Source organism: Sodalis glossinidius str. 'morsitans' (assembly GCF_000010085.1).
Lineage (GTDB): Bacteria > Pseudomonadota > Gammaproteobacteria > Enterobacterales > Enterobacteriaceae > Sodalis > Sodalis glossinidius.
This window is the reverse complement of record NC_007712.1, coordinates 3,604,907-3,662,577: the sequence shown is the minus strand read 5'-3', so window position 1 is coordinate 3,662,577 and position 57,671 is coordinate 3,604,907. Positions and strand designations below refer to the sequence as shown.

Below are 57,671 nucleotides of genomic sequence, written 5' to 3'. Positions count from 1 at the left end.
TTCCGCCCGCGTGCGGCATCGTCCTCCGCCATCAGGGTGGCGTAAATCAGACCATAATAGTAAAACGCCATCGAGATATAGTAATCTTTAGGCCGCCCGGCGCCGTCTGAATACCAGCCGTTGCCGAGATAATAGGCTTCCATCTTGGCAAAATGCCGGGCCACCACCTATAGATCCCAGGGCAAACCGGCTCGTTTGAAACCGAGCTGTACCATGATGGCAAAATAGTTCCAGTTGCTGTCCGGTAATTCCGCCTGAGTTATCTGGTCCAGCCAGCGAAAAAGGTTTTGCTGTTCGCGTTGGCTAAAACGCCGCAGAACCTCATCGAGCAGCAGCGCCAGCCCAAGGCCATACAACCGCCATTTCCACCAGGCGCTGATCATAAGGCCGCATCTCGCCCCAGTAACCGGGATGTTGCGGATCGGTACCGTGACGGATAGCGTCAAAATAGTTGTCGCTGAAAGGGCTTTCATCACCGCCGGCCAGCAGCGGAAATAATCCCCAGAGAACGCGCGACAGCCCCTCCATGGCGGCAATCTCAGGTGCATAGTGGGCGGCGGTGTTACCTAAGGGAATACCACTAGCGCCAGGCGTAAATTGACGGTCCAGCGCGCCCATCATGGCGTGTAAAAATTGGACGAGCAGCTGTCTATCGCTGCTTAATGCATCATCGGTCAGCCGTGATAAAAACATACCTTGCCTCCTGATTCTCGAAGCCTCAGTCACTGTTCCTGCGTCAGGTCATGACGTGATGAATGCGGGCGGCCCGACCGCTGGCGCTCAAATGTTACCTACTTCACAAATTAGGAGGATTTTTAAAACTTTGTTTGCTGAGAGAGGGGAATAGAGCGCTGAATTATAAAAATACTGCCAAAAATTTCATTCTGTTGACATCCATGTCTACCGATGCCACCGACTATTTGGAATTGATCCCACTGAATGAGCGCATTGTTTCTTTTAGCCGGCTCAGTGCTAATAGCGTGCGTTATCATCACTGGCACCAATGCCTGGAAATACTGTATGTTGAGCGCGGCTATGGAGTTATTATCATTGATAATCAGCAATATACTATGCGCCCGGGGCGGATGTTCATTTTTCCGCCCTTCAAACTGCACAAGGTATTGGTAGAAGAAAGTCAGCGCGAGTTATACCAGCGCACCATCATTCACCTTGATAACATCGTACGGCAGCGGTATACGATCTTAGCGACAGAGCCACGACGATTGACGCCATTTTCAGCCGTTTTAACACCGTTTTTCCTCATTGCTGCCACCCGCTTGAAGAGGTGGCCTGCCTGCTGCTGCAACTGATGGTTTTTTTGCCGCCGCAAACGGAAAACCAACGGGTGGTGGAACAGCGCCGCGGCGAGAGTGATGCAATGGATTGAGGAACATTACCCGCAAAAATTCAGGCTGGAGGCGCTGGCAGCCGACATCGGGTTGTCTGCCAGTTATGTATCGCGGCTATTTCGTCAGCAAACGGGCGGGTCAATACGTGAGTACTTACTAATCAGACGCGTCAAGCGCGCCTGCGAGCTGTTACGCGGTAGCGATAGCGCGGTGGCGGAGATTTCCCGCCAGGCCGGTTTTGCCGACAGCCCGTATTTCATTACCTGCTTTAAAAAGATGATGGGTCAGACGCCCCTTGCCTATCGCAAGAGCGGTCGTCACCGCATGTAACCGCCGGGGCGGGGGCGGCCGTAGCGGCCGTGATAACGGGTATAGTGTCGAGGGAGCGGTGCCGCCGGCAGGAATTGCCCCGCCGGCGCTCTACCTAACGGCGCACGGCGATAGCTTCGATCTCGATTTTCACATCTTTCGGCAGACGGGCGACTTCCACGCATGAGCGGGCCGGAAACGGCGCGTTGTGTTCGGTAAAAAAGGCTTCGTAGGTGGCGTTAACCGTTGCGAAATCATTGAGGTCTTTGACAAACACCGTCGTTTTTACGATATCCGCTACCTGCAAGCCCGCTGCTTCGACGATGGCTTTGACATTTTCCAGGGATTGGCGCGCCTGATCGGCAATGGCTTCCGCGACCTGGCCGCTTTTCGGGCATACCGGGATCTGGCCGGACGTGAGGATCATATTGCCCAGATCAACCGCCTGTACATAAGGACCGATGGCTGCCGGCGCGTTTTCCGTATTGATAATTCGGGTCATGGCTACTCCTGATGTTAAGATATTCAAAATCACGGCGGTCATGCGCTTTGAACCACCGCCTGGTGTTCAAATTCCTTCTCGCAATATTTGCACTGTAAATGCACCTGTTGACCGTGGACCTGCACGCGAAAACCGGACGCTACCGGCTCGCTGCGGCTGATACAGTTACTGTTAGGACAGGTGAGCACGCCGTCGATACGCTCCGGTAGCGAAAGCGTCTGTTTACGCACTACATCGTAATTGTCAATCCGGTTGACGGTGGCGTGCGGCGCATAAATGGCCAGCTGATTGGCCTGCTCTTCGGTCAGGAAAATATTTTCCAGCTTGATAAGATCCTTTTTGCCCTGCTGGTTGGAGGGCAAATTGAGACCGATGGTGATCCGTTCATCGGTGGCGGTCAGTTTAAACAGGCTGAGCAGTTTCATGCCCACCTGTGCCGGGATATGGTCGATGACCGTGCCGCGGCGAATGGCTTCAACCTGTAATTTATTATCTTGCGTCATGGGTGGTTCCCCTCATGCGGCCTGTTGTTGTTCAGGCGGTCGACTCTTACGCAGTATCGCGGCCGCTGGCCCGGCGCGGAAACGGCAGTACGCGCTGCTATGCTAGCCGGATGGTGTCCGGGTGTCTATCGGCAATCGCGCTCTCGCAAGCGGCGCCGTCACACAAGGCAGAGCGCCGGCGGCGCAAGGCTGCGAGAGCAAAAACGGCCTACCTTCTCCCCGAGCGCGTCCTTACGACGTCGGTTGATCCGGATTGTGGCCCAGCACCGCGGCCAGCAGCGCTTGACGGGCGAAAATGCCGTTACCGGCCTGCTGGAAATAATAGGCGTAGGGCGTATGGTCCACTTCAATGGCGATTTCATCGACCCGCGGCAGCGGATGCAGCACCTTCAGATTGGCGCGCGCCTGCAGCAAATCACCGGCATGCAGGACGAATTGCGCTTTTACGTTGGCGTACTCCGACGGATCCAGCCGCTCTTTTTGCACCCGGGTCATATAGAGGATATCCAGCTCCGGGATGACGTCTTCAATGCTGGCGTGGAGACTGTACGCGATGCCCTTTTCCTCCAGCATATGCAGGATATGGGCCGGCATCGCCAGCGCCTTCGGGGCGATAAAATAGAAGCGGTTACCATCGAATTTGGCCAGCGCCTGCGTTAGGGAATGTACGGTGCGGCCGTATTTCAAATCGCCCACCATGGCGACGCTGATGTGATCCAAGCGGCCCTGGGTTTCCTGAATAGTGAACAGATCCAACAGGGTCTGTGTCGGGTGCTGGTTAGCGCCATCGCCGGCGTTAAGAATCGGTACCTGCCCGGAAAATTCAGTGGCGAGGCGGGCCGCACCTTCTTGAGAATGACGCATAACGATGGCATCGACATAGGTGCTTATCACCGAGATGGTATCGGCCAGAGTCTCGCCTTTTTTTCCCAACGAAGTATTGTCCGCATCGGGGAAACCCACCACCGAGGCTCCCAAACGGTGAATGGCGGTTTCAAACGACAGGCGGGTCCGGGTCGATGCCTCGAAAAAACAGCTGGCGATTACCTTGTGTTTGAGTAATTCCGGCTGCGGCCGGGCCTTGAGCGCCGCGGCTGAGGTTAATACCATCTCCAGCTCCTCGCGGCTCAGGTCGTTAATGGAAATGATATGCTTTTGATAAAGGGGATTGACCATCTTTCCTTCCTCCTTATGAGCGCCGGTCATGCCGCCGAATGACGTGGGAATACGCCGGGTTGCGTGCAAAAAAAGCCCCTCATTGAGGGGCGATAATAACAGAATATAACGGGAGCAGCCGCGGCGATTGGCCGCCAGCGTGAAACGTATGCAGCTGAAAATATGCCAACGTGCTGATGCTGTGCATGGTTCCTCCCGGCAAATTGTCCGGCATTATACGCCGGTGAATTTCTACTTCAAGCCTAAATAATGTCCATCGACCTCGAAGGGGCCGTTTTGTCGCCGGAGTAAAATAACTGATGAATTGCGCTCACCTTTCACCCATTTCTTGCTTTACACTAAAACGACTTTTCATTTTCAGGGAAATATCATGATCACCGGTAACGTCAATCATCTCGAATTCATTCCGTATCTGCCCGACAAACTGCGCGCCGCCATCGAATACGTCAAACGCCACGTCAACGATGAGACGCCGGCGGGTAAACATGATATCGAGGGTAATGAAGTATTTGTCATCGTTTCCAACGATGTGACGGAGCCGCGGCAGGCGCGCCGCGCCGAATATCATGCCAAATATCTTGATATCCAGATTTTGCTGCACGGTACCGAAGCGCAGTGCTATAGCACGCTGCCGGCGGGCCAGCAGGAAAAACAGGTGGTGCTATAGGCGGGAGATTTCGTCGTGTATTTCCCGGGTGAAGTGCATACGCCGCTGTGCGCAGTGGGCGAGCCGGCGAATATCCGCAAGGCGGTGGTGAAGATTGATGCGGCACGGGTGGTCTGAGCCGCGCGCTGCATTAACTCCCGCGGTTGAAACCCTGGCCTGATAACACGCTAAGCCTCGGCGGCGCAGGCGGCGGACGAGAGTCCACTGACGGCGGCCATCGGGCGCCGCCAGCGATGCGTGTATGTTACCCGGCTGACGGTGGTGCGAGCGTCGCCACCATCACGGCTTTGATCGTATGCAGGCGGTTTTCCGCCTGATCGAAGACCACGCTATGGGGGGATTCAAACACCTCATCGGTCACTTCCATGCCGCCAGACAGGCCGTATTGCGCCGCCATCTGCTTGCCGAGCGTGGTCTTATCGTCATGAAATGCGGGCAGGCAGTGCAGGAATTTCACCTGTGGATTGCCGGTCTGACGCAGCAGGGCCATATTCACCTGATAGGCGCGCAGCAGCGCGATACGTTCCTGCCATACCCCTTTGTCCTCGCCCATGGAGACCCACACGTCGGTATAAATAAAGTCCACTGCCTTCACGCCGGCGGCGATATCCTCGGTCAGGGTGATGTCGCCGCCGTTTTGCTGCGCCAAACGGCGGCAGACGGTCACCAGCTCCTGATCGGGCCAACAGGCCCTGGGGGCGACCAGCCGCAGATCGAGGCCGGTCAGCGCCGCCGCTTCCAGCAGCGTATTGCCCATGTTATTGCGAGCATCGCCGACGTAGGCCAACTTCATTTGCTGAAAGGTTTTTTCCGGTAGACATTCCTGCATGGTCAGCAGATCGGCCAGTAGCTGGGTCGGATGGAATTCGGTTGTCAGCCCATTCCATACCGGCACGCCGGCGTAGCACGCCAGCGTCTCGACGATCCCCTGTCCGTAACCGCGGTATTGAATGCCGTCATACATGCGGCCCAGCACCCGGGCGGTATCTTTAATGGATTCTTTATGGCCAATCTGGCTGCCGCTTGGCCCTAAATAAGTCACGCGGGCGCCTTGATCAAAGGCGGCAACTTCGAAAGAGCAGCGGGTACGGGTCGAATCTTTTTCGAAGATGAGCGCAATATTTTTACCGGCCAGCCGCGGCGTCTCGCTGCCGGCGCGTTTCTGGCTCTTGAGGTCGGCGGCCAGCGCCAGCATCTGATTAATTTCGGCAGAGGTAAAATCCATCAATCTCAGGAAATTGCGTTGAAACAACTGATTCATCATCCATTTCTCCCTCAATATTCTGTCAAGCTGATTGAATTAAAATTCACTTTATATGTATTAATATTCAATTTAAAGTGCTGATGGCAAATCTTTTACCATTAAGCTGGAGCCGCACCCGCCGCTGTGTGAAAATAGTCATCCTACAGGCCGACGTATTGAGGACAGGGACATGGCACATTCATTTCTTGACGAGCAACGCGAAGAGACGCGTCTGATTATTGACGAGCTGCTGGAAGACGGCAGCGATCCCGAGGCGCTTTACACTATCGAACATCATCTCTCCGCAGACGATTTTGACACCCTGGAGAAGGTGGCGGTAGAGGCCTTCAAACTGGGTTATGAAGTAACCGATGCCGAAGAGCTTGAAGTTGAAGGCGGCGAAAAGCTGATGTGCTGCGATGCGGTTAGTGAAATCGCGCTGCAGGCGGAACTTATCGATGCGCAGGTGGAGCAGTTGTTCACCCTGACGCAGCGCTTAGAGGTGAATTACGACGGCTGGGGCACATACTTTGAAGATCCCGACGGCGAAGAGGAAGAAGGTGACGAGTTCGATCAGGATGACGAAGACGGCCCGGCGGACAGAGACGAGGTGCCCGCCACCCGCCATTAATTGCCCCCGCCGCGGTCGGCTGAAAGAGGACGCGAATACGACCGTTGCCGGCGCTATTTGCGTTCACTGCAGATGGTTATAACGTTTTCAACATGATGACTTCACAGTCAACATGGCCGGTATTGCCCATCGGGCCAGGGATATGGCAAAGGCCCAGCTTTTCATACAGCGCGATAGCGCGATCCAGCGTGGCGGTGGTTTCCAGATAGCATTGGCGGAAGCCCTGCTCACGGGCAAAGGTCAGCGCACTCTGTGCCAGCTCCCACGCCTCGCCCGCGCAGTTCGGGTAGAAAATACATCTTTTGCAGTTCGCAGATTGCCTCATTTCCGCCGCTTAACGGGGGGCGCGACGCCGCCTCCGCCTGCCAGTTCTCCCCGCAGTTCGATAACCCAATAGGCGCTGCGAAGTTTGCTGTAGAGCTTATAGAGGTGATCGAGATTAGGATCGGAGACGGTATAGCCTTTATCCGCCGTCAGGCCGAACTCGGCGGATCACCTGCGCGATGGCGCTATTATCTGCCAGCGTTATCGGACGCACCCGTATGGCATCTGCAGAGGTCGTGGGCATGGTCATGATCCGGATAGTGATAAGTAAAGGCACGATGGGTTAAAAGTAATAGCACAGCATGGCACACAGATGCAACCGAAACCCGCCGGGGCGCGATAGGCGAACGGCATAGCATGCTGGCATCCCGGCCATGGCGCGCCGGGAAAACCGCGATGGCGCGCTTATAAATCAGCGATAATCGCCTGCTGTTCCAGCAATTTTGCCCTGGATTGCTGATAGCTTTCCAGCTTCTCGCGCTCTTTCGTCACCACCGCCTCCGGTGCGCGGCCGATAAAGCCCTCGTTGCCGAGCTTGGCGGCAATACGGCTGATTTCGCCGTCGATGCGCGCGGCTTCTTTCGCCAGACGGTCCAGTTCGGCTTCCTTATCGACCAGACCCGCCATCGGAATCAGCAATTCGGCGCCGTCGATAATCTGGGTGACGGAAACTGGCCCTTTATCGTCAGCCGGCAGCAGGGTAATGCTGTCAAGCCGCGCCAAGGTAAGCATAAAGCTCAGATTCTCGTTCACCCGTCGCACTACCGCGGGGGACGCCTGGCGCAGCAGTACCGCCAGCGGCTTGCCGGGGGCGATATTCATCTCGGCGCGAATGGTACGCACCGCGACGATCGCTTGCTTGATCCATTCCAAATCGGTGAGTGCGTCGGCATCCACCAGCGCCGCATCGTAGGACGGAAACGGTTGCAGCATCAGGGTGTCACCCCGGTCGCCGGTAAGGGTTTTCACCCGCTGCCAGATGGTTTCGGTGATAAACGGAATGATCGGGTGCGCCAACTGCAGCAGCGCTTCCAGCACCGTAACCAGAGTATGACGGGTACCGCGCAGCTCGGCGTCGCTGCCGCCGCTCATCACCGGCTTGGTCAGCTCCAGATACCAGTCGCAGAACTGGTTCCAGGTAAACTCGTATAAAATGCCGGCCGCCAGATCGAAGCGATAATTATCCAGCGCCTCGCGGAACGCCTTCACCGTCTGGTTAAATTCCGCCAGGATCCAGCAATCCGCCAGCGACAGCACTTTGTCGCCACCGTGGAAGCCGCAGTCCTGCTCTTCGGTGTTCATCAAGACGAAACGGCTGGCGTTCCACAATTTATTGCAGAAATTGCGATACCCCTCCAGGCGTTTCATGTCCCAGTTGATATCGCGACCGGTAGAGGCCAGCGCCGCCAGCGTGAAGCGCAGAGCATCGGTACCGTGCGGCTCGATGCCGTTGGGAAACTGTTTTTCGGTGCGTTTGCGGATTTTGTCCGCCAGCTGCGGCTGCATCATGTTGTCGGTACGCTTTTGGACCAAATCGGCCAACGAGATGCCATCCACCATGTCCAACGGATCAATGACGTTACCTTTGGATTTGGACATCTTCTGCCCTTCTTCATCGCGGATCAAACCGGTCATGTAGACGGTTTTGAACGGCACCTGCGGCTTACCGTTGTCATCCTTGATGAAATGCATGGTCAGCATGATCATGCGCGCAATCCAGAAGAAGATAATGTCGAAGCCGCTTACCACTACGCTTGTGGGGTGGAAGGTACGCAGCGCGTCGGTGTTTTCCGGCCAGCCGAGGGTGGAGAAGGTCCACAGCCCGGAAGAGAACCAGGTATCCAGCACGTCGTCGTCCTGGCGCAGCGTCACGTCATCTCCCAACCGATGCTGCTGGCGTACTTCGACCTCTCTGCGGCCCACATAGACCCGCCCCTCGGCGTCATACCAGGCCGGTATACGGTGGCCCCACCACAGTTGGCGGGAAATGCACCAGTCCTGAATATCGCGCATCCAGCTGAAATACATGTTTTCGTAATGCTTCGGTACGAACTGGATCTCGCCCTGTTCCACCGCTTCCACCGCCACTTTCGCCAGCGGTGCGGTGCGGACGTACCATTGGTTGGTCAGCATCGGCTCGATGACCACGCCGCCGCGATCGCCGTAAGGGACCATGAGATCGTGGATCTTGACCTCGACCAGCAGGCCCAGACGATCGAATTCCGCCACGATAGCCTTGCGGGCGGCGAAACGCTCCAGGCCACGGAAGGGCGCCGGAATTTCCCCTGACACGACGTCGCTGGCCTCTCCGAAGGTATCGAATACCTCGCCGTCCTGACGGATATCGCCGTCAAAGGTCAGGATGTTGATCATCGGCAGCGCGTGGCGCTTTCCGACCTCATAGTCGTTAAAGTCATGCGCCGGCGTGATTTTGACGCAGCCGGTGCCTTTAGTCATGTCGGCGTGCTCGTCGCCGACAATCGGGATGCGGCGGCCGACCAGCGGCAGAATGACGAACTGACCTATTAAATCGCGATAGCGCGGATCTTCCGGGTTCACCGCCACGCCGGTGTCGCCGAGCATGGTTTCCGGCCGCGTGGTGGCGACCACCAGGTAATCCAGACCGTCGGCGGTGCGCGCTCCGTCGGCCAGGGGGTAACGCAGGTGCCACATTGAGCCCTTCGACTCGCGGTTTTCCACTTCCAGATCTGAAATCGCGGTGCGTAATTTCGGGTCCCAGTTCACCAGGCGTTTGCCGCGGTAAATCAAATCTTCCTCGTACAGGCGTACGAACACTTCTTTCACCGCGTTGGACAGCCCTTCGTCCATGGTGAACCGCTTGCGTTCCCAGTCCACCGAGTCGCCCAGCCGGCGCATTTGATGGGTAATGGTGCCGCCGGATTGCGCTTTCCACTGCCAAATTTTGTCGATGAAGGCGTCGCGGCCGTAATCGTGCCGGGTTTTGCCCTCTTCAGCGGCGATTTTCCGCTCCACCACCATCTGCGTCGCGATGCCGGCGTGATCGGTACCCGCCTGCCACAGGGTATTTTTACCCTGCATACGCTGATAACGAATCAGGGTATCCATAATGGTCTGTTGGAAGGCATGGCCCATATGCAAGCTGCCGGTCACGTTGGGCGGTGGGATCATGATGCAATAGCTATCCTGCCGGGTATCGTTGTTCGGCTTGAAATAGCCCTGCTGCTCCCAGTGCTCATACAGCGGCTGCTCGATATCTTTGGGATTGTAAGTTTTGTCCATTATGCGTCGTTAATCACTGCGTTGGTGGCGGGGCCGTAGTCAATTGGAAGCCGACGCTGCGATACGCTTTATAACGATCGCGCGCCAACTGTTTTAAAGTATCTTCATCCGGGACGAAGTCTATCACTTCATGGAAAGCGGAGGCAAAATCCGCACAGGCCGGCAGCAGGCTAATCAGCAGATCCCGCGGCGCATTGCAGCGGCGCTGTGGCCAGCAGATTTCCACCGGCGCGCCGTAGCGCGGACCTTCCCCCGCCAGGTTGTGCGGCACGAACGCATGGGGATCGCGTTCCCACAGCGCCTCGTCGAGCCTGAGCGCCTGAGCATCGTCCTCACAGGTGATAAGCACCCGTTTCCCCTGCCGCCATTTATCGGCCGCCAAATCGCAGGCGAGCCGCTCCACGGCGGTCAGCCCATCGCTGATGGCATGTTGGTCGAGCAGGTAGAAAGTTGCGTTTTTCATGTGCCGTTAAGTCAACAAGGGTATTACGGAAAAAACAGCGGGCGGCAAGCATACCTTTTTTACGGTTACTCGTCACCGTTGAGTCCGGTGCGGTTAAGCAAGAATTGCGACAGCATCGCCACCGGACGGCCCGTGGCGCCCTTGGCTTTACCGGAGCGCCAGGCGGTACCGGCAATGTCCAGATGCGCCCAATTATATTTACGCGCGAAACGGGACAGGAAGCAGCCAGCGGTAATCGCGCCGCCGGGCCGGCCGCCGATGTTCGCCATATCGGCGAAATTCGATTCCAGCTGCTCCTGGAACTCATCCCCCAGTGGCAAACGCCAGGCGCGGTCCCCGGCCTGCTCGGCGGCGCCGATAAGCTCATGGGCCAGCGGATTATGATTCGACACCAGCCCGGTCAAATGATGCCCCAGCGCAATAACGCAGGCTCCGGTCAGAGTGGCGACATCAATCACCACCTCCGGCTCGAAACGCTCGACATAGGTGAGGGCATCGCACAGCACCAACCGCCCCTCGGCATCGGTATTCAATACTTCCACCGTTTGGCCGGAAAGGGTGGTCAACACATCGCCGGGCCGGAATGCGCGGCCGTCCACCATGTTTTCGCAGCCGGCCAGTACGCCGACGATATTCAGCGGCAAATTAAGCTCCATCGCCATGCGCATCACGCCATACACCGTTGCGGCGCCGCACATATCGTATTTCATTTCATCCATGCTGTCGGCGGGCTTGATGGAAATGCCGCCGGCGTCAAAGGTCAGGCCTTTACCCACCAGCACAATAGGCCGCGCGTCGGCGTCAGGGCTGCCCTTATATTCGATGACCGACATTAGCGATTCATTGGCCGAGCCCTGGCCTACCGCCAGATATGCGTTCATCCCCAGCTCTTTCATCTGCTGTTCGCCGATAACCCGGGTAGTGGTAGTTTTGCCGTAGCCGTCGGCCAGCTGGCGCGCCTGCGAGGCCAGGTAGGCGGGATTGCAAATATTGGGCGGCATGTTGCCCAAGTCTTTAGCGGCCTTGATACCGGCGGCAATCGCCAGACCGTGCGAAATCGCGCGCTCGCCGCTGGTCAGTTCGCGGCGCGTTGGCACATTGAACACCATTTTGCGCAGCGGTCGGCGCGGTTCGATTTTATTGCTTTTCAGCTGATCGAAGGTATAAAGCGTCTCTTTCGCCGTTTCCACCGCCTGGCGCACTTTCCAATAAGTATTGCGCCCTTTGACGTGCAGCTCGGTCAAAAAGCACACGGCCTCCATCGAGCCGGTGTCGTTCAGCGTATTAATGGTTTTGTTAATGACCTGCTTATACTGGCGCTCATCCAGCTCGCGCTCTTTACCGCAGCCGATAAGCAAAATTCGTTCGGACAGCACATTCGGGACATGATGCAGCAGCAGCGTTTGTCCGACCTTGCCTTCCAGTTCACCACGGCGCAGCAGCGTGCTGATATAGCCATCGCTGATTTTATCGAGCTGTTCGGCAATCGGGGACAGACGACGTGGTTCAAATACCCCGACGACGATACAGGCGCTGCGTTGTTTTTCCGGGCTACCGCTTTTTACACTGAACTCCATGCATTCTCCTGAATCTTAAAGACAAAGACGGTAGCGCGGGATAAAATAGATTTTCCCGTCATCGTCCCGCCTTTGCATTCACTCTATGTGTTAATCTGAACGACGCAAAGGACGCTATTCTGTCGACAATCAGTGCGTTCTCATGTCTCGGCCGAACGCTTAATGTTGTTATACTCTATCTAGCGATAAAGGTGGTTTTTTGATACGTATTAATGAGGGATTAGCGATGAAATTATCGATTTTTCTGCAAAAAGACAAGTTTTCACAGGCGAAATAAGCGTGATAATCACTAGATATCTGGTTCGGGAGACATTTAAAAGCCAGCTCGCCATCCTGTTCATCCTGCTTTTGATTTTTTTCTGTCAAAAGCTGGTGCGGATCTTGGGCGCAGCGGTGGATGGCGATATCCCGACAAACCTGGTTTTATCCTTACTCGGTTTGGGCGTGCCTGAAATGGCGCAACTGATCCTACCCCTAAGTCTCTTTATGGGGTTGTTGATGACCTTGAGCCGTATGTACACCGAAAGCGAAATTACGGTTATGCACGCCTGCGGGTTGGGTAAAAGCATATTGATCCGTGCGGCGCTTCTGCTTAGCCTGATTACCGCAATACTGGCGGTGGTGAATGTGGTATGGCTTTCACCCTGGTCGTCGCGCCATCAGGATCTGGTCATGTCGGAAGCCAAAGCCAATCCCAGCATGGCGGCGTTGGTCGAAGGGCAATTCAAACCGGCAGAAAACGGCAATTCAGTGCTGTTCGTCGGCAACGTCAAAGATAAAGGTTTTGAACATGTATTCCTGGCGCAGCTTAAGCCAAACGGCAACGCGCGTCCTTCCGTGGTGATAGCGGACCGCGGCCATATGAGCCAGCGGCCGGACGGATCGCAACTGGTGATGCTGGACAAAGGCACCCGCTATGAGGGGACCGCGCTGCTGCGCGATTTCCGCATTACTGATTTCACTCAATATCAGGCGGTTATCGGTCGCCGGGCGGTGGCGGTGGACGGCACCGACGCTGAGCAGATGTCGCTGCGCCAGCTATGGCGCTCCCCGGAGCCCGAGGCACGCGCCGAACTGCATTGGCGATTTACGCTGGTGGTCTCGGTGCTAATCATGGCAATGATGGTGGTGCCGCTGTCGGTGGTCAACCCACGCCAGGGGCGCGTTCTGAGCATGTTGCCTGCCATGTTGCTGTATCTGATTTTCTTCCTGCTGCAAACCTCGCTGCGCTCCAACGGCGCCAAGGGCAAGCTTGACCCGATGCTGTGGATGTGGCTGACCAATGTGGCGTACCTCGCGCTGGCGCTGGTACTGAATTTATGGGACAGCGTACCGGCGAGAAGGCTTCGCGGGCGTCTGCATGCGAGAGGAGCGGCCTGATGTTCGGTGTGTTAGACCGCTATATCGGTAAAACGATATTCAATACCATCATGATGACCCTGTTTATGCTGGTATCGCTATCGGGCATTATCAAATTCGTCGAACAGCTGCGCAAAGTGGGCCAGGGCGGCTATTCGGCGCTGGGCGCGGGGTTGTTTACCCTGCTCAGCATTCCCAAGGATATCGAGATTTTCTTCCCGATGTCGGCGCTGTTGGGCGCGCTGCTGGGGCTGGGTTCGCTGGCGACCCGCAGTGAACTGGTGGTGATGCAGGCTTCGGGGTTCAGCCGTATGCAGGTGGCTGGCTCGGTGATGAAAACCGCTATTCCGCTGGTGCTCTTGACCATGGCTATCGGTGAATGGGTGGCGCCGGCGGGTGAGCAAATGGCCTACAATTATCGTACTCAGATGATTTACGGCGGCTCCATGCTCTCAACCCAGAACGGGTTGTGGGCTAAGGACGGTAACGACTTTATTTTCATCGAGCGGGTGGTGGGCAGCGATGAGCTGGCCGGCGTCAATATTTACCATTTTGATAAGGCGGATAGGCTGCAGTCGCTGCGCTATGCCGCCACGGCCACGTTCAGCAACGGCAGTTGGAAATTGTCTCAGGTGGACGAATCGGATTTGACCAACGACAAGCAAATCACCGGCCGGCAAACCCTGAACGGCGAATGGAAGACCAATCTCACGCCGGATAAACTGGGGGTTGTCGCGCTGGAGCCCAATTCGTTGTCCATTTCGGGGCTGTACAATTACGTCAACTATCTCAAGCAGAGCGGACAGGAATCCAACCGTTACCAGCTTAATATGTGGAGCAAGATTTTCTCGCCGTTCTCGGTGGCGGTGATGATGCTCATGGCCTTGTCGTTTATTTTCGGACCGCTGCGCAGCGTCCCTATGGGGGTACGAGTGGTTATCGGGATAAGCTTTGGGTTCTTGTTTTACGTTTTGGATCAGATCTTCGGACCGCTGAGTCTGGTGTACAACATGCCGCCCGTGTTCGGAGCATTGCTACCCAGTATGGCGTTTCTCATTATCAGCATTGTCATGCTGTTACGGTGTCGGTGACGCGCTGATCGGTAATACCGTCAGCGCCGTTTTTTTATTGCCGTGGCTTTCATTTTGGACCTTAATGGGCTTTGTTGAATAAATCAGAACTTGTGTGACTACGCCCCCCTAGCAGATCGATTGTTATGCGATCCGGATGCTGTTCGGCATTCCTAACAGCGTCATTTTGTTAAGCGCTTTGACCATCGCCATTGCCTCACCTACCTGCGCATCATAGTCACGCAGACTTAGATGATCGCCCATAAGCGTTTTGAACCGGAATATCGCTGTTTCAGCCACTGAGCGTCAATGATAGCCCACTTGCTTTTTCCATACATTGTTACTGCTGCTTAGACGCTGATTCGCAACGGTGTAGTTACGCTCATGGTATCGGTCTGGCCAATATTGCGCCCCACCTCGTGGAGGAATAAGAGGCCTTATTTTCTTCCTCAGCAGAGCATCATGACAGTAGCGGGTATCGTAAGCGCCATCAGCCAACGCTTCCCTGATTTTCCGCTGGGTCTGGTTTATCAGAGCTGGTAGGGCCTGAGCATCCGTCGTACCGCTGAGCGATAAGTCAGCACAGATAATCTCATGCGTTACACTGTCTGCGGCCATATGCAGCTTACGCCACACCCTCCGTCTGTCGGCACCATGCTGTCGGACTTTCCATTCAAGACCTTCAGGCCGGTTCCGTCAATGACTAGAGGTGAGATTTCACCCCGGGTCGGCGTTTTTATGCTGATCTTAACTGTCTTTGCTCGCTTGCTGATCAGCGAGTAGTCTGGGCATCTTAGCGGCAGCACCATCAGTTTAAAAATGGCGTCAACGAAGCCCTGTAAAGCGCTTAACGAAAGGCCAAACACGCGTTTCATCATCAGAACAGTGGTGATAGCCATATCTGCGTAGTGAAGCGGCCGGCCACGCCGTTCAGGCGTTGTTTTTTCCGTCCATGCAACAATTGCCGACTCATCCAGCCATATCGTCAGAGCCCCGCGCTGCTTGAGAGCTTTGTTTAAGTGGACCAGTTGGTTATTTTAAACTTTTGCTTTGCCATGGAGTGCAGATGTTGAAATGACGGTAGTGATCTGAGCAGACGATCACCTAAAAATTATATTTATTCAACAAAGCCACCTTAATGCTGTGTCATGCCGACAGCGGAAAATTATTTTATGCTGTCAATAAACATGCCTTTGGTCAAATCCCGAAACCACTTATGGCACGGTGAGTGATTATGTTTTGAATGCCATGCCTGGATAATACTGCGCTTACCCAGATCAAAATCGGCGCTGAAGAATTCCACCGCCACATTCAATTTTTTCATTTCGGATACTTCTCTTTGGTTTGCATAAAATGATATTTCAGCAGATTGTCCATGCTTTTATCGCTGGCCAGGATAGGGTGGCCGCAACGGCACATAAAGTAACATTTCGCCGAGTGAATAATGCGAATGGTAATCTCCGGGTTTAAATCGCACATCTCGCCGATATAGAGATCAATATCGTTTGAGCGGAGAAAATCGTCGTCATAGTCCGAGTCATGCACCAGATTAATAAACACATTTGGCGCGCTGCGCTGAACCTCGCAGAACAGGAGCGCGTTAAGGGTGAACACGATAGTGGCGTTGGCGGCGATGGTAAATGAGACGATGGTGGTATGCGGCTCAAACGTCATATTGGTGTTAAGCATGGATTCAATCCGATTGACGAGTTGTCTAACATCCTCCTTTAATGCGATCGCCTTGGGTGTGGGAATTAATTTGGTGCCACTGCGCACCAGAATCGGATCATTGAATAAGGCACGGATTTTATTCAGCAATTTTCTGATGGCCGGCGCGGTAACGTTTAGCTTCCTGGCAGCCAGATTGACGCTACAGTCTTCCAGTAATGCGTTGAGAACCACTAATAAATTAAAATCAAAGTTATTCATATAAGAGGCATTCGTTAAATGGCTGGTTTGTGGGATATTCGTTAGTAAACGAATATTAAGGAATCCAAGTCATTAAACGTTCCTGACAAGGTCGGGAGAGAAAATAACATTGGGTGCGATAGTTAACTGCTTTTGGTAACTAATGATTCTATCTTTGATTTTTTAATTATGACAACATTAAATTAACCTTCCCCTTTGGTCCAGAGTTATCGCTTTGCCGACCGATCACACCGCAATGGGCGCTATTGCTGGCTTGACCTCCTTTTCCCCCGCTAGGAATAATGTTATTATCTGTGGGTAAATAGTGAGTTATTTATTTTAATACCCACGACATAAATTAAATCCTCCTGCCGTTGGATTAATTTTATTGCTATTTAATATATTATTAAGAAAATAAATTAATGGTTGGCATCATGTTACACGGGATGCTGAGCCGCATTTTTACCACAATCTCTTGCATGATTTCTCAACGTGTTACCGCCTGGTGCCGCCGCCTGGGTCGTCTAGGATACGTTTATCACCGCAGGGGGGGACATCACGGGTGCCGCGGCTGTGGACAGAACGAGGGCGGTACCGTTGTCGCTGCCTGCATCGTTATCGCTATCGTTTGCCGACGTCGACCTTAGCGCCGAGGCTTCAGTCTGGTCACTGCCAGAGCGTGTACCGGCATTGGCGATTCCATCCTGGTCCCCGGCAGGTCGAGTGCCGGCTTCGGCGCAGGAGCTTCAGTCTTGGTCACTGCCAGAACGCATACCGGTCTTGGCGGCGGCGGTTTAATCCTTGTCTGTGTTTGAGCGTATGTCGACGTTGTTGCCAGTGTAAACGCTGCGTGCGCTGGCGCAAAACCTTGCATGATGAACCATTCTCAGGGTAGATATTGCCAAGAAGGGAAAGCCACTATGACCACACTCGCCGGCACCTATGGCCTGATTGCAGTAGACAAACAAGGTTCAAACGTCCTGTTTCTTGATCCCGTCAGCTACGCTGTACAGCAAAGGTTAAACGGCTTTCCTCCTCGCCCCCACGAGTTGGTGATTGCGGCGTCAAAAATGAAGGCTTATGTTCCCCTTTACAGCGACGGCGTACATGGCGACAATCCGCATCCGGGGCATAAAATTGCCGTTATCGATCTGGCGCGGCGCGTGCTGAAGGGCTTTATCGACATCAGCCCGCTGCAATCTCCGCATACCGGGCGCATCGGCGATGATGGGCGCCTTTATCTGTGCTGTGAGACTAGAGCACTTTTCATCTATTCCGGTTTTTTCGCATATAGCACTGCCTCAGTAGATAGAATTCCTAATCCACAGATGCGCCGAAATAGATGAAAACCGCTCTAGCCACGCGATCGTGGTGATCGACACCGATGATGACCGGGTGGTTGACCAGATCGCTACTCCCTCCGCTAACCCCCACCGCCTGACCATGACCCCGTCGGGGAAAAAACTGTTCACGGAAAATGAAGAAGACGCCAGCATTACCGCGGTAGATATTGCCGTCTCGCCGGGACGCGTGCTGGATACCATTGCTATGCCGGGGCCTATCGGTGGTATCGCCGCCTCACCCCGTCATCCCTACTTTGTGGCCGCCGCCGCTGATCGCACGGCGCTGTATATTGTCGATAGCGACAGCCATCTTCTGCGCGGCACGCTGACCCTGGATTTTCATCATCAGGGCGTATAGGTCGTCCGTTTCAATGTCGACGGTTCGCTGCTGGCGGTGATTGGCGATGGCGAGCCGGTGGTCACGCTGCTGGACGGTGAACTCACACCGCTGGCCAGACTGAACGTCGGCAATAAGCCGATGGATGGCTGCTTCAGCCCTGACAACGCCCTTTTGCTGATTGCTAACGAGGATGACGGCACCCTGAGCGTAATCGATTTGAACCTGCTGCAGGTGATCGCCACACCGCGTGTGGGCGAGGGATGTGAGGTGCTTGGCTATTTTCCCCTGATGGGCACATAGCGACAAGCTCATCGGGATTACAATAGCGTCGTCGTGCGCTGCGTCGGCGCTTCTTCGAGACGAACGAAAAGGTTGCGCGCTTGTGTTTCACGGTTGAGCCAGAGTCTTTTACCCGCCGGCATTTTCGCTAGCGGGCAGGGGAGCGGCAGCATTTTCCCGCTGTTAAGTACTTCAGGAAATGAAGTTTTTACTCTGCTTAAGGACGAGATCACAGGCTTTGGTTTTTACTTTTTCCGTCAGTTGGGAGGTGCTGAGGGCGTTCAAGTCCACGGCATTGCCCTGGCTGGTGTTGAGGATCCCCGCCAGGCCGGACTAGTAATCCTGCGTTTTAGCCGTGGAGGAGGATGCCGAAGCAGTATTGTTAATACCCAGCTTGGTCAGCAGCTGGTCTTTTACCGCAGAGGTACTGCCGGCGGACAGCAGATTGTTTTTAACGCAGTATTGCAGCACGCCGGCGGCATTGGTCATCGTGCCGGAACTCAGCGCTTTATCGCCGCCGTTCAGCAGCCCGGCCAGCGACGTTAAGGAAGTGTCGCTATTGTTGGTCGCGGTATTGTTCTGCGTACCGCTGTTAGCGTTCGATTGATTAAAACTATTGGCGACGTTGGCGGCAGAATCCATCCAGCTTGCCGCTTGCGCCATGCCGCCAGCCATAGCGGCGTATTTACTGGTGCCTGGCTGCCAGCAGTAGACCGCATGAACAAGAAAAGTACTTGCACCCTGGCTAACGGAGTGCGTTGACAGGCGCGGGGACGGCAGCGATGTTCCGGCTGCTAACATGAACCAACAGTTGCGGTAATAGAGAATGAGGCCGTTTTTTCAGCAGTTGCACACCGGAAGGGCGGATTAGTATTGCGCTGGGATCTGTTAACGGTATAATGCACCTCGCTATCCGTACCCCTTCAGTGCCGAAGTGGCGAAATCGGTAAACGCAGTTGATTCAAAATCAACCGCCTTCGGGTGTGCCGGTTCGAGTCCGGCCTTCGGCACCATCGGAACATCAATAGACGTCAACGGACGTCTTTTTTTGTGCCTGAAATCCAGTATCCGCAAGGCTTTCCTCGCTTTTTTACTCAACCTAAGTCAACCCGATTCAATCTACATCAACTTACTGTTGCGGGTACAACTACGGGTATATCCCGATTCGATAATGTTTGTACCCACACAAAACCTTTGAAAGAATACTCATCATGGCTCTGAGTGATGTGAAGGTTCGTGCTGCCAAGCCTGAAGCAAAAGCCTATAAGCTTAAAGACGGCGAAGGCATGGTATTGCTAGTTCACCCTAACGGTTCAAAATACTGGCGGTTACGTTATCGCTTCGGCGGCAAAGAAAAGATGCTGGAGTTGGGACAATACCCTGAAGTTTTGTTAGCGGACGCCCGATCACGTAGAGACGAAGCGCGTAAGCTGTTAGCTAACGGCATTAATCCTATCGAGAATAAGAAAGCCATTAAGGTAGAACAAGAGCAGGAAGCGATAACTTTTGAAGTGGTCGCCAGAGACTGGCACGCCAGCAATCAGAAATGGTCTGCATCGCATAGTGCTCGGGTATTGAAAAGCTTGGAAGATAATCTTTTTACTGCCATTGGTAAGCGGAATATTGCGGAACTGAAGACGCGAGATCTGCTTGTACCCATCAAGGCGGTGGAATCATCCGGACGACTCGAAGTCGCCGCCCGCTTACAGCAGCGCACTACCGCAATTATGTGCTTTGCTGTGCAGAGTGGCTTAATCGATTACAACCCTGCACAAGAGATTGCTGGTGCGGTTGCTACTGCGAAAAGACAGCATCGTGCGGCTCTGGAGCTTAACCGCATACCCGAATTACTTCATCGCATTGATCACTATTCTGGAAGACCATTAACCCGATTGGCTGTTGAACTCACTTTGTTGGTTTTCATCCGTTCAAGCGAACTGCGTTTTGCTCGCTGGCCTGAAGTGGATTTTGACACGGCAAAGTGGACGATTCCTGGAGAGCGTGAACCATTGGAAGGCGTTAAGCACTCTCAAGTGGTTCGAAGATGCGGACGCTTCATCTTGTACCGTTATCGCGGCAGGCTCTAGCCATTTTGGAAAAGATCAAAAGCATGAACGGGAATCGAGAGCTGATTTTTGTGGGCGATCACGATCCGCGAAAGCCCATGAGTGAGAACACTGTCAATAAAGCTTTGCGGGTTATGGGCTACGATAAAAAAGTTGAAGTCTGCGGGCATGGTTTTAGGACGATGGCGAGTAGTTCATTGATTGAGTCAGGGTTGTGGTCGAAGGATGCAGTAGAGTGACAGATGAGTGGCTTTGTTGAATAAATCAGAACTTGTGTGACTACGCACCTCTAGCAGATCGATTGTTATGCGATCCGGATGCTGTTCGGCATTCCTAATAGCGTCATTTTGTTAAGCGCTTTGACCATCGCCATTGCCTCACCTACCTGCGCATCATAGTCACGCAGACTTAGATGATCGCCCATAAGCGTTTTGAACCGGAATATAGCTGTTTCAGCCACTGAGCGTCGATGATAGCCCACTTGCTTTTTCCATACATTGTTACTGCCGCTTAGATGCTGATTCGCAACGGCGTAGTTACGCTCATGGTATCGGTCTGGCCAATATTGCGCCCCACCTCGTGGAGGAATAAGAGGCCTTATTTTCTTCCTCAGCAGAGCATCTGGTTTATCAGAGCTGGTAGGGCTTGAGCATCCGTCGTACCGCTGAGCGATAAGTCAGCACAGATAATCTCATGCGTTACACTGTCTGCGGCCATATGCAGCTTACGCCACACCCTCCGTCTGTCGGCACCATGCTGTCGGACTTTCCATTCGCCTTCGCCAAAGACCTTCAGGCCGGTTCCGTCAATGACTAGAGGTGAGATTTCACCCCGGGTTGGCGTTTTTATGCTGATCTTAACTGTCTTTGCTCGCTTGCTGATCAGCGAGTAGTCTGGGCATCTTAGCGGCAGCACCATCAGTTTAAAAATGGCGTCAACGAAGCCCTGTAAAGCGCTTAACGAAAGGCCAAACACGCGTTTCATCATCAGAACAGTGGTGATAGCCATATCTGCGTAGTGAAGCGGCCGGCCACGCCGTTCAGGCGTTGTTTTTTCCGTCCATGCAACAATTGCCGACTCATCCAGCCATATCGTTAGAGCCCCGCGCTGCTTGAGAGCTTTGTTGTAAGTGGACCAGTTGGTTATTTTAAACTTTTGCTTTGCCATGGAGTGCAGATGTTGAAATGACGGTAGTGATCTGAGCAGACGATCACCTAAAAGTTATATTTATTCAACAAAGCCCAGATGAGTCACTAGGAACGTAACTCTATGCGTGCGGCTTATATTCATAAGGCTGAGCACCTAGGGAGCGCAGGTTAATGGTGCAGTGGTGGGCAGACATCTAAGTCTGCGTGACTATGATGCGCAGGTAGGTGAGGCAATGGCGATGGTCAAAGCGCTTAACAAAATGACGCTGTTAGGAATGCCGAACAGCATCCGGATCGCATAACAATCGATCTGCTAGGGGGGCGTAGTCACAAGTTCTGATTTATTCAACAAAGCCACCCTGCTCTGGAGAACTGGGGACTCGTGCCCTCTTTGAGTTCTTCTGTACTGATATCTACCAAACATTTTTCAATGGTTGACTCTAATGCTTGTTCATTGGTTTGACTAACCGTAGTTGTAAGCTCCCTTAATTCAAAACATTTTTATCAAGCGCCAGTAAATGCAAGTATTCACGGTTATCATCAAAGCCATCTTCCTTTGGGGCCATCAGCAGTTCTTCGCTTGGTGCATCAGATTAGTGTCCAACCATTTATGAAGATGTTTGAGTGCGGTAAAGCCCCATTTGCTAAGCTTCTTAGCCTTAACAGGACTGATTTGATGATTCATCGTGAACATATTGCAGCGTCCTATTGCTCGACCATCTGTTGTGTAATTTTTATTTTGCCTGTCACAGCTATATTGATCAGAGTGGTTTTGTATTCTTTTAGTTTCTTGATTTGCGCTCACAACAGCTCGATACACTCATCTGAAGATGTCATAAATGAACTGGCGTAATTCGCAATTTCAAGCTGCTCACGGATTGGAGGAATAAAAAAATCTACTTGTGAAAAATTATCGAAGTTCAAATCCTGCCCATCTCGAATAAAGCTTGTAGTTTGTTGTAAGGCAGCGATGTAGAATGGTAATTATTAATAAATACCCATAGAATGCAGTGTCAATATCCTCTAATGCTCTAAGAACAACATAGGATGATCGAATACAGCCTTGCGACCAGGCGCGCTCTAAACCACCCTGGAAGCTTCTCATGCTAATTACGAAATTATCCTTTTCGACGTGCTTTCTTTTTTCCAAATGGAATTGAATTTTGACGACGCGCTTACCTGTTAATTCTTCGTATTGCTCTTGAGGGATGACACCATAAGCCTGCGTAGCTGAAAGCTGAACATCATCTTTCCATGCCCGCTCTTTCCTTTGCGTAAATAGAAACTTACTTCTGCGAATTTCCTAATGTTCAGGAATCTTGCCAATCCAATCAACACCAGAGTCTTTCAACGGCACGTTTGGATCAAGTCCTTGCGTGACCGTCTTTTGAATGATGTTTTGTTTACGCTCTTTCAGCAGGTTGATTTCCTGCTCTTTGATATCTATCGCCTCGTCAATTTGTGCTGTTTTTTTATTCAGGTAACAGGCAATTAAATATTGCTGTTCATAAGGTGGAATAAACGTCTTAAACCCCATAAAGAATTCTTTCGGAATTTTATTTCTTAGTCCACGATATAATGGCTTTAGGCGCTTATTTAAATCTAGATTCAAATAAAAGTAATAAAGAAATTTACTGTTAAACTCTGTACTATTTTAGAATAATGTATAAGTACCAGTAATCATTCCATTGTAAAGATAAACCAACTGTTCTTGGGATCTCTTCGACATCAAAGAAAAAAATTTCCTCTTTTAACTTTCTGATATGTATTAAACTCTGCGGGTAATTTACTCTCAGGGTTATCCATATCCCTTTTGATAATACCTCTTAAAGTCAGTGATAAAAGTTCGTACTCATCAGATTTTTTCCCGACAAGGATTTTTTTGAGTTTGAATATATATTTATTTGTCAGTAAATTCCATGAGCCCAGAATATCTCCTAACCATTCTACACCAGAAATCTGATATGTCTCATACTTAGGAATTAAAACCAAATTATTCATCAGGCCTCTCCCTTTACTTCTGCTACTTTTACACCCAAAGTCTGCGCAATTAACCCGTCTGCTTTTTGTTCCAGATTAATGATATCTGTTGCTACTTATTCCAGGGTTCGTAGAGGTTTATGACGATAGAAATATTTATTAAAGCTGATTTCATAACCAATCTTCACTGAATCTAGGTTGATCCAAGCTTCATTGATATGCGGTTTTACCTCATCGAGAAAATACTGATAAATGCTTTTTTTCAACGGAACCGACTCAGTGTTACGAAGGTCAGTGTTGGTCTCGTAAGTAACGTATTCACCTTTTTTTCCACTTGGGTAGTAGCCAAAATCAGGTAAATCATCCACTTCGCATTCATAGCGGGAAAGCAGGTCGTCTAATTTGTCACTACTTAATTTAACGACTTTTTTAACTACTTTTTTGGCTGACTCGTCATACCAACTGGCGGTATTCAGAATAGCATTTTTCTCAGACGCAGAGAGTTTCACACTGTTTGCTTCAAGGGATTTATCAACAAGGTTCATGAACTGATTAAAGTCATAAAATTCATCACTGCCAATGTCAGACATCAATTGCTGAGCGGTTTCCAAAACGCCTTTAAGTGCGAGCCAATGCTTGACATCAAGAAGTTTGGCTCTGGCTTTCGCATTTAAGCTGATTTCGTTCTCTTCACACCAAGCGAGAATTTTTTTCTCAATGGATTTCAGGAAACTCTTTTTCTGGTCACTGTCGAAACCTGTGTTTTTATAGACATTTTCACCGTATTCGAGGCTTTGTTGAATAAACCGATTTTATGCTGCCCCTCCAGTGCAACTGCTGATCCTGGCAACGTAAAATCATGCAGTTAGGCCGCGTAAGAAAACGGCACACCTAGGGTGACAAGCATTTTCCGCCAAAACGAGTATGGCAAAACAGCATGATTCCCTATTATTCAACAAAGCCCGTATTCGACATACAAGTGCGCCATTACGTCGCTAAATTGCTTATCAAAGCGCAGTGGTGCAATGGCGTCCTGAGTAAAGCGTGCTTTACGTCGGTACGGACGTTCAACGGTCACTTTGAAGTAACCAAAGTCATCATTGCTAAACACCTTTCTGGCAATACCGACAGGGTCATTGTTTTTATCTAATTGTCTTTCAACATCCACGCAGGCAAGGTAGGTATCGGTGATCTCTGCGATATGTTCAGGCGCAAATTCGCAGTTTTTATTGCTTAAGTTTTTACGAAGTTTGCGATAGAGTAAGATTGCATCAATCAGTTGTACCTTGCATTTTCGGAAGGCAGGCTTATTGTTATTGACAATCCAAATGTAAGTAGTAATACCTGTGTTATAGAAAAGGTTATTCGGCAATTGAACGATGGCGTCTAGCATATCGTTATTCGATAATAAACCGGTGAATATTACTTTCACCGCCACCTGCATCCCCTGTAAATAAGGATGAGCCATTGTGAACAGATGCGATCCGGCTGCCGAGCGGGCTAACGCTGGGATCTTTCATCTTGTTGACCATTTCCATTAAGAACAGTAACTGACCATCACTTGAGCGTGGTGTGGCATCGACAACTTCAACGTGACCCCAATAGTCTTTCAGGCTCACTTTAAAGCGTGGGTCAATCACATCACTCCCATCTTTGATGTGTTTCTGTTCGGACGCCCAACTCTTGCCATAAGGTGGGTTGGATAACATGAAGTCAAACCGCGAGGACGCAAACTCGTCCGTAGACAATGTTGAACCTACTTTGATGTTCTCAGGATTATTACCCTTGATCATTATGTCTGATTTACAGATAGCATAGGTTTCGTCGTTAATCTCTTTGCCATACAAATAGATATCCCGGCTGTCATTGGGATACTTCTCTTCAATGAAATTCTGAGATTCAGTCAATATACCGCCACTACCACAGGTTGGGTCGTAAACAGTCATGGTGTGTGGAAGCTGGTCCTTCACCGGGTCAAAAACCAAGTGCGTCATCAGATCGATCACTTCTCTGGGCGTAAAGTGTTCACCGGCTTCTTCGTTGTTTTCTTCATTAAACTTGCGGATTAGCTCTTCGAAGACATAGCCCATCCCCAAATTGGACGTTGTTTACCACCAGGGTCAGCAGGTCAAATCCTCTTAGCCGGTTCCAGCTTTTCTGAGCAGACTGGAGCAGCTTAAATACCATTGACAGGGTGGTTTCTCTCGAACCACACTTCTTTGCGCGTCTGCTTCGTAGCCTCATAGTCGCAAAAACCGATTCAATCGGCTTTGTCGTTCTTATTGATGCCCAGTGCTCTGACGGGAAGTCGTAGAATGCCAGCAGTTCTTCTCGATCTTTCTCCAGCTTCTTCATCGCTGCAGGATACTTCGCTGAAAACCTTGCCAACAAAACATCAAAAGCGTCATTAGCGGCATTGCGGCTTTCTGCTAGCCAGATCTCCCGAAGCTCAGCCTTAACTTTCGGTTGCATGGCTTTGGGGAGTGAAGCTAACACATTAGCCGTTTTGTGCACCCAACAGCGTTGGTACTGCGTGTCCGGGAATATCTTTGCCATTGCATTCCAAAAACCAAGGGCACCGTCTCCCGTAGCTAGCTTGGGAGATACGGTTAGGCCACCTGCTTGCAGGCCATGGAGAAGTTCGGCCCAGTTTGCTTCTGATTCTCGATAACCCTCTTCGACCGCAACCAGCTCCTGACGTCCATGCTCAGTGACGCCGATACTGACCAGTAGGCAAAGGCGATCATCTTGCCTGACATGGCTGTATATGCCATCAGCCCAGAAATAAACGTAGCGCGTATCGCTTAAATCACGCAGGCACCATTGCCTGTGCACTTCAAGCCATTGCTGTTTCAGTCTGCTGATGGTACTCGCGGAGAGGCCATGGGCTTTTTCACCGAGTAGCGCCCCCCAGGGCTTCATGAAAATCACCGGTGGATATGCCTCGCAGATACAGCCATGGCAGCAACGCGCTGTTGAACGCTGTGGCAAATAACCGTTACGGACGACGGCATGACGCCCATCGTCAAGACGGCGTTCAGCATGGCTTCGAGCTCAGCCTCAACGACGGCGGCTATCAGTTGTTTGGCACTATGACGGATGAGTTCATGTAAGGGCTCACTGGTAATATCTGGTTCTGCGGAGACCTGTAGGGTAGACTTTTTCATGGTGTATCGTCTCTCTGTTGTTGAAATCATCCACGAAATCAATCAGCAGCATACGCCACCCTCTCCGAAACCTCATACACCAGAAATGAGCATAACTCGTCGTTAACTCGGCATAATGATTTTTATCCGATTAGCCGAGGTTCAGCACAGAGTTAATGTTATATTTATTATCATCAATAACATCATGTATTACGAACGATGGCCGTTTTATCACATCATGATACTGTACTTATAATTTTATAAATTATAAGTTTGTCGTATTATTAGTTTTAATATCATGTTAAGTGTTGTGTGCGTAGCGGTGGTCGAGTTTATTGATAGCGGGAGAGCTCGGTAGGGTTAGCGCCGTGTTAACAGCGGCACCTGGATGTATGGTGAGGGGGGAGAGTATTTTCCTCTTCCGGCATGTGGCACTACGGTGTGAATGTGTCTGTGACGTCAGGTAAAGGTGCCGGCTCGCCCGCGGCTTGCCCCACCGTATCGTTAACCTTGCGCGCGGAGCGGCGCGCCATTATCTCGGGCAGTAAAACACGTGGGAACGCAGCCTGCTGTCAGTCAGGCCGTGAGTCTTAGCGACGCTTTCATTCTCAGTCCTGAGGGGGCAGCCGTTGCAGGGCGCGCGCCGCCGGCCCTTTAAGGGCAAGGATTCCACTCCCTGAATGTGGCCGCCGGCGCGGGAATATTTTGGGGATGCCGGCAGTACGGCGCTTAGGGGGGAACATCACGCCGGCATTGACCGGGTCGGCGGTGATGAATGGCTACGGACGTGAATTATTGACAGGGCCGGCGACCATCAACGGCAAAGGGCGAGGTGGCCGCCAGAGCCGTTGATATGAGCGGAAATGGCGCGCAAGCTGCTATCAATGGGGAAGGGCGAATCGATTATTCCATTCCCGCTTCTGGGGAAGTCATGCCCCTTGAGAAGGCAAGCCGCAGCGAGGGGAGCGTTCTTCGGTAGCATAAACGCCTGTGGTCAGGCCGATGGTGAAGTTCGGTGCGGGTGATGCAGTCGCGTCAGAGGGGCGTTTCAGCGTTGGTCATGACTTTAACAGGGCCGGTGGCCGGCCTGGTCCTGCGTTTAGGACAAAACGAGTGTCCCAAGCGTCGTACAGGTAACAAACACTTTTTGCCGATTAACGTCAGGGTGCTAAGCAGACATCTCGTTATTACCAGAATCAGTTAAGTAATAATTACTGAAAAGTTCATTCTAAAAAAATAATTTGGTGTTTAGCATCAGTCTATGCAGAGGAAATAGCTGGCCGGTTGTTAAGGGTATGAAAAAAGCCGCGCCGTAAACGGTGAGCGGCTAAAAAATTTCCGAATAAACGCTAAATGCGTTGGTTTTATAACATATAGAGGCGGCAGTATAGTTTAATTTCCAACCCGCTGTAAACAACTGAGTGATAAAAGGTTCCATTAATGTAGAAAGGGAATTTAATCCCGCAGTGGATTGTATTAGATCTATTTTTTCGCGTAGTGTTTAGAATAATCACTTTCCGTAATTTAGTTAATTTGTAACTAAAATGGGTGATTATTGAACCTTTCGTGCGCGTTTTCTCGCTGTCTCAAGTATATATTACTTCTGAAGCAGGGTCCTCATCACGGGTGATGAGTAAGCCGCGTTGCGGGCGCCTGCCCGATAGAATTTTGGCAAAAGCAACGCGGCCATCAACCCTAATAACGCTGCCAGCGATAACCAGGCAGTGCATTATCCCGCTCTCATTGATAAGCACGCTGGCGATGGCGGGGGTGAAGCCGCCAAAAATTGCCGTCGCTAAACTGTAGGCCATGGAAAAACCGGTGGCGCGTACGGCGGGGGGCATAATCTCCGTCAGCGCCACCACCATAGCCGCGTTATAGTCGGCGTAAAGAAAGAAAAGCCAGAGTTCTGCGCTAATGAGACGCGGCAAGGAGGGCGCGGCCGACGAACCATCTTTGGCGGAAGGGGCGGAGTCCGAACAGCGCTTTATATCGCCGCACTTGTCGCTTTAATCCGGTGATAAAAGCATTTTATACGCGGCTGCTTGCAGCGGGAAAAGCCAAAAAAGTCGCGCTGGTTGCCTGTATGCGTAAACTTCTCTGAACGCGATGCTCAGAAAGAACGAAGAGTGGGATGAATCGTACCATCACGTTTCTCTATAATTTTATCGTTCAAGACAGTTGCTTTTCTGCTGGCGGGCGCAATTTCCGCCAAATAGACCGATACCCCTCCCAGTTCAACTCCCGCGGAAAACCCCTGCAATAGTCTGCCGGCCAACACCAGAGCCGGCGCCAGCAGACCGAGCGTGGCGTAGCCGGGCATGCAGGCAATGGTCAGCGTACCGAACGCCATAAGTCCAAGCGTCAGCATCAATCCGGCGCGGCGGCGGCGGTCGTTTTGTTCGGCCTATCGCGCATTTAGCCTGTGTCGGCTATGTCGTTTTACGGTAAACTTTGCGGCGAGGTTAGCGTTGCAATGAATTTTCCTCGCCAAGCGTTGTCGAAAATTTTCGCAACCCGGTGGAGCATGATGCTCGCAGTCCGGTGTCTTTGTTGCCTTAGACGGCTCCACACGGACAATACATCGACCAGTACAGGAACCTATTCTGGCATGGAACGAAGATCATTTATCAAAGCGTCCCTGGCGCTGGCCGCCTACTGCGGCGCGCCCACCATGGCCACATTGTTTACGCGTTCAACGCAGGCTGCGGAAAACATCGCCGACGGCAGCGCGAGCCACTTCGATTTCTCCACGCTGAAAACCCTGGCCGTCGATCTCTCACGCAAACCTTTCGGCGGCCCCCCGGCGGAGCTGCCCAAAACGCTGGCAGAGCTTACCCCGCAGGCCTACAACGAAATCCAGTACGACGCCGATCATTCTCTCTGGCATGACATCCCCAACCGCCAGCTATTTCCGCGCGGTAGATGATACTTACCAGTACGGCCTGTCGGCCCGTGGCCTCTCCATCGACACCTTTACCGACAAGCTGGAAGAGTTTCCCGATTTTGTCGCTTTCGCTGCGCATGTTCTTGCGTACCGGGCAGGAGGCGCTGAGCGAAACCTGGCTGTACCAATATTTCCCGCCGCCGCCGGATAAACGCAAGTATATCGACGATCGCACGATGAGCTGACGCCCGCGCGGAGCTGCTTACCGTCTGATTCGGGTCGGCGCGGAGCGTCCAGCGCCCGCCGGCCGTCACGTCACAAATCGGGATCCACCGCGTCCGCGGCGAGAGCGCGCAGCGGGGCGCTTACCAGCCAGGGCCGCAGGGTCTGGGGGGGGTAGGGGCGGCGGCCTTGATGATGCGCTGCTGTATGATCCACTGTCCTTCCGATGTCAGAAGCTCCGGCGGGGTCGCGTTTTAGATCGGCGTCCGCACGCAGTAATGCCCTCAAGAGCCCGTTGACCACTGCCGGTTTATTGTTAAGAACGGTCCGTGACGCCGCCAGCAGAAAATGGTATTGATAGCTGTCGCTTTTCAAGTCGCGATAGTCCTCTCCCAGCGCTTTGCGCGCCACGCTTTCGACGCCGGCAAAAGGCAAGATGGCCTGGATATCACCGCGCAGGAGCGCGGGAATAAGATCCACCGGCGAGACTTTGACCCGTTCGGCGCTCACCTTGGCCGCACTCAAAAGCTGACTGAGGTAGTAATCGGTGTTGGTGCCGAGAGGCGTGCCGATCTTCAGCCCGGCTAAATCGCTGACGGTGCGCAGCGGGGTGTATTTGGCCGAGCTGATGGCGCGCGTTCTCCGGTAGCGGGCGACGTCGGCAACGATGCCAAAAGGTTGCTGGCGCAGTGCGCCGGTGATGGCCGGAAATTCCGTGAGGGTAGCGATGTTCACTTGTCCGCCCAGCAGCGCCTCGAAGGCTTCCCGGCCGCTAGGAAAATTAATCCGCTGCACCTTGATGCCGGCATCGCTGAAATACCCCTTGGCCAGGGCGATTTCGATCTGCGGCATCAGGGGCGTCGGCGACCAAGAGAGATTAACCGTTTCCGTCGCGGCCGATGCCGCCATGATGTTTAGCGCCAGCAACTCCGCAGCGGCACGGCATATTTGTGTTAATCTCATCGTTTTCCCCGTTGTTGGTTTTGCTTGGTGTCGCTAAAAATGATTCGTTATCGGCGGCATGTTTCGGCCGGCTATCGTCCGGATGCGCTAATAGCGGCATGCCTGGTATCATTCCTGCGTTGCTGTTATGTCTGCGTCAATGCGTTTAAAGCGTTTGGTGCTTTGGCCACGTTGACTGATCCGGCGGCTTCACGTTGGCAACGATCGCCGACGGCGCATCGCCTCAGGACGGCAATGCCAGCGGCCGCAGCAGTGACAGAATTTCTTCGCGGATATCTAGCAAATCGGCATTCTCGCGATTAAGCGCCCGCGGCCGCGGTTGACTCAGGCCATAGCTGCATAATTTTTACCCGGCGCGGCGGACATCACCTCTCAATGCGGTCTGCCAGCAGTAACGCCTCATCCACATCGTGGGTGATGAACAGCACCGTTGCCCGGTGTTTTTGCCACATGCGCAACAGCAGATCTTGCATCACTCCCCGCGTCTGCGCATCCAGCGCCCCAAAGGGTTCATCCATCAGCAACACCCAACGGACGGCGATATGTGGAGGCTGGTACGCGTCTGAGCATCGAAGCGGCGATTACCGAGCTGGGCTATATCCCTAATCTGCGCGCCCGCGGTCTGAGCACCGGCAAAACCAATACGATTGCGCTTTTCTCGTCAATGCCTTCTGCCGTCTCTTCCGGGCCCGCCAAACATTTTCCAGGGCGGCAATGGACGTATCTGTAAATGATGCGGCGATAACGCGCCGGTTTATCCTGCGACATAAAAGGCATTCCTGAACTTATTTTCCCTGTCGGGCGGGCGCTGTCAGCCGCGTTTATTCTCTTGAGGATATTCTCCTTCGCGCTGAATGGTGTTATTTAACTTATTGTTTAAAATTGTTTTTATAGTGATCTATTGCTAATGGCTATCGCAATGAAAGGGTTTTATTCAGCTATTGAGTTGATAGATGCAATGAATTAGCCACCTTAGCCGCTGCGCTATAAAGTGGGCTCAGAGTTCCCTTTCCTTTACCGTGAGCCTGAATATTATGAAAGATAAAACGCTGTTAACTACCGCCAGCGGTATCCCGGTGGCCGATAATCAGAACTCCCGATCCGCCGGAGCGCGGGGGCCATTGATGCTGGACGATTTTCATCTGGTGGAAAAACTGGCCCATTTTAACCGCGAAGTGATTCCCGAGCGGCGCGTGCATGCCAAAGGGTCCGGCGCCTATGGGACGTTTCGCGTGACTCAGGACATCCGCCGGCTGACTACCGCGTCGCCCTTTGAGCACATCGGCAAAGAGACGCCGGTATTACTGCGTTTTTCAACCGTGGGTGGCGAGCGTGGCTCGGCGGACACCGAGCGGGATCCACGCGGTTTTGCGCTGAAATTTTATACCGAACAGGGTAACTGGGATGTGGTGGGTAATAACACACCGGTCTTTTTTATCCGCGATCCGCTGAAATTTCCTGATTTTATCCATACCCAAAAACGGGATCCGGCGACGAATCTGAAATCCCCCCAGATGATGTGGGACTTCTGGTCTTTATCGCCGGAGTCGATGCATCAAGTCACCATTTTGTTTTCCGATCGCGGTATTCCCGATGGTTACCGTTTTATGCACGGTTTTGGCAGCCATACCTATAGCCTGATCAATGCTGACGGCGAGCGAGTGTTTATTAAATGGCATTTTAAAACGCTTCAGGGCATCAAAAACCTGACGGTGGAAGAGGCCGGCCGTCTGGCGGGCAGCGATCCGGATTATGCACAGCGCGATCTGTTCAGCGCTATCGAGCGGGGCGATTGTCCGCGCTGGCGGGTTTGCATCCAGCTCATGACCGAGCAGGAAGCCGCACAGCGTCAGGAAAATCCGTTCGATGTCACCAAAGTTTGGTCGCAGAAAACCCATCCGTTGCAGGAGGTGGGTATCCTGGAACTTAATCGTAACCCGGACAACTATTTCGCGGAGGTCGAACAGGCGGCGTTCGCGCCTAGCAATGTGGTACCCGGCATCGGCCTGTCGCCGGATAAGATGCTGCAGGGACGGGTATTCGCCTATGCCGACGCCCAACGTTACCGCATCGGTACCAATTACCAGCAGCTACCGGTTAACGCGCCGCACTGCCCCTATCACAATTATCAGCGTGACGGCGCCATGCGTTTTGACGCTAACGGCGGCGGAACGCCTAATTACGAGCCGAATAGGTATGCTACCTCGCAGCAGCAGGCACCAGGGTTTAGGGAGCCACCGCTGAATTTCAGCGGCGCGGCGGATCGTTATGACCATCGCGTGGATGAAGATTATTACAGCCAGGCTGGTGATCTTTATCGATTGATGGACTCACAGCAGAAAACGCTGCTGACGGCCAATCTGGTCAGGGCCCTGGCGCCGGTAACCCGGGACGTCCAACTGCGACAAATTGCGCATTTCCTGCGGGCGGATGTTGATTACGGCCGCGCGGTGGCGCAAGGGCTGGGAATTGAAGACGAGATACTGACCTCGGTCGGCGTTTAAAGGATCTCGGCGCCGTGGGGCTGATGTCTTACAGGTTAGGCGTTGGCGCCGGCGCGCCCTTCAGGCTTAGGGCGATTGGCCCGTGCACGCGCTTTCAGGGCAGATAGGTTGCGTGTCGTTAACCCCCGGCGCCACTTTTCAGACTGTCCTGACTGTGGTCGAGGTAGTGGGTGCCGCAGCCATCCTCCGGCGGTAGAGTACCGGCAGGCAGCTTACCAAACCAGCGATAGCGATTTCGGGCCACGCCGTCATACAGCTTATCGAGCAGTCGGCGCGGAAAAAGCTGCATAATGGCCAGCGCCCGCCACGGCCAGCCCAACTGCGTTAGCGCCTGCAAAAATGCCGCCGAACGCACTGATACCTGCCCTTGGGAAATATAGGCGATGGTGTTGAAATCATCCGTCGGTAAACCGGCCCAGCGCAGCAAATCCTGACCCGGCGGCGAGCCGGATACGTTGACAACGGTCAATATGCATCAAAAACCGTATCAATCGGCGGCACAACACACACTCGCCATCAAACAATATGACCCGGTCGCCGGCGGATAGATGGGGAGGCGGGAATCGGCGCTGATTTTTAATAAGATACAGCTTCGGTCGATTGGGACGGTGTGTGGCTTCCCTCATAAGACCCTCCCGCTACGATTGATGCGCCGCGGTGGAAAGCGCGGCGCAACCTCGGTCGTTATGCCCTGCAAATCCCGGTTCTGTTTATCATCATGCCAGCGCTGAAACACAATTGCACCACTGATAGGCATGCGTTCAAACTGATCCGGTAGCTGATAATCGCGCATTTTCATCGAGCAGGTTGCGCATTGAGCGCGCCGGCGATAAAGGTCAAGAGCGGTTTTGCCGCATTGGCGGCGGGGGAGCCGAACAACGTTTCATGGTACAGATTCTTTATCGCTTCCAACTGGTGCCATTGCGCCGCGGGGTAATTTTACCCCAACCGACATCGCACAGCGGAAAACCTTCGTAGTATTGCAGCAGGTGCGCAAGGGGCCGGTAATGGCCGGCTCTTTACCCTGTTCCAGCACCACCGAGGACTGCTGTGTCGCGAGGCTACACCGTTTGTCGCGCTGGCAGGCCTGACTTTGTGGGTAATCCAGCACCTGCTCCAGTAATTGATAGTTAGGTTTCAGCCGTGCATTCAGGCCATCGACGCCGCCAGGTCCGGCATGCTGGGCAATCGAGTTCAGCGCCGCGGTTTTGAAGTCTTCGGTCACTGCGGCGGTGATGATGGGGTTGAAGGTGGGATCCATCGTGCCCACCGCCGCTTGATGGTTAACCGGAATACCGCAGTCGGGAAACGCGCCGTCGAGAAAGAGTTTGGCGGTATCAATGGTGCGCGGCAGGCTGTTGGCGTAGGCGAATACCGCGCGCCCCTCAGGACAGCCACGTTTGTCGAACAGATGATTTTGCGCCAGCCACGCCTGGAAGTAGTGTCCGACATGATTTTCCACCTTCCCGCCCTTGGGCGTAAGCAGTCCCCCCTGGGTTTGCCATGTTGGCCAGTGGTGTGGAGTTGCTTCCGCCAGCGTTACCCCCAGGGTTATCAGAACCCGGATAAGCTGTCGGCCCCGTAAGGTAAAAGTTTCTGATTTCATTGCGCATTATCGCTGTAAAAAAGAGGTGACATAGGTGAGCCCGTACAGTAACAAACAGTAAAAGGCGATATCGAACAGCGCCGGATGCCAGATCCAGCGATACGCCCGAGAGCGGCCAGCAGCCGGCGGACGACGAAAAATAGCCCCAGCGCGCCCAGGGCCAGCAGCATTAGCTAGGGGATGAACATGCCATAGAAGCTCGCTTCGCCTATCATGGCGTCTCTCCGGCGGTCAGTTAGTGCGGCGCATGAGGAAACAGGTTATGGCGAAGTACTACCAGCGCGGTAATCAACGTGCCGCGGTGATGGGTCGCTTCCGGCAGGGATAAAACCGCGGTGAGGGATTGGTCGACCGTTAAAAACAGCGGCGCGGGCGGCTGATTTTCCGCCCGGTTGAACAGCACCGCCAACTGCCTGAGCAGGCCCGGCAGCGGCAGGGACGGAAAGTGCTTTTTCACCTGCTGCAGAGCGATGATATTGGCGCCAAGGCGCAAATCGCGCAGCGACTCGCGGGCGACGGTGTTATGACGCGTGACCTCGCCCTGGGCGATCCGCACCACCAGCAGGCCAATGCGGTCAAGCATCCGCACCGCGAACACCTGCAGTTGATACGCCCGGCTGCTGCTGGCGATTATCACCATCTCGCGGCGGATGGCGTGGCGGATCCGGCGTGCGCTCCAGTAGGCCCCCACCGAGCGGATAAGCCGGGTAACGCGGGCGGCGATGAAGGTGCCTAGTACCTGAGCGGTGGTGGTATTAATGAAACTGGTGACATCGGCGCGGGCGCTATCATGCAAAGGGAGCGTGCCGGCGACGCCGAACAGCAACGGTAGCGCAACCATCTTCCGCCTGATAGAGCGCCTGAAGGCGATCGTCCACCGCAGATAGCGTCGGCAGCAGCAGCGCCACCCGGTCTTGCAAAGTACGTACCGTGGCCGCGGTCCAGCGTAAGTTGCCGGTGTCGAAGGGAATATGGGTTGCCAGCAGGCGCAACTGGGTAATATCCAGCGATAGACGGACCCGGGCGGTGGACAGCGCGTCTTCCTCATCCGGCGGCGGTGGCGCCGCGTCCGCGAAGATATCCGTCAGCGTTTTATCCATCAATCCCATAACGCTGGCGCTGAGACCGGCGGGCAGCACTACGCTGTGAACCAGGGTGGCGCACAGAATGCCCAGGCAAATCTCCTCGACCAAGAGCTTTTGAGCGCACCATCCCCGCCAGCATCGCCGCGGTGTAGCTCTTCAGCGAATAAAGGATTTCACCGCGGGAAAAAAGCGGCCATGCCGGCAGGGACATCACGGTTCAGTCCTTCGTGCCGGTGTCCACCAGCTGATTAAGCGAACGCACCAGCGACGGCCCCTCGATACCCAATTCCAAGGACAAGCTGCCGGGGCGGATGCCTTCCGGGTGGCGCCCGATGAGCACTAACGGCCAGGCGATGGCGGCGCATCAGCACGACCTTACGCTCCACCACCGGCTGCTGGAGCGCGATCACCCGCAGCGCCGGATCGTTCAGCAAATGGGTATAAAGCCTAGGCACGATGGCTACCGCCAGCCGGGCGCGCGCCAGTCCGTACAGCGTTTCCAGAAAATCCACGCGGTAGCGCAAGCGCAGGGTGAGGCGATGACTTTCAATCATCTCCATCATCAGTAAATTGCAATTGCCTTTCTGAAACAGCGCGATGTCGCGCGGCGTCAGTAACCGCCACGGCAGATGAGGCTGCGCCGCAAGCGGATCGTCGCGGTGGATGACCGCAACGAAATGATCCTCTTGCAGCACCCGGGTCTCAATCTCGGTCGGCACCGTGGAATCCAGTATGTCAATGCCGATATCCAGAGAACCATTGGCCACGGCGGCCACCAGAGTATCGTTGGTGTTATCGTAGCAGGACACTGTGCTTCACGCTGAAAATCGTCATCATCATTTCCTGCAAGTTTATCGTTTCTCTGAATCCGGGGTCGGCAGGGGAAGGTAGGATCGTTCGTTTACCCGCTCCGGCTTATGGTGGTTAAGGTAGCCGATATTATTGTTCCCCCACAGATACTCATATTTCATGTTTGTCAGCATCTCGACGATGGCCTTGTTTTCCGGCGTAATCTGTTCCGGACCAGACGGTTGGCATCGCGCATTTTGCGCGTCTCCGCCGCCAGCACGCCGTGCGTTTCCAGGTTGAGTTTAAAGCGTAACGAGATGAAAAAGCCGATAGCCAGCACGATGACCGTGCCTACGCTCAGGACAGCCATAATCGTATGGGCCACTTCCCTGAGAGGCTTTGCGCGTCAAGGTCATGATGCCGGCGAAAATCCCTTCGAGGCGTTGGGCGGTGATTGTCTCATCCACATCGGCAATGTAGGTATAGATATTCCACGGCACATAGTTGATGCTGCCGTGCCCCAGACCGGCTATCGCCGATACCAGCAGCAGTAGCGTATAGATATCGCTTAATCCGGCGTACCACAGCACGGAATAGGCGATAACGCTCAGGCCGAATAGCGAGACTACCAGACTATAGTTTGCACCGGCCAAAGCGTTTGCTCAGCCAGGTGTTGCCGAAATTGTCGGTGAGATAGCCCATCAGCGGGCTGACGATGGCGTCCAGAACGCGGGCGGTGGCGAAAATAAAAGTCGCCTCGATAGGCGTCAAACCGCAAAAGGTGGTGTAAAAATACAGTAGCCAGGCGGCGGTTAACGCGGTGGTGCAGGCTCCCAGAAAGTCACCTGAGCCGTAGGCCAGGTAATGGGGAAACCTATCGTGCGTATTTTCATGATCGTCATGCCCCTGATGACAGCATTGGGTGGATCTGAGGGTATTCGCCGATAATGCGATACCTCAAGGTAGCGCCGGGGGGGCAAACCTTCTCGCTATTGCCATCTTTTTTTCCAGCAGATTCCAATGTGCCCGTCGCCCGCGCGCGGCGGCATCCGTTGGCGGCGGAATCGTCTCGCAGTTGCCCAGCGTGCCGGAAATCCCCACCTGACGCTGGTATAAGAAGGAGTAAATCAAGGGCAGCAAAAGACAAAGCAACGCTGAAAACAGCAGCGCCAGCATTTCGGTATTCATCTGACTTTCCAGTAACAGCCAGCCCTAAGTATTATCGTTTGGCGGCCTCTTCGCCGCCCCTGGGGTGCAACATCTCTTTTCACGCCCCAGAAAAGCGCCGTTTCAGGCCAGATGCCACAGCGGCGCGCCCTGCTGCAAACGTCGGAGATTGTCACAGACCGGCTGAATATTTCCGGCAGCGGAAATGTCGGTGACCCCGCCGATATAGGGCGTGGCAATGACATTCTGCTGAAACAGGCTATCGTCGGGATCCGGCGGTTCCTGCCAGAACACGTCCAGCCCGGCGCCCGCCAGTTGGCCGCGGATAATCGCTTGTTCCAGCGCGTTTTTCTCGACAAGGCCGCCGCGGCCGACGTTGATGAGAAAGCTGCCGGGTTTGCACCACGTCAGGCTTTGCGCATTGATCAGATGGTGGGTTTGTGCATTATCCGGCAGGTTCAGCACGACAAAATCCGCCTGCCCGAGCAGCGTGGGGAGTTCATCCAGCATGCCAAACCAGTCCAGCCGATAGCGCGAGGCGACGTCTTCATCCCGGGTGCGTTTGATGCCAATCATGCGCATGCCGAATGCCGCCCGGCACCGACGCCGCCGGGCGCTTTACTCTGTGAGCACATCAAAACGGCGCTAAGCCGGACCGGCCGACTGTCAGAGACCGGCGAAGGAGAAAAAAATGACACTGTTTATGTTTTTAAAGTCGTTGCATTTCATCGGTATGACGCTGTGGATCGGCGGTATGTGCATGCTAGGGGTAGTGATGAATGTTTGGCGCCGCGCGCCGGACGGCGCCGGTCTGTTGCCGATTTTCACCGCCGTGCAGCGCTGGAATCAACGCGTGGTGCTGCTGGCGGCGGCGCGTTTGCTTGATTACGCCCTGCGTCGACCGCCGGCGGCCTATCGCGGTGGAGATATGCCGACCACCGCCGTCAGACGGCTGCGGCGCCCCGCGTTGGCGGTGGGGGATTATCCGTTCAGCGTGCGCGCCACCAGCGTTGTCAACGGTGTGGTGGGACGGCCTATGAGCTGGCTCAATTGCTGCCCGTCATCGAATAAGCCGCCGCACGCGGCACCGCTTTCCGGATCGGCCAGCATCGCCGCCAGCGGTGCCGGTAGACCCACTGCTCCAGCAAGGCCTGATACTCTGCCTGAGGCAGATTCACAACTACACGGCCTGCCCCGACTGATGGCTGATTTCCGCCGCCAGCAGGGCTTCGGTGGCGCGATGCTCCTCGCCGAGCCCCAACGGGCTTGTCCGCATGCAGAAGGCTGGTATAGGCCAACAGCGTGACCCCGGCCCGTTTGGCGGCATCGATAACCGCGGCGATGAGCGTGTCCGGTTGATCGTAATCCCCCTGGCGCACCTGCACGCCCCGCTGTGTCAACTCGTCGGCCTTCGCCGGCGAACGAACGACGGCGACAATTTGCTCCGCGGGCACCTTTTTAAGCAATTCTTTAATAACCAGACGGCCAAGTTGGCCGGTAGAGCCGGTAATCGCAATCATCATTCTTCATCCTTTCAGGATGAAAAAAAGAAGCATATCGCTTAAACTAACAAAAAGTAAGTACATACAAAAAGATAAGTGTCATGATTGAGAATCACCTGCCGGACGGGGTGCTGGCAACGAGCATGCAACGGGGGGACGTACTGGATCCCAACTGCCCCTTACGCGCGGTACTGAAGCATTTAACCAGCTGCTGAGGGGTATTGGTACTGCTCGCGCTGGGTCAGGAGACGCTGCGTTTCAGCCAACTGTGACGCAAAGTCGGCGGCGTGAGTGAAAAGATGTTGGCGCAAACCTTGAGTCTGCTGGAGGAAGATGGATGGGTCGTACGCACCGCTCTGCCGGTCGTGCCGCCGCATGTAGAATACCACTTAAGCGAGCCGAGCCGGGGCGGGAGGTAAGCCTTAAAGTCGCGGCGTTGACGGACTGGATTGAACATCATCTACCGTCCATCCTGCTGGCGCGCGCGGCCTACACCGCAAACGAAAGCTTATCGCAAGCGACAACGGATTGACAGACATAGACGGCCGTCCTTACAGGCCGGCTGCGCCCATTTTCCCGCCCTGACCAGCCCGGCTTTACCCTCTGTTTATGCCAACGGCTCCGGGCTGACATAATAGTTTTTGTTCAATTTAAAGTTAATTTTTAAATAAGTATCAAATTAACTTCATATTTTAATATGAATGTTAGTGTATTTTATATATTTTTAATATTATATTTCAAAATTATTTAAAATATTAACATTAAACTGTGAATCAATTATTGTATAAAAAGCGCATACAATTGACGGTCTTTGATTTTTTATCAAGAATAAATAGTGCTAAAGTTGTTAGTAAGAATTGCAATCATCATTATTCACTCAACAGCATGTGGAAGTAGATATGGAATGTCATGTGCCCACTGTCCCCTTTGGCGGAGTGCCGTCAAAAGTGAAGCAGTGGCTACTCGCCTTTTCAGCGTTATTCAACCCGCCGGGGATGAACGTCAATGAGGAAATTTGTCATGCCCTGGAGCAGCGGGCCTGTCAACGGCGGCACCTTGCCTGGAATTGGTCATTCCGCTTTTAAGTTATGTCTGACCGCAATGCGCTAATTTAAATGAAATAGGCCAGCAGGTATCGATTAATTTTCTGGTTCGGTGGCATGGCTAATAATAGTTTTGCCATTTTGCCCGTTATTGCTCTCCTCTTTTTTCTCTGACCGGAAATGAACATGATAATGAGATAATATCTTGACGATATTAAACTGAGTCCGGTCAGCGCCATGCTGGTGGTGGTCATCACCGCTTTTGGTTTTGTCTGTGCCTTTTTGGTCTTGCTGCTCTTTCTGCAAGATCAGCGCAGAGATCGTTTCAGTCATGACCACGCACGGTTGTATCGACTGGAAACCCGCTTTACGGTTCCCGGCGGTGAGATTATTCGCTCCGCCCGGGTTCCGCTACCGCTGGTGGATGTGCTGCAAAATGCCCCGCAGGTCAATGTCGCAGAGTTCACTTATCGTTTCTTCAGCGCTACCCGGATCGCCTGGTTCCGCGGGTAGCGCTGTTCGCCGTCAGCTCTGGCTTTCTTGACATGATGCACCCTTTTCAGCAGGCTCTTGCTCCGCCGGGGAAAAATGAAATGTATATCACCCCGAATTTAATCGTCGGTATTTGGGGTTCGACTCCCCCGTTGGCAAAACGATACATCTCGAAGGCAAAGGGATATTTACCATCAAAGGGGTGGTGCAGCCACAGCCGGCGTCCAGCCTGGCGATGCAGGCGATAATCGCCTTTTCGCCGGCGCTCGTGGAAGATTACTACGCCAGGCGAGGGGACTGGTACAGCACGCAGATTTATGCCTTCGCCCGGATGAAAACGCGGGCGCTGCCTGATGACTCGATGTTACAGGCGATTGTCAAGCGCCACGCGCCGCAGCTGCCCGGTGCGCCCTTTACCCCTTCGCAGTTTATTCAATTGAGCGCATGTCCAATTGGCGCCATGCATTATGATGGCGGCTATGCCGATGAAATCGCAACGGTGATTTCCCGCTGGCTGCTCTATACCCTTTACGGAGCCGGTGCCTTTGTCCTGGTGACGACCCTCATCAACTTTTTCAATCTCAACGGTATCCTGCACTCGGCCAAACGGAAGGGGCTGTACATCCGGCGTGCCCTGGGGGATTCGGATAGTGAGCTGCTGTTCTCTGCTTTCCTCGTCCAGGTAAACCGACCCCCACGGTAGCGCCGGCCATTCTGCCTGCCAGGCATCCCCGGACAGCGCAGCCAGTAGCGGCTGGTGTTCCGGCCCCTCGGGGGAGTAATAAAGCAACGTGCCCAGCGTCCTGCAGGTGAAGGCGATGGTGCCGCACGCCTCTGCTGACGCGATGGCCGCGTTGCTGTCAGCCCTTGACGCGCCGTTGCCGTTCAGGCAGCGTGCTGCCGAAACTGTGCGACAATCCGCGCCGGCTCGCTGACGATCCGCCTGCGGCTGTGGTAGCCCCTCTCGGCCGTCGGTACCGGAAATCTCAGTCATCATCAACTCGCTCGCAAAGCGGGCAGCCCTCGGCCGCCAGCGCGTGGTTAACCGGCCACCGCCATACCGACGGTCATATGCAGCCCGTAAAACACGGCCCGGCCGATGAGTTCGCCGCACAATACCCAAAGCATCCCAAACGCCAGTCCGCCGACCGCCGGCGTTTTTCACGCGCAGCTGCGGCAGCAACCAGAACGCCAGCCCAAGCACCAGCAGCACCAGAAGGCCGGCCATCAGCAAACCGTAATCGGGAATCAGCGTTACCGCCTGCTGCACGGAACTGTGGATTGTGGGTAGCTGGCTGGCCTGCAAAATGACCACCAGCAGGTGGCCAGCAGGGCAAGCGAGCTTACCCAGGGCAGATAGCGCATGGCAGCGTCCGGGACCCCCGCCGCGCGCAGCAGCAGATAGCCGAGCAGCGGGCCGCCTATCAATACCGTCAACACAAAACCGAGCGGCGTAAAGACGCTGTACCAGGTTGGCACGGTATCAATAAGATAGACCCGCTCCATGGCGTACAGAAAGACCAGCCCCGCCAGCGCCGTCACCACCAGCCAGAGTTTATCCAGCCCGACCGGCACGATTTAGCACCGCCAACAGCCAGTAAAGTCCGCCCAGGGCGAAAAACAGCGAGCCGGTCGCTATCTCGTTGCTCAGCGGCGAGGCACCCAGCCGGTTGAGGGCGTTCATGGCTCGCAACGGCGATCCCAAATGCAGCATGGATGCGGCAAAGCCCACCCCATCAGCGCCCACAGAAAAAACATCATCCTGCGCACCCGGCGACCGCTGTCTGCCGACAACCGCCCGCCGAGCAGCAGCGCTGCCATCGCCAGATAGCCGCCGATCACGCACTGGCCGGCCACGGTGAAAAACATTAACGGCCATTCATGCCATCCATTACCTATGTTACACCTCCCGCGGGTTAGCCAGGTAGCCGGTGGTATCGCCCACCGGCCGGTTATTGCTATTGTCCTTCAGCACCAGATTGGGCCGGGTGAAATGTGCCGGCGGCAACGGAGAGACTTCCGCCAGTTGACCGTACTTGGCGCGCAGCTGTTCGATAGGCGCCAGATCCAGAGCCCGTAAGGGGCAAGATTCAACGCAAATGGGTTTTTGCCCCACCGCCACCCGCTCGTGGCAGCCATCGCATTTGGTCATGTGGCCCTTTGGCGGCATCAAACTGCGGCGCGCCGTAAGGGCACGCCATATGGCAATAGCGGCAGCCGATGCAAATCTCTTCATTCACCACCACAAAACTGTCTTCCCCTTTATGCATGGCGGCGCTCGGGCAGACTTTAACGCAGGCCGGATCCTCGCAATGGTTGCAAGCGATGGACAGATAATAGGCAAAGACGTTCTGATGATAGCTGTCGCCATCCTGCTGCCAGTCGCCGCCGGCATATTCATAAATACGACGAAAACTAACCTGCGGCGACAGGTTTTTATAATACTTGCAAGCCAGCTCGCAGGTTTTACAGCCGGTGAAACGTTCGTAATCAACATAAAATCCGTATTAAGTACTCATTACCGACTCCCTACGCCTTATCTATCTGGATAAGATTGGTATGCTGCGGGGATTGCCCTTCGCCAGCGGCGACGGACGCTGCGTGGTGAGAGTATTGATGCAGCCACCATTATAGCCGTTCATATCGGCCAGGCGCCTTGGACAATTGCGGTTACCCCGGGCAAAATGCGCGGCGTGACTTTTGCCAGAATGTGGACCTCGCCGCGATCGTTAAAGACTCTGACCCAATCGCCGTTTTTAATCTCCCGCGATCGGGCGTCGAGGGGATTTATCCAGATGTCCTGCTGGCAGGCCGCCTGCAGGACATCGATATTGCCGTAGCTGGAGTGTGTCCGCGCTTTATAGTGGAATCCCGCCAGTTGCAGGGGGAAACGCGTGCGCAGCGGGTCATCCCAGCCCTCAAAGGTCGAGACATACTGCGGTAGCGGCGTAATGGTATCACCTTGCTGCAATTGCCAGCGGACGGCGATATCCGCCAGGCGCGCCGAGTAGATCTCGATTTTCCCCGACGGGGTTTTCAACGGATGGCCTGCGTGATCCTCGCGAAATTGGCGGGCGACAAAATGGCCGTCGGGATCGCGCGCGCGCATTTTGGCGTACAGATAGTGCAGCCACTCCGATTGACTGCGGCCCTCAGTGAATCGCTGCAAGACATCATCGCCCAGTAGGCGGGCGATTTCGCTGGTCATCCAGTAGAGAGACCGGTGTTCAAATTTCGCGCTGGTGGCCGGCTGGCCGAAAATCAGATAGCCCATATTGCCGGCATAATCGTTTGGCACGATATCTTCCTGCTCGGTGGTCATCAAGTACTGTAGCAGCAGGTCGGCGTACTTCGCCGACGAGGTCATGAAATTCTCCACAACCACGATCATCTCGCAATCTTTGTCGTTTTGCAGGATCTCGTGGGTGCGATTGATGTCAGAGTGCTGATTCACCAGCGTATTGCTGGCGTAATTCCAGATGAATTTAATTGGAACGTCGAGTTTATCCTTGCCCTGAATGCTATCTTTCAGCGCGGTCAATTCCCGACCGCGGGCAATGGCGTCGGTCCATAAAAACACCGGTATCTTGGTTTTCACCGGGTTGCTGCCCACCGGCAACCGTTCGATGGTAATGGTATAGGTGGACTCCCAGGCGCCGCTGTTGCCGCCGTTGATACCCACATTGCCGGTAAGAATCGACAGCATGGCGATGGCGTGCGAGGTTTGCTCGCCATTGGCCTGCCGTTGCGGTCCCCACCCCGGCAGATATAGGCCAGCTTGATGATGCGATCGCGCGGTATCGTGGTGATTTTTTCCGCCCAGGCGGGGTTTTGGCGATGCCATCGTCACCTTCGCCAAGAATGTACTCCTTGTAATGCCCGTTGGCGGGGGCGTCCGCCGGCAGGTTCTTCTCGTCATAGCCGATACAGTAAGTATCGAGAAACGCCTGATCCACCAGATTTTCGGTGATGAGAACCCAGGTGATGGCGTTCACCAGCGCGGCGTCGGTGCCCGGGCGGATGGGGATCCATTCGTCCTCGCGGCCGGCGGCGGTGTCGGTATAGCGTGGGTCGATGACGATCATGCGTGCCTGCGAGCGTTCCCGCGCATGCTCCAGATGATAGGTAATGCCGGCGCCGCTCATGCGTGTTTCCGCCGGGTTATTGCCGAACATCACCACCAATTTGGTATTGACGATGTCTGAGGTGCTATTGCCTTCATTGCTGCCGTAGGTGTAAGGCATGGCGGCGGCAATCTGCGCGGTGCTGTAGGTACCGTACTGGCCAAGCGATCCGCCATAGCAATTCATTAGCCTGGTGACCAGCGAGCCGGAAGGACAAGCGGCAAAAGTTGTCGCCGGTAATACCGGAGCTGTAATGAATGAAGACGGCTTCGTTGCCGTAATCTTTAACAATCCGCTTTAAATTGGCGCTCAGGGTGTCCAGCGCTTCGTCCCAACTGATGCGCTGAAATTTACCTTCGCTACGCTTGCCGACCCGCTTCATCGGATAATTCAGGCGGTCGGGATGGTTCATGCGGCAGCGAATAGAGCGGCCGCGCAGGCAGGCGAGCACCTGATGATCGCCATACTGGTCGTCGCTGGTGTGATCGGTTTCCACCCAGTACATTTCGTCATCGCGCACATGCATGCATGCGCAGCGCGTAGCGGCTGCCGCAGTTCACCGAGCACATACTCCAGACGACGTTATCTTGCGCGACGACGGGTACGGTAGACTCGGCGTGCGCCTGGCGAAAAGGCAGGGGTAGAACATGGCTGACCAGCAATAAACCGCCGGCTGCGGTACCGTCTTTAAGCAGGTCGCGCCGGCTGATAGTTACCGGCTCCTGCGGGGAAAGGGAGTTAGTTTTCATCGATCATCCATTGATTGCTCAAATAAAATTAAACCGCTCAGCGCAAGGTCAGTTAATTGTTATAAAAACTATTTTATTTTAGAGTAATAATTAACCTATGAACGAATGCATTTGTTTTCACTCAATGTTGTTATGGTTAATCACCACGGTGGGTGAAGAATGTGACAAAGATAGCGTTATTGGCGGGGATATAGCGTTATGGCACGCCGGCAAAGTAAGGCAAGGAGAGACATTGCATTGCAGGTAAGGCAAAGTGTGGCATTGTAGGGTTGGTGAGGTAGGGCGCGGGTGTTGGGTTCGCTGCGTGGGGGCCACAAGGGCGCCAGGATCACAGCCTGTGGGGCAGACGGGCAGCGGTGCGTATCAAAGAAGGGTCGGACGTGATGAGATGACGCATTAGCAGTATCATTGCTCGAGGATGGGGACACCCCCGGCGTTTATGATTAAGCACAACGGAAAGCAGATGATTACATTACGAAAAATGACCACGGCGGAGTTTGACCTCTACCTGCCCGGCGCGATTGAAGACTATGCACGCGATCTCAGCGACAATCACGGCTATTCATTGGCCGTTGGCCGCGATAACGCCGCGCGCATTATGCATGATTATCTTCCTGAGGGACCTGATACCGCCGACCACCGGCTGGGGTGCATCGTCTGTGACGACGAACGGGTGGGCTACCTTTGGGTCAGCCTGCGTAACCTGCCAGAGGCTTATATCTGCGATTTCAGTATCCTGCCGCAGTGGCGCCGCCGGGGTTACGGCCGTGCCGCATTGACAGCGCTGGATAGCAAGCTTATGGCCGCGGGATGTAAGGAGGTGGCGCTGCGGGTGTCGGCCAATAATCCTCACGCCCGCGCGCTGTATGAAAGTCATGCCTTCCACCTCACCGGCTACACCATGGCCCGACAACTGGTGCGGAACTGAGAGGCAGGCGCGTGACGGTCGCTTGCGCCACCGGGCGGTAGGATAGTGCACACAGGGGCCTGTCGTCGCCGGGCAGCGTTACTCCCCGACGGCGCAGCGCGGGATTATTTCAATCCCAGAGCATCACGCAGGGTATAGAACAAATCGGTTTGGTTCGTCAGGCCCGCAACATTGGCCGCATGGGGACCATAGGCGGCGATGCGCAAATGGGTGCCGGTATGGCCCTGAGATTCCGCATCTTCCGAGTTGCCTTAGCTTATCGCCATTATCGCGCCATCTTTGGTGGTTAGCGCCTGCGTCAAACCCGGCGCCTTGGCATCGGCCTCGATGATCTGGCTGTAATGGGCATGGTCCGCGGTGACCACCACCAGCGTATTCCTGTCGGAGCGGGCAAATTCCAGCGCAATTTGTACCGCCTCATCCAAATCCACCGTTTCACCAAATTGGCCGCAGGGGTTGGCGGCGTGATCCTGTTTATCTATCGATGCGCCCTCTACCTGCAGGAAAAAGCCCTGCGGATTGACTTTCAGTAAATTGATGGCCTTTTGGGTCATCATCGCCAGCGTGGGTACGCTGGCGCTACGGTCGGGGTTGTCGCCACAGGTGACGGGTTGACCATCGACGTTGCCGTGATACACCGCCTTCGGTCCCTGCCAGCGTACCGGCATATTGCCCTCGGCGAACAGTCCAAGAAACGGTTACTGCTGATTGGCGCCGGTGACGGCCTGCAGACCTTCGGCATCGTTTACCAGCAACGCCTGCTCACGCAGGGTTTTGCCCTGCCATTGGCCGGCTTTCGCCTGCTCGGCAAAGGTTTTGCCGCCGCCGCCCAGAGTGACGTCGGCCCGCGCCGCCAGCAACTACTCCGCAATCGAGCCGCGGCCGTTATTTTCCAGCGCCTGCGCGCTGCAAAGCTCACTGGTTTCTACCGGTCCATAGCATTTGCGGAAACTGACGTGGGCCACCAACGCCGCCGGCGTAGCGTCTTCGAGTTCGACGGTTGAGACATTGCCGGTCGCTTTACTCGCCGCTTTGGCCATTTCCAGGATCGTCGGGTGGTCTTGTCCGCGCATATCCACGTCCAGCGCGCCATTATAGGTTTTCACGCCGGTCGACCAGGCGGTGGCCGACGCGGCGGAATCGGTCACATAACTCGGCTTGTGGCTGGTTTTATCCAGAGAGTAATGGGTGTATTGACCGGTGATCGGTAGCGCGTCAATGCCCGGAAACATTTTTCCCGCGCCATAAGCATAATTGCGTGCGGCGGTAATTTCGGAATCGCCCATACCGTCACCGATAAGCAGAATCACATTTTTGGCCTGGCGGTTGCTGAGCGATGCGACCAATGTGGCGGTCTGATCGCCCTGCAGGCGGCGGGCACCGCCGGGTTGTGTGATATCGCCGGTGCGGCGAGACTGTTGGCTGCGAGAATAACGGCGCTTATTGCCAGAGAGAGGTGAACGTGTGCCAGAGGAATGCAACATCATAAAAGAGCTCCCATTGTCATTTTACTCTCTTAAACCTGACCGGAGTCTACGAAAGGGCGATGACGCTTTTATGACAATTCACCGCGGGCGTGAGTTCATCGGGCCAGCATGACCGCACACGCGGTCCATGCCTGATGCTCCCGCGCTACAGCGGGTGGCGCAGTTGTGTCCTGGAAGCTACGATTAAAAGCATGCTTATTTACTGACGTTTAAATGGATATTTCGATGACGACACTGGCTGATATCTCAGTGATGTTGAAACGAGCCCGCCGTCACGCCGGCCTATCGCAGGGGATTTTGGCGCAGTGTGCCGGCGTGGCGCGGACCACCGTGGCGCGTATGGAGACGCAGGCCAATAATGACATGAGCGTCTCCGCGCTGGTGCGCCTGCTGGACGCGGCGGGGTTCGATTTGCGTGCTGTCTTGCAGGGAAATTACTCCCTTGAGCGTTTTCTCACCCGGCAGCGACAGGACGAAAATGCCTGTTGAGGAGGTCTTAAGCCCGCGCTGGTCAATTGACCGAACGTGAGGCGTTGTTTGTTTTGGGGGTCTGGCGACATGCTTCGAGCTGAAAATTAGGATGATAATACGAATACCAGGGTCATCCGCGCCGGTCAGGGCTTTTCATTCAAGGTCCTGACCATCAATACTCATAAGGGCTTTGCCGCCTTCAATCGGCGCTTCATTCTGCCTGAACTGCGGGAAGCGGTCCGAACCGTCTCGCCGGACGTGGTGTTTTTGCAAGAGGTGCTGGGCGCCAATTAAAAACACGCCCGGCGCTTCGAGAATTGGCCGGTGGTGCCGCAATATGAATTTCTTGCCGACAGTTTATGGGAAGGTTTCGCCTATGGACGCAATGCGGTTTACCCCGATGGCGACCATGGCAACGCGTTGCTCTCCCGTTTCCCTATCAGTCGTTATCAGAACGTCGATATCTCGGTGGCGGGCGAGGAGAAGCGCGGTATGCTGCACTGCGAGCTGACGGTCCCCGGCTACGCGGGGACGCCGTTGCATATGATTTGTGTGCATCTCGGGCTGCGTGAGCAGGACAGGCCCAACTACGGCAGATGGGTCATCATGTCAACACCTTGCCCGACGATGCGCCGGTGGTGGTGGGGATTTTAACGACTGGCGCCCGCGCGCCAGCCCGATTTTGCATCGCGCCGCCGGGCTAAAGGAGGTGTTTACCGAAGCCCATGGCCGGACGGCCCGCACTTTCCCCGCATGTTTTCCCCTGCTGCGGCTGGATCGCATTTATGTGCGCAGCGTCCGCATTAGCCAGCCGACGCTGCTGGCGAAACGTTCCTGGTCTCATCTATCCGATCATGCGCCGCTGGCGGTGGAGATCCATTTATGAGTAATCCCGACACCATGAACATGGAGTGGTGCGAGGGAAATCGCATTAAATTGCTGGAAAATGGCGAAGCGTTTTTTCCGCGTCTGCACGAGAGCATCAACGCCGCCGAAAAGGAAGTGCTGCTTGAAACCTTTATACTGTTCGAGGATAAAGTCGGCCGCGAACTGCAACAAGTGCTGATCGCCGCCGCCCAGCGCGGCGTCCGTGTGGAATGCACGGTAGAAGGTTACGGCTCGCCCGATCTTTCCGACGCCTTCGTCGGCGCGATGACCAGTGCTGGCGTCCGTTTTCGCTATTACGATCCCCGGCTGGCGTTTATGGGGATGCGTACCAATCTGTTTCGCCGCCTGCACCGGAAAATAGTGGTGGTCGACGCCCATCTGGCGTTCGTCGCGGCATCAACTTTTCCCACGAGCGCTTAAGCGATTACGGGCCGCAGGCCAAACAGGATTATGCGGTGGAGATTGAAAGACCGGTGGTGGAGGATATTCACCGCTACTGCCTGCAGGCATTGTATAAACGCGACGAGCAGCGTAAACTATCTGGTGCCGGAGGTGGTGAATATTTATGAATACTGCCGTTGGCCGCTGCACGCCAAAGTGGCGGTGAAAGACGATGCCTAGGCTACCGTCGGATCCAGCAATCTTGACCCGCTGAGTTTGGTGCTCAATCTGGAAGCCAATGTCATCATTCACGATCGCGGCTTTAACCGCACCTTACGCGACAACCTTAACCGTCTTATCGCTAACGATTGTCAATGGGTGGATGAAAGCAAAGTGCCGCGACAGACGTATTGGCATTTGGCGAAAAGCGTGGTGGTGTTTCACTTCCTGCGCCACTTTCCCGCCTGGGTCGGCTGGTTGCCGGCGCATACACCGAAGCTGGCGCTGGTCCCCGCACCGGTACAGCCGGAGATGGAAACCCAGGATCTGACCGAACCGGAGAACGGGGGCGTAAAACCATGAATCTTTCCTCTTCCCTCGTGCGCCATGGCACTCGGCACGGCGAGAAATTCGGCAGCGATGCGCAGCACCGTTGGCTGACCTGGGGCAAGAAAATCATCACCTGGGTATTTTTGCTGGGCGTAGTAGTGCTGATGGGGGTATACGCCGGTAAGGTAGACTGGGATGACGTCCTCCAAGCGTTGAAGAATTATAGCCCTGGCGCTATGCTGGCGGCGATCGGACTGGTGGTGCTGAGTTACCTCATTTACGGCGTCTACGATCTGATCGGCAGCGCCTATTGCGGCCACAAGCTCGCCAGGCACCAGGTGATGCTGGTGTAGTTTATCTGCTACGCTTTTACCCTCACGCTCAGCACCTGGGTGGGCGGTATCGGCTGCGCTACCGGCTGTATTCACGGCTGGGACTCTCCAACAGCGCCATTACCCGCGTATTTACCCTGAGTATCGCGCCAACTGGCTGGGATATATCCTGCTGGCCGGCCTGGTTTGCGCTTTCGGCGTCATCAAGCTGCCGGCCAGCTGGGGGATTGGCGAAGTTGCGCTGCGGCTGATAGGGGTAGGACTGCTGGCGTTTATTGTGGCCTATCTCGGCTTATGCACCTTTTCCAAACGTCGCCGCTGGACGGTACGCGGGCAAAAGCTGGTGTTGCCGTCGTTGCGTATGGCGTTAGCGCAATTGGCGGTGTCCGTCGCCAACTGGCTCGTCATGGCAGGCATTATTTATATTTTGCTGAACGACAAGGTGAACTTCCCGCTTGTGCTGGGGTGCTGCTGGTGAGTAGTATAGCCGGCGTCATCATCCATATTCCGGCCGGTATCGGGGTGTTGGAGGCGGTATTTGTCGCCATGCTGCACGGCCAGTCGATTTTCCATGGCACTATTATCACCGCGCTCCTCGCCTACCGCGCCATCTATTTTATCGCGCCGTTGCTGCTGGCGATTGTGCTCTACCTCGGCCTGGAAAGCCGCGCCAAAAACGAGCGTGACGAGCAGCGACAAGCGCCTGACGGCGATGATGTGCCGCCGGCGTAGATGTGTCAGCGACGGCCGATCCTCTGCCACGGCCCACGATGGTCTACCGCGGGAGATGCGGGGTGCGGGATCGGCCGTTGCTTAATGCTCAGTGGGAATAGGCATCCGGGCAGAAAGGGTTCACAGCGTGATGTGCCCTTCAATAAGCGTCGAAGAATAGCCGCCGATCCACGGCTCGGCTCGCAGGTAATCCACAAAAACCCGCCCATCGCGCTGCTTGCAGGTGCCTTGGCGCACCCGGTAGCTTTCGGCGAACGCCGGATTGCCGGCGAAATCACGCTGCGGCAGCAGTCGCGCCAGACAGGCGTTGGCGCTGCCGGTGACGGGATCTTCCACCAGGCTGCCGTGTTCAATGATAAATGCCCGCATTTCAAAATCTACGTCGCTTGTCGGGCCATGACGACCATAAAACGCCATGCCGGAAGCATTGCAGCGCGTGAGCAAATCGGCCAGCGCATTACTCTCCGGTTGCAGCCTGAGACAAACCTCGGCGCTGGACACCTCGACCATCAACCAGCGTATGCCCATATTCACCACGGTTGGCGCCCCGTCGCCAACCGAAGGTTCTCCCCCCGCGGCCGTGGTCAATAAAGCGTAGCTTTGCGCGGCGAGCGGCGTCATCGCAGCCTCGGGGGCCTCGAAAGCCAACATGCCGTCACGGGCGATGGTGATAGCGACATTGCCGACGCCACATTGTTGCACCAGATGACCGGGCAACTTGGGTTTAAAGCCGTTCTCCAGCAGCGCATGGGCAGTTCCCAGGGTGGGATGGCCGGCAAAGGGCAGTTCACCGGCCGGCGAATAGATTTTCACCTGATAATCAGCCTGCGGCTCGGAGGGCGGCAGCACAAACGTCGTTTCTGACAGGTTTGTCCAACGGGCGATAGCCAGCATCTGACCCTCTGACAGGCCATCCGCATCCATCACCACCGCCAGCGGATTGCCATTGAGCGGCACCGCGGAAAAAACATCGACTTGTTTAAAACGGAGTAATTCACTCATGATTTTCCTAGTAATCATAGGGCCAAAAGGGTTGCCGCGCGCGGGCTTTCAAGATTAATACTACTCCAGGTGGCGTATAATGAGAAAATTCCTGTTAAGCCATCCCGATCGAGTTATTTTGGAATCGCTGTCGCCCGCATGACATTTCGTTGCTAAAGATGTCACAGAGAATATGTTATTTCAATAAATGATTCGTTGAAAAATAAGGTAATGGCTAAGTTATTGACGCTAACGTGCAATAAAGCAACCCTCCTCAGGAAAATAACGTTAACAGCAATGAAACCACATTGTCCTGAGATGGAACGGTAATTGCCGCCGCCTTTAGCGCGCGCATCCAATGTTGCAACCACCCTCACCGTTAACGCTCCCCAGTCGACGGAGGTATTGAGACCTTATCGCTTATCGCTTATCGCTTATCGCTTATCGCGTTTTAGTTTTGTCGCGGCTTGAAAGCGCACAGTATATGGCAAACCTGCACGTGGGTAAGGGTGTTTGTCTGGACCGGCCTTTGGTTAAACCGAACTTGAGGGAGCCGCCCGCGGCCGGAAAAGAGAAGGCCCGGGCGGGACAGGTTAATGTGGTGGTCCGCCAGTGCGGACCGCCACCACCTCCCCAGCCACCGCCGCCGGGCGGGGGCCACAGACAGCCGCTCAGGGCGGCGTTCAAAAAGACAATGCCAAGAAACATAAATAATTGACGCATGCGTTAACTCCATGGATAAATAATTTTATAGGTCAAATCATTCACCGAGGATGTATTTTAATCAATGCAAGACACAGTAAAGGAACTGTAAAAACGATGACTGCTGTAACAAGGTGAAGATAAAAAATACGGGCTACGTAAAAAAAGAATTTGCAATGCTGAACGCTATAGGAGTAAGCCGAATAACGCTCCGCTGACGGCGCCGGTTTAACAATCAGGAAATATCTTAATTTATTACAATCATGATTTAAAGCTATCGCGTATCACATCCTCAGCCGTTGTAATGGCGGCATGCTAAAACGTGGCCCGTGTTGAGAAGCATATTGTTAGGCTGATCGTTTGCCACCCAAAAAAAGACCGCCCCGTGGGACGGTTAATATGCAGACGGCGGTATCTCCGGCTTTGCCGGGTGAGGGTTTAGTTATAGATAACGGCGGTGCTGTGCATATTACGCTGTCCCGACAAAGATGTCGGGGGGTAGCTCGGAGAGTGGTTGCCGTTCACTTTATCTCCCGGCTCGCCAGAATTAAGGGCAATACCGCTATGACCCGACGCCGCAGCAAGCGTACCAGGAAAAGCATCTGCCGGGGAGGGGAGGCCGACGGCCAGCGCCCCTGAAGACAGCAGGCTGAGGGCGATAGTAAAAATAAATAATTTTATTTTTTCATGGATTTATCTCCCGACTTTACCGTCAGAAGGATGGCGGCTGGATAAATAGTTAACAGTTGATAACTAAATTATAGACCGTACCGGGCGCGCAGGCAAGATAATATTTTAATAATCGTTAATATAATTTTTCCGATGCGCACATATTGCAAAAAGCCCCTCGACACGGGGATGAGTATTTTTTATAATGATCATTAATTTAGTGCAATTTTTCACCCATTCGGCAAGAGAGGAGCTATGAGCGACCATCAAGCCGCCTGTGTCAAAAAGGGGCGCGGGCGTCCGAAACAATTCGATCGTGAAGCCGCCCTGGACCAGGCGTTGCAACTGTTTTGGCGCCATGGCTATGAAGCCACTTCCCTTGCCGATCTTGTCGAAGCTACGGGCGCCAAGGCGCCTACGCTGTATGCGGAATTTGGTAATAAAGAAGGGCTGTTCCGCGCCGCGGCGGAACGCTATGTGACCAAGTTTGCCGAGAAGGGTAAGGCCTTGCTGGCGCGTCCCGGTTTTACCGTCACCCAGGCCATCGAGGATTTTTACCGCGCCGCAGCCGGTATGTTTACCGATAAGAGCCTGCCGTCCGGCTGCTTCATTATTTGTACCTCGGCGGCGCTGGCAGCGTCGTCAGATGAAGTGGCGCAGATCCTGCGCTCGCGTCACCATTTGCAGGAGCATACGTTACTGGATTTTCTGCTGGCGCGGCAACAGCAGGGGGAACTCCCGGCCGGCACCGACTGTGCCGTACTGGCGAAATATCTCGCCTGCTCGCTGCAGGGGATGTCGGTTCAGGCGCGTGACGGCGCCAGTGAAGAGGATCTCAACGGCATCGTCACCACCCTGATGGCTGTCTGGCCTACCTTAATCCAAACCTGCCGCCAGGTGAGCGGTGTGCAGGCCACAGAACACGCCTGATAGCGAGTGGCTAGGGCCTGATTGTTCTGGGGCCCTATTATCAACCGGCGCACCATTGCCTGATTAGGTCACCTGCGTGTATTGCCTGAACCGATGACCTCGCCGTTACGAGCTGTGTGCTATTGCCTGAGCTGATGACCTTGTCGCTACGCGCTGTGCAATATGCCCTGATCAGCGTCGGTCACGTGCATCGTGGCGTGGCGCTTCGCTATTGCGCAGTAAAGGCCTCCGTCGCCTGCCAGCCCCCCCCCGAGAGCCACGATCAACTGGACGCTGGCAACCCATTGCGTACTTTGCAGCGATAGCAGGCTCTGCTGCTGGGAAAGGCTGGTATTTTGCGTGGTGGCCACATCAAGGTAATCAATCATTCCCGCTTCATATTGGTTGTAGGTAACCCGCACCGACTCTTGCGCCGCCTGCGCCGCACGCTGCTGGGACGCGATTTCGCTCTCCAGGGTCTGCAACTGGACCAGATAATCTTCAACTTCCTGGAACCCTGCCAGCACCGTTTGGCGATAGTTGGCGACGCTTGCATCGTAGCTGGCCTCCGCCTGTTCTACCTGCGCTTTGGTGGCGCCGAAGTCCAGCAGGGTACCGCTCAATTCCGGCCCCAGCGACCAGGTCCGGTTGGGTAACGACAACAGATTGTGCAACGCGGAGCTGGTGAAGCCCCCGCTGGCGCTCAGGGTTAAATCAGGATAATAGGCCGCTTTGGCGACGCCTATCGCGCCCTTCGCTGCCAGCCTGATATTTAATGCCGATGATGCGCACATAACGCTCATAAGCGGTGATACTTTGCTGATAGAGTGCCAACTGCTGATCCATCACCCGCAGTTGGAAATAGTCCTGCGCCAGCGTTGATTGTGCGCTTAGGGTGATATTAGCCAGTTCCGCCTCGCTCGCTTGGGCGCTGGCCCGGTTCTCTTCCAGCGTGTGGCGCAGCTTGCCCCACAAATCCAGCTCCCAGCTGGCGGTGGCGCTATGACTATTGGTGGTCGCGCTGCGGTTGCCCGAACGGTTGCTGGACGCCGTGCCGGTCACGCTTGGGTAGAGATCGGCGCGTGATTGCCGCGCCAGCGCCAGGGGAATAAACTTCAGTGCGCGGTGTGTATCATTCATTGTCATGTTTCACTCTTATAGCGGCGTCAGGCCGTGCCAGTTTTCCGTAAGCGATGCCAGGCGTGCTGGCTTTTGCGGCTAAGGCGATCAAGATAGAGATAAACCACTGGTGTGGTAAACAGGGTCAACAGCTGGCTCAGGGCCAACCCGCCGGCGATGGCCATACCCAGGGGGCTACGCAGATCCGCGTCACCGTCGCCAGGATCAACCAGGGCATGGACGCGGCCAGCGTGGCGAACGCTTTGGCGGTCCCCCTGGAAGCCGGCCTGAATGGTGCTGGGCAGGGCAATTTTTACCATCGCGTCCTTGATGGCCGTCTGCGCCTGTTCCAGCGATACGCCATCGGCCAGATTAAAGGCGACTGTGCTGGTGGCGGACTGCCGCTGATGCGCCACCGAAAGCGCCGCATTGGCGCTGCTGAAGGTCACGAACGCCGACAGGGGAATAGTTTCACCGTTGTCGTTGACAACAAAAAGTTTTTTCAGTATCTCGGCATCGCCGGTATAAGCCTCGTTAAGTCCCATAATCACATGATATTGATTTAAGGTTTTATAGATTGTTGCCACCTGGCGCTGGCTGAAAGAGTTATTGAGCATCGTGTCGAGCATGTCGGCATTCACCCCCAACCGGGTGGCTTTATCGCGATCGATGTTCAGCATGATCTCTTGACAGCCGTTTTCACTATCGGCGTCCAGACGCGCAACAGATTGAGATCATCGGCCTGCAGACTGTATTGATATGACGCGTTGGCGCTGCATCCGCCGATATGGATATCCTGCGCCGCCATCAAAAACAGCTGCATACCCGCCTCTTTGCGAAACTTATTGGTCAGCCGGTTCGCGACTTCGGTGGTGCTATCGCTGCGCTTGTCATAATCCTTCAGGCGCACAAAGAAGGTACCGCTGTTGCGCGATCCGAACGCGCCGCCGCCGATGGACGACATCACGCCATCCACCGCTGGATCCTGTTGGATAAGCTTGGCTATCGCTTCCACTTTGGGTTTCATCGCCTGGAACGAAATATTTTGATCGGCGCGCACCATCCCCATCAGCAGGCCGGTATCCTGGTTGGGGAAGAACCCTTTTTGCACTACGCCGTATAAAAAAGTTGAGCATGATGGTCAGCACCAGGCTGAAGAGCGTGAGCCTTTGATGGCGCATCACCCAGCCCAGCGCCAGCGCATATCCCGCCAGCAGTCGGGCCAGCCCGCGCTCAATTAGCAAATAGATCCGGTTGGGGCGTTTGCTTACCGGCGGTTTGCGCCGCAGCAGCCGTGAGAACAGCATCGGCGTCAGGCTAAGCGACACGACCATCGAAATCAACAGCGAAACGGTGAGCGTGACGGCGAATTCCCGAAACAGCCGACCGACAATACTGCCCATCAGCAGAATGGGAATGAACACCGCCACCAGCGACAGCGTCATCGCCAGGACCGTAAACCCGACTTCCTGTGCGCCCTTGATCGAGGCACGTACCGGTCCAAGGCCTTCTTCGATATAGCGGGTGATGTTTTCCAGCACCACAATGGCGTCATCGACCACAAAGCCGGTGCAGATGATCAGCGCCATGAGGGACAGGTTATCCAAACTGTAATCGAGCAGATACATCACCGCGCAGGTGCCGATAAGCGATACCGGCAACGCCAGCGCCGGAATGATCACCGCCTGCAGGTTGCGCAGAAAGATAAACACCACGGCGATCACCAGGAAAATTGCAATGAGCAGC

Annotated in this window: 32 protein-coding genes, 1 tRNA gene and 34 pseudogenes (2 of these 67 running past the window's edge); 25 read left to right on the top strand and 42 right to left on the bottom strand. The window is 54.4% G+C overall.

The genetic code is table 11. The features are described from left to right. Window positions 1–693: pseudogene (locus SGP1_RS36825) on the bottom strand (DUF2264 domain-containing protein); it reaches 980 nt to the left of the window's first position. 203 nt (window positions 694–896) lie between these two features. On the opposite strand from SGP1_RS36825, the pseudogene SGP1_RS36820 reads away from it, so the two are divergent. Further along, window positions 897–1,679: pseudogene (locus SGP1_RS36820) on the top strand (AraC family transcriptional regulator). Window positions 1,680–1,773: 94 nt separating this feature from the next. Here SGP1_RS36820 and ridA read toward each other — a convergent pair. The 3 genes from ridA to pyrB all read right to left on the bottom strand — a co-directional run bounded on the left by ridA (window position 1,774) and on the right by pyrB (window position 3,839). Beyond that, window positions 1,774–2,160 (bottom strand): 2-iminobutanoate/2-iminopropanoate deaminase, encoded by a 387-nt coding sequence (ridA, locus tag SGP1_RS19490; protein WP_011411929.1) that lies wholly within the window; start codon window positions 2,158–2,160, stop codon window positions 1,774–1,776. Window positions 2,161–2,198: 38 nt separating this feature from the next. Continuing rightward, the gene (gene pyrI / locus SGP1_RS19485) at window positions 2,199–2,663 is read right to left on the bottom strand and encodes an aspartate carbamoyltransferase regulatory subunit (RefSeq protein WP_011411928.1); all 465 of its coding nucleotides are present in this window, start codon (window positions 2,661–2,663) and stop codon (window positions 2,199–2,201) included. A gap of 231 nt (window positions 2,664–2,894) precedes the next feature. Continuing rightward, window positions 2,895–3,839 carry an aspartate carbamoyltransferase gene (gene pyrB / locus SGP1_RS19480; protein WP_011411927.1) on the bottom strand — a complete coding sequence of 315 codons (945 nt, stop codon included), beginning with the start codon at window positions 3,837–3,839 and terminating at the stop codon, window positions 2,895–2,897. Between the two features lie 370 nt (window positions 3,840–4,209). Between pyrB and SGP1_RS19475 the strand changes: the two are divergent. Continuing rightward, window positions 4,210–4,623: pseudogene (locus SGP1_RS19475) on the top strand (YhcH/YjgK/YiaL family protein). Between the two features lie 127 nt (window positions 4,624–4,750). Here SGP1_RS19475 and argF read toward each other — a convergent pair. Further along, on the bottom strand, window positions 4,751–5,767 hold the full coding sequence (gene argF, locus SGP1_RS19470; RefSeq protein ID WP_011411925.1) for an ornithine carbamoyltransferase: 1,017 nt from the start codon (window positions 5,765–5,767) through the stop codon (window positions 4,751–4,753). A gap of 172 nt (window positions 5,768–5,939) precedes the next feature. Here argF and rraB point away from each other — a divergent pair, with 172 nt between their 5' ends. Then, the gene (gene rraB / locus SGP1_RS19465; RefSeq protein ID WP_011411924.1) at window positions 5,940–6,380 is read left to right on the top strand and encodes a ribonuclease E inhibitor RraB; all 441 of its coding nucleotides are present in this window, start codon (window positions 5,940–5,942) and stop codon (window positions 6,378–6,380) included. 76 nt (window positions 6,381–6,456) lie between these two features. Here rraB and SGP1_RS19460 read toward each other — a convergent pair. The 4 genes and pseudogenes from SGP1_RS19460 to pepA all read right to left on the bottom strand — a co-directional run bounded on the left by SGP1_RS19460 (window position 6,457) and on the right by pepA (window position 12,005). Then, window positions 6,457–6,948: pseudogene (locus tag SGP1_RS19460) on the bottom strand (GNAT family N-acetyltransferase). A 161-nt stretch (window positions 6,949–7,109) separates the two neighbouring features. Further along, window positions 7,110–9,965 (bottom strand): valine--tRNA ligase, encoded by a 2,856-nt coding sequence (locus tag SGP1_RS19455; RefSeq protein WP_011411923.1) that lies wholly within the window; start codon window positions 9,963–9,965, stop codon window positions 7,110–7,112. 13 nt (window positions 9,966–9,978) lie between these two features. Further along, complete coding sequence (locus SGP1_RS19450; protein ID WP_011411922.1) at window positions 9,979–10,428, bottom strand: DNA polymerase III subunit chi; 450 nt, start codon at window positions 10,426–10,428, stop codon at window positions 9,979–9,981. Between the two features lie 65 nt (window positions 10,429–10,493). Then, entirely contained in the window at window positions 10,494–12,005 is a 1,512-nt protein-coding gene (gene pepA, locus SGP1_RS19445; protein WP_011411921.1) for a leucyl aminopeptidase, read from the bottom strand. Window positions 12,006–12,284: 279 nt separating this feature from the next. Here pepA and lptF point away from each other — a divergent pair, with 279 nt between their 5' ends. Then, window positions 12,285–13,385 (top strand): LPS export ABC transporter permease LptF, encoded by a 1,101-nt coding sequence (gene lptF / locus SGP1_RS19440; RefSeq protein ID WP_011411920.1) that lies wholly within the window; start codon window positions 12,285–12,287, stop codon window positions 13,383–13,385. Then, on the top strand, window positions 13,385–14,455 hold the full coding sequence (lptG, locus tag SGP1_RS19435) for an LPS export ABC transporter permease LptG (RefSeq protein WP_011411919.1): 1,071 nt from the start codon (window positions 13,385–13,387) through the stop codon (window positions 14,453–14,455). Before lptF ends, lptG begins: the two co-directional genes overlap by 1 nt. Before the next feature lie 123 nt (window positions 14,456–14,578). On the opposite strand, the pseudogene SGP1_RS28355 reads toward lptG, so the two are convergent. The 3 genes and pseudogenes from SGP1_RS28355 to SGP1_RS19420 all read right to left on the bottom strand — a co-directional run bounded on the left by SGP1_RS28355 (window position 14,579) and on the right by SGP1_RS19420 (window position 16,363). Beyond that, window positions 14,579–15,491 (bottom strand): annotated as a pseudogene (locus SGP1_RS28355) (IS5 family transposase). 108 nt (window positions 15,492–15,599) lie between these two features. After that, window positions 15,600–15,758 carry a hypothetical protein gene (locus SGP1_RS34450; protein ID WP_243466106.1) on the bottom strand — a complete coding sequence of 53 codons (159 nt, stop codon included), beginning with the start codon at window positions 15,756–15,758 and terminating at the stop codon, window positions 15,600–15,602. Beyond that, on the bottom strand, window positions 15,755–16,363 hold the full coding sequence (locus tag SGP1_RS19420; RefSeq protein WP_011411918.1) for a LysR family transcriptional regulator: 609 nt from the start codon (window positions 16,361–16,363) through the stop codon (window positions 15,755–15,757). Before SGP1_RS19420 ends, SGP1_RS34450 begins: the two co-directional genes overlap by 4 nt. 899 nt (window positions 16,364–17,262) lie before the next feature. On the opposite strand from SGP1_RS19420, the pseudogene SGP1_RS19415 reads away from it, so the two are divergent. Next, a pseudogene (locus tag SGP1_RS19415) lies at window positions 17,263–18,325 on the top strand (YncE family protein). 171 nt (window positions 18,326–18,496) lie between these two features. Here SGP1_RS19415 and SGP1_RS19410 read toward each other — a convergent pair. Then, window positions 18,497–18,979: pseudogene (locus tag SGP1_RS19410) on the bottom strand (DUF2501 domain-containing protein). 253 nt (window positions 18,980–19,232) lie between these two features. Between SGP1_RS19410 and SGP1_RS19405 the strand changes: the two are divergent. Further along, a tRNA-Leu gene (locus SGP1_RS19405) sits at window positions 19,233–19,317 on the top strand. A 198-nt stretch (window positions 19,318–19,515) separates the two neighbouring features. Beyond that, a pseudogene (locus tag SGP1_RS19400) lies at window positions 19,516–20,606 on the top strand (tyrosine-type recombinase/integrase); the annotation flags it as partial. A 68-nt stretch (window positions 20,607–20,674) separates the two neighbouring features. On the opposite strand, the pseudogene SGP1_RS28345 reads toward SGP1_RS19400, so the two are convergent. Then, a pseudogene (locus tag SGP1_RS28345) lies at window positions 20,675–21,537 on the bottom strand (IS5 family transposase). Between the two features lie 90 nt (window positions 21,538–21,627). On the opposite strand from SGP1_RS28345, the pseudogene SGP1_RS35830 reads away from it, so the two are divergent. Beyond that, window positions 21,628–21,716: pseudogene (locus tag SGP1_RS35830) on the top strand (integrase); the annotation flags it as partial. After that, window positions 21,698–21,820 (top strand): annotated as a pseudogene (locus tag SGP1_RS30280) (IS5/IS1182 family transposase); the annotation flags it as partial. The pseudogenes SGP1_RS35830 and SGP1_RS30280, both read left to right, overlap by 19 nt. 403 nt (window positions 21,821–22,223) lie before the next feature. Here SGP1_RS30280 and SGP1_RS34445 read toward each other — a convergent pair. The 6 genes and pseudogenes from SGP1_RS34445 to SGP1_RS19360 form a co-directional block, all read right to left on the bottom strand. Further along, window positions 22,224–23,019: pseudogene (locus SGP1_RS34445) on the bottom strand (restriction endonuclease subunit S); the annotation flags it as partial. Window positions 23,020–23,246: 227 nt separating this feature from the next. Further along, entirely contained in the window at window positions 23,247–23,519 is a 273-nt protein-coding gene (locus SGP1_RS24965) for a hypothetical protein (protein ID WP_050747851.1), read from the bottom strand. Beyond that, window positions 23,519–24,286, bottom strand: a pseudogene (locus tag SGP1_RS28340) (SAM-dependent DNA methyltransferase); the annotation flags it as partial. The pseudogene SGP1_RS28340 and the gene SGP1_RS24965, both read right to left, overlap by 1 nt. Window positions 24,287–24,471: 185 nt before the next feature. Continuing rightward, window positions 24,472–25,600: pseudogene (locus SGP1_RS19370) on the bottom strand (HsdM family class I SAM-dependent methyltransferase); the annotation flags it as partial. Then, window positions 25,551–26,665 (bottom strand): annotated as a pseudogene (locus tag SGP1_RS19365) (IS256 family transposase). The pseudogenes SGP1_RS19370 and SGP1_RS19365, both read right to left, overlap by 50 nt. 1,576 nt (window positions 26,666–28,241) lie before the next feature. Next, a pseudogene (locus SGP1_RS19360) lies at window positions 28,242–28,584 on the bottom strand (citrate-proton symporter); the annotation flags it as partial. Between SGP1_RS19360 and SGP1_RS30275 the strand changes: the two are divergent. Then, a pseudogene (locus SGP1_RS30275) lies at window positions 28,582–28,807 on the top strand (IS110 family transposase); the annotation flags it as partial. The pseudogenes SGP1_RS19360 and SGP1_RS30275 sit on opposite strands and share 3 nt — an antisense overlap. A 22-nt stretch (window positions 28,808–28,829) precedes the next feature. Here the strand turns inward: SGP1_RS30275 and SGP1_RS19355 are convergent. Beyond that, window positions 28,830–29,030: pseudogene (locus tag SGP1_RS19355) on the bottom strand (MFS transporter); the annotation flags it as partial. 225 nt (window positions 29,031–29,255) lie between these two features. On the opposite strand from SGP1_RS19355, the pseudogene SGP1_RS19350 reads away from it, so the two are divergent. Further along, window positions 29,256–29,661, top strand: a pseudogene (locus tag SGP1_RS19350) (glucan biosynthesis protein); the annotation flags it as partial. After that, window positions 29,651–29,776: a hypothetical protein gene (locus SGP1_RS35375; RefSeq protein WP_279379475.1), complete on the top strand. Its 126-nt coding sequence runs from the start codon at window positions 29,651–29,653 to the stop codon at window positions 29,774–29,776. The pseudogene SGP1_RS19350 and the gene SGP1_RS35375, both read left to right, overlap by 11 nt. Before the next feature lie 70 nt (window positions 29,777–29,846). Here the strand turns inward: SGP1_RS35375 and SGP1_RS19340 are convergent, their stop codons facing one another. Together SGP1_RS19340 and SGP1_RS32155 are read right to left on the bottom strand one after the other, a co-directional pair. Next, window positions 29,847–30,716, bottom strand: a complete 870-nt coding sequence (locus SGP1_RS19340; protein WP_083764964.1) for an ABC transporter substrate-binding protein — start codon at window positions 30,714–30,716, stop codon at window positions 29,847–29,849. A gap of 345 nt (window positions 30,717–31,061) precedes the next feature. Beyond that, window positions 31,062–31,243 (bottom strand): annotated as a pseudogene (locus SGP1_RS32155) (ABC transporter ATP-binding protein); the annotation flags it as partial. 11 nt (window positions 31,244–31,254) lie between these two features. Here SGP1_RS32155 and SGP1_RS32150 point away from each other — a divergent pair. Beyond that, window positions 31,255–31,413 (top strand): annotated as a pseudogene (locus tag SGP1_RS32150) (substrate-binding domain-containing protein); the annotation flags it as partial. A 337-nt stretch (window positions 31,414–31,750) separates the two neighbouring features. Further along, on the top strand, window positions 31,751–33,220 hold the full coding sequence (locus SGP1_RS19330; RefSeq protein WP_011411913.1) for a catalase: 1,470 nt from the start codon (window positions 31,751–31,753) through the stop codon (window positions 33,218–33,220). 118 nt (window positions 33,221–33,338) lie between these two features. On the opposite strand, the pseudogene SGP1_RS19325 reads toward SGP1_RS19330, so the two are convergent. The 10 genes and pseudogenes from SGP1_RS19325 to SGP1_RS36815 all read right to left on the bottom strand — a co-directional run bounded on the left by SGP1_RS19325 (window position 33,339) and on the right by SGP1_RS36815 (window position 39,387). Further along, window positions 33,339–33,696: pseudogene (locus tag SGP1_RS19325) on the bottom strand (thiol-disulfide oxidoreductase DCC family protein). 407 nt (window positions 33,697–34,103) lie between these two features. Continuing rightward, complete coding sequence (locus tag SGP1_RS19320; RefSeq protein WP_050747847.1) at window positions 34,104–34,826, bottom strand: histidine-type phosphatase; 723 nt, start codon at window positions 34,824–34,826, stop codon at window positions 34,104–34,106. 6 nt (window positions 34,827–34,832) lie between these two features. After that, complete coding sequence (locus tag SGP1_RS34440) at window positions 34,833–34,919, bottom strand: hypothetical protein (protein ID WP_243466309.1); 87 nt, start codon at window positions 34,917–34,919, stop codon at window positions 34,833–34,835. A gap of 142 nt (window positions 34,920–35,061) precedes the next feature. Beyond that, on the bottom strand, window positions 35,062–35,667 hold the full coding sequence (locus SGP1_RS19315) for an FUSC family protein (RefSeq protein WP_083764961.1): 606 nt from the start codon (window positions 35,665–35,667) through the stop codon (window positions 35,062–35,064). Then, a complete protein-coding gene (locus tag SGP1_RS19310) occupies window positions 35,615–36,019 on the bottom strand; it encodes an FUSC family protein (protein ID WP_041867222.1) in 405 nt (134 codons plus the stop codon). Before SGP1_RS19310 ends, SGP1_RS19315 begins: the two co-directional genes overlap by 53 nt. Before the next feature lie 140 nt (window positions 36,020–36,159). Further along, a complete protein-coding gene (locus SGP1_RS19305) occupies window positions 36,160–36,720 on the bottom strand; it encodes a LysR substrate-binding domain-containing protein (protein WP_011411911.1) in 561 nt (186 codons plus the stop codon). Window positions 36,721–36,762: 42 nt separating this feature from the next. Then, window positions 36,763–37,593: pseudogene (locus SGP1_RS28325) on the bottom strand (MFS transporter). Between the two features lie 64 nt (window positions 37,594–37,657). After that, window positions 37,658–37,888 (bottom strand): hypothetical protein, encoded by a 231-nt coding sequence (locus SGP1_RS19295; protein WP_041867686.1) that lies wholly within the window; start codon window positions 37,886–37,888, stop codon window positions 37,658–37,660. A 102-nt stretch (window positions 37,889–37,990) separates the two neighbouring features. Continuing rightward, window positions 37,991–38,449, bottom strand: coding sequence for an NAD(P)-dependent oxidoreductase (locus tag SGP1_RS19290; RefSeq protein WP_050747846.1), 459 nt, complete (start codon window positions 38,447–38,449; stop codon window positions 37,991–37,993). A 399-nt stretch (window positions 38,450–38,848) separates the two neighbouring features. Next, window positions 38,849–39,387: pseudogene (locus SGP1_RS36815) on the bottom strand (NAD(P)H-binding protein). A 125-nt stretch (window positions 39,388–39,512) separates the two neighbouring features. On the opposite strand from SGP1_RS36815, the pseudogene SGP1_RS28315 reads away from it, so the two are divergent. Together SGP1_RS28315 and SGP1_RS30255 are read left to right on the top strand one after the other, a co-directional pair. Beyond that, window positions 39,513–39,901 (top strand): annotated as a pseudogene (locus SGP1_RS28315) (winged helix-turn-helix transcriptional regulator). Window positions 39,902–40,268: 367 nt separating this feature from the next. Then, the gene (locus SGP1_RS30255; RefSeq protein ID WP_148203597.1) at window positions 40,269–40,454 is read left to right on the top strand and encodes a hypothetical protein; all 186 of its coding nucleotides are present in this window, start codon (window positions 40,269–40,271) and stop codon (window positions 40,452–40,454) included. A gap of 54 nt (window positions 40,455–40,508) precedes the next feature. Here the strand turns inward: SGP1_RS30255 and SGP1_RS30980 are convergent, their stop codons facing one another. Further along, the gene (locus SGP1_RS30980) at window positions 40,509–40,745 is read right to left on the bottom strand and encodes a hypothetical protein (RefSeq protein WP_158302452.1); all 237 of its coding nucleotides are present in this window, start codon (window positions 40,743–40,745) and stop codon (window positions 40,509–40,511) included. Between the two features lie 12 nt (window positions 40,746–40,757). Here SGP1_RS30980 and SGP1_RS30975 point away from each other — a divergent pair, with 12 nt between their 5' ends. Together SGP1_RS30975 and SGP1_RS25930 are read left to right on the top strand one after the other, a co-directional pair. After that, complete coding sequence (locus SGP1_RS30975; RefSeq protein ID WP_158302451.1) at window positions 40,758–40,925, top strand: hypothetical protein; 168 nt, start codon at window positions 40,758–40,760, stop codon at window positions 40,923–40,925. A 112-nt stretch (window positions 40,926–41,037) separates the two neighbouring features. Continuing rightward, the gene (locus SGP1_RS25930; RefSeq protein WP_148203596.1) at window positions 41,038–41,607 is read left to right on the top strand and encodes a hypothetical protein; all 570 of its coding nucleotides are present in this window, start codon (window positions 41,038–41,040) and stop codon (window positions 41,605–41,607) included. Window positions 41,608–41,945: 338 nt separating this feature from the next. Here the strand turns inward: SGP1_RS25930 and SGP1_RS25925 are convergent. From SGP1_RS25925 to SGP1_RS35825, 3 pseudogenes are all read right to left on the bottom strand, one after another. Beyond that, a pseudogene (locus SGP1_RS25925) lies at window positions 41,946–42,803 on the bottom strand (DmsC/YnfH family molybdoenzyme membrane anchor subunit). Window position 42,804: 1 nt separating this feature from the next. Continuing rightward, window positions 42,805–43,411: pseudogene (locus tag SGP1_RS19260) on the bottom strand (DMSO/selenate family reductase complex B subunit); the annotation flags it as partial. A gap of 22 nt (window positions 43,412–43,433) precedes the next feature. Then, window positions 43,434–45,777: pseudogene (locus tag SGP1_RS35825) on the bottom strand (DMSO/selenate family reductase complex A subunit). Between the two features lie 463 nt (window positions 45,778–46,240). Between SGP1_RS35825 and SGP1_RS19240 the strand changes: the two are divergent. Next, complete coding sequence (locus tag SGP1_RS19240) at window positions 46,241–46,705, top strand: GNAT family N-acetyltransferase (RefSeq protein ID WP_041867684.1); 465 nt, start codon at window positions 46,241–46,243, stop codon at window positions 46,703–46,705. A 104-nt stretch (window positions 46,706–46,809) separates the two neighbouring features. Here the strand turns inward: SGP1_RS19240 and phoA are convergent. Beyond that, a pseudogene (gene phoA, locus SGP1_RS19235) lies at window positions 46,810–48,189 on the bottom strand (alkaline phosphatase). A 228-nt stretch (window positions 48,190–48,417) separates the two neighbouring features. Between phoA and SGP1_RS19230 the strand changes: the two are divergent. The 4 genes and pseudogenes from SGP1_RS19230 (at window position 48,418) to SGP1_RS19215 (ending at window position 51,545) form a co-directional block, all read left to right on the top strand. Next, a complete protein-coding gene (locus tag SGP1_RS19230) occupies window positions 48,418–48,681 on the top strand; it encodes a helix-turn-helix domain-containing protein (protein WP_041867683.1) in 264 nt (87 codons plus the stop codon). 114 nt (window positions 48,682–48,795) lie between these two features. Next, window positions 48,796–49,549 (top strand): annotated as a pseudogene (locus SGP1_RS19225) (endonuclease/exonuclease/phosphatase family protein). A gap of 14 nt (window positions 49,550–49,563) precedes the next feature. Further along, a pseudogene (locus SGP1_RS19220) lies at window positions 49,564–50,514 on the top strand (phospholipase D-like domain-containing protein). Then, a pseudogene (locus SGP1_RS19215) lies at window positions 50,511–51,545 on the top strand (lysylphosphatidylglycerol synthase domain-containing protein). The pseudogenes SGP1_RS19220 and SGP1_RS19215 overlap by 4 nt, the downstream one beginning before the upstream one ends. A gap of 120 nt (window positions 51,546–51,665) precedes the next feature. Here the strand turns inward: SGP1_RS19215 and SGP1_RS19210 are convergent. Both SGP1_RS19210 and SGP1_RS34420 read right to left on the bottom strand, forming a co-directional pair. Beyond that, on the bottom strand, window positions 51,666–52,547 hold the full coding sequence (locus SGP1_RS19210) for a PhzF family phenazine biosynthesis protein (protein WP_011411907.1): 882 nt from the start codon (window positions 52,545–52,547) through the stop codon (window positions 51,666–51,668). Between the two features lie 161 nt (window positions 52,548–52,708). After that, window positions 52,709–52,903: a hypothetical protein gene (locus SGP1_RS34420; protein WP_148203595.1), complete on the bottom strand. Its 195-nt coding sequence runs from the start codon at window positions 52,901–52,903 to the stop codon at window positions 52,709–52,711. Between the two features lie 1,249 nt (window positions 52,904–54,152). Between SGP1_RS34420 and SGP1_RS19200 the strand changes: the two genes are divergently transcribed. After that, window positions 54,153–54,827, top strand: a complete 675-nt coding sequence (locus SGP1_RS19200) for a TetR/AcrR family transcriptional regulator (RefSeq protein WP_011411906.1) — start codon at window positions 54,153–54,155, stop codon at window positions 54,825–54,827. Window positions 54,828–55,057: 230 nt separating this feature from the next. Here SGP1_RS19200 and SGP1_RS28310 read toward each other — a convergent pair. Together SGP1_RS28310 and SGP1_RS19190 are read right to left on the bottom strand one after the other, a co-directional pair. Further along, window positions 55,058–55,907: pseudogene (locus SGP1_RS28310) on the bottom strand (TolC family protein); the annotation flags it as partial. A 65-nt stretch (window positions 55,908–55,972) separates the two neighbouring features. Continuing rightward, window positions 55,973–57,671, bottom strand: a pseudogene (locus SGP1_RS19190) (efflux RND transporter permease subunit) (it continues 731 nt past the right edge of the window).

What these genes read in the sequence shown, in the direction of transcription:
- ridA (WP_011411929.1), bottom strand. Translation starts at nt 2,160, where the DNA reads ATGACCCGAATTATCAATACGGAAAACGCGCCGGCAGCCATCGGTCCT.
- pyrI (WP_011411928.1), bottom strand. Translation starts at nt 2,663, where the DNA reads ATGACGCAAGATAATAAATTACAGGTTGAAGCCATTCGCCGCGGCACG.
- pyrB (WP_011411927.1), bottom strand. Translation starts at nt 3,839, where the DNA reads ATGGTCAATCCCCTTTATCAAAAGCATATCATTTCCATTAACGACCTG.
- argF (WP_011411925.1), bottom strand. Translation starts at nt 5,767, where the DNA reads ATGAATCAGTTGTTTCAACGCAATTTCCTGAGATTGATGGATTTTACC.
- rraB (WP_011411924.1), top strand. Translation starts at nt 5,940, where the DNA reads ATGGCACATTCATTTCTTGACGAGCAACGCGAAGAGACGCGTCTGATT.
- SGP1_RS19455 (WP_011411923.1), bottom strand. Translation starts at nt 9,965, where the DNA reads ATGGACAAAACTTACAATCCCAAAGATATCGAGCAGCCGCTGTATGAG.
- SGP1_RS19450 (WP_011411922.1), bottom strand. Translation starts at nt 10,428, where the DNA reads ATGAAAAACGCAACTTTCTACCTGCTCGACCAACATGCCATCAGCGAT.
- pepA (WP_011411921.1), bottom strand. Translation starts at nt 12,005, where the DNA reads ATGGAGTTCAGTGTAAAAAGCGGTAGCCCGGAAAAACAACGCAGCGCC.
- lptG (WP_011411919.1), top strand. Translation starts at nt 13,385, where the DNA reads ATGTTCGGTGTGTTAGACCGCTATATCGGTAAAACGATATTCAATACC.
- SGP1_RS34450 (WP_243466106.1), bottom strand. Translation starts at nt 15,758, where the DNA reads ATGAAAAAATTGAATGTGGCGGTGGAATTCTTCAGCGCCGATTTTGAT.
- SGP1_RS19420 (WP_011411918.1), bottom strand. Translation starts at nt 16,363, where the DNA reads ATGAATAACTTTGATTTTAATTTATTAGTGGTTCTCAACGCATTACTG.
- SGP1_RS24965 (WP_050747851.1), bottom strand. Translation starts at nt 23,519, where the DNA reads ATGAATAATTTGGTTTTAATTCCTAAGTATGAGACATATCAGATTTCT.
- SGP1_RS19340 (WP_083764964.1), bottom strand. Translation starts at nt 30,716, where the DNA reads ATGAGATTAACACAAATATGCCGTGCCGCTGCGGAGTTGCTGGCGCTA.
- SGP1_RS19330 (WP_011411913.1), top strand. Translation starts at nt 31,751, where the DNA reads ATGAAAGATAAAACGCTGTTAACTACCGCCAGCGGTATCCCGGTGGCC.
- SGP1_RS19320 (WP_050747847.1), bottom strand. Translation starts at nt 34,826, where the DNA reads ATGAAATCAGAAACTTTTACCTTACGGGGCCGACAGCTTATCCGGGTT.
- SGP1_RS19315 (WP_083764961.1), bottom strand. Translation starts at nt 35,667, where the DNA reads ATGGTTGCGCTACCGTTGCTGTTCGGCGTCGCCGGCACGCTCCCTTTG.
- SGP1_RS19295 (WP_041867686.1), bottom strand. Translation starts at nt 37,888, where the DNA reads ATGAATACCGAAATGCTGGCGCTGCTGTTTTCAGCGTTGCTTTGTCTT.
- SGP1_RS19290 (WP_050747846.1), bottom strand. Translation starts at nt 38,449, where the DNA reads ATGCGCATGATTGGCATCAAACGCACCCGGGATGAAGACGTCGCCTCG.
- SGP1_RS30255 (WP_148203597.1), top strand. Translation starts at nt 40,269, where the DNA reads ATGGAATGTCATGTGCCCACTGTCCCCTTTGGCGGAGTGCCGTCAAAA.
- SGP1_RS30980 (WP_158302452.1), bottom strand. Translation starts at nt 40,745, where the DNA reads ATGACTGAAACGATCTCTGCGCTGATCTTGCAGAAAGAGCAGCAAGAC.
- SGP1_RS19240 (WP_041867684.1), top strand. Translation starts at nt 46,241, where the DNA reads ATGATTACATTACGAAAAATGACCACGGCGGAGTTTGACCTCTACCTG.
- SGP1_RS19230 (WP_041867683.1), top strand. Translation starts at nt 48,418, where the DNA reads ATGACGACACTGGCTGATATCTCAGTGATGTTGAAACGAGCCCGCCGT.
- SGP1_RS19210 (WP_011411907.1), bottom strand. Translation starts at nt 52,547, where the DNA reads ATGAGTGAATTACTCCGTTTTAAACAAGTCGATGTTTTTTCCGCGGTG.
- SGP1_RS19200 (WP_011411906.1), top strand. Translation starts at nt 54,153, where the DNA reads ATGAGCGACCATCAAGCCGCCTGTGTCAAAAAGGGGCGCGGGCGTCCG.